Origin of the sequence: Vibrio chemaguriensis, assembly GCF_012275705.1 — a bacterium.
GTDB lineage: Bacteria > Pseudomonadota > Gammaproteobacteria > Enterobacterales > Vibrionaceae > Vibrio > Vibrio diabolicus.
In genome coordinates this window covers 173015-230685 of sequence record NZ_SHOE01000002.1, presented here as the reverse complement: position 1 = coordinate 230685, position 57671 = coordinate 173015, and the positions used below count along the sequence as shown (strand labels likewise).

At 43.7% G+C, this 57671-nt stretch carries 47 protein-coding genes (2 of these 47 running past the window's edge); 34 read left to right on the top strand and 13 right to left on the bottom strand.

Features of this window, described 5'->3' with window-relative positions; translation table 11 throughout:
- The 6 genes from EX191_RS03310 to EX191_RS03285 form a co-directional block, all read left to right on the top strand.
- On the top strand, positions 1-446 hold the 3' portion of the coding sequence (locus tag EX191_RS03310; protein WP_005393383.1) for a 3'-5' exonuclease. The gene continues 301 nt to the left of window position 1, outside the view; 446 of the gene's 747 nt are visible here — the last part of the coding sequence; its start codon lies off the left edge, out of view; the stop codon is at positions 444-446.
- A 191-nt stretch (positions 447-637) separates the two neighbouring features.
- Positions 638-2299, top strand: coding sequence for a BCCT family transporter (locus tag EX191_RS03305; protein ID WP_005393381.1), 1662 nt, complete (start codon positions 638-640; stop codon positions 2297-2299).
- Between the two features lie 312 nt (positions 2300-2611).
- Positions 2612-3145, top strand: a complete 534-nt coding sequence (ectA, locus tag EX191_RS03300; RefSeq protein WP_005393379.1) for a diaminobutyrate acetyltransferase — start codon at positions 2612-2614, stop codon at positions 3143-3145.
- A 34-nt stretch (positions 3146-3179) separates the two neighbouring features.
- Complete coding sequence (gene ectB / locus EX191_RS03295) at positions 3180-4445, top strand: diaminobutyrate--2-oxoglutarate transaminase (RefSeq protein WP_005393371.1); 1266 nt, start codon at positions 3180-3182, stop codon at positions 4443-4445.
- Positions 4446-4460: 15 nt separating this feature from the next.
- Positions 4461-4847, top strand: a complete 387-nt coding sequence (locus EX191_RS03290) for an ectoine synthase (protein ID WP_005393369.1) — start codon at positions 4461-4463, stop codon at positions 4845-4847.
- Positions 4848-4931: 84 nt separating this feature from the next.
- Complete coding sequence (locus tag EX191_RS03285) at positions 4932-6353, top strand: aspartate kinase (protein WP_193447123.1); 1422 nt, start codon at positions 4932-4934, stop codon at positions 6351-6353.
- A gap of 183 nt (positions 6354-6536) precedes the next feature.
- On the opposite strand, the gene EX191_RS03280 is transcribed toward EX191_RS03285, so the two are convergent.
- Positions 6537-8102: an arylsulfatase gene (locus EX191_RS03280; RefSeq protein WP_193447122.1), complete on the bottom strand. Its 1566-nt coding sequence runs from the start codon at positions 8100-8102 to the stop codon at positions 6537-6539.
- Between the two features lie 393 nt (positions 8103-8495).
- On the opposite strand from EX191_RS03280, the gene EX191_RS03275 reads away from it, so the two are divergent.
- Positions 8496-10817, top strand: coding sequence for a multiheme c-type cytochrome (locus EX191_RS03275; protein WP_193447121.1), 2322 nt, complete (start codon positions 8496-8498; stop codon positions 10815-10817).
- Positions 10818-10876: 59 nt separating this feature from the next.
- Here the strand turns inward: EX191_RS03275 and EX191_RS03270 are convergent, their stop codons facing one another.
- A complete protein-coding gene (locus tag EX191_RS03270) occupies positions 10877-11665 on the bottom strand; it encodes a formylglycine-generating enzyme family protein (RefSeq protein WP_193447120.1) in 789 nt (262 codons plus the stop codon).
- 177 nt (positions 11666-11842) lie between these two features.
- Here EX191_RS03270 and EX191_RS03265 point away from each other — a divergent pair, with 177 nt between their 5' ends.
- From EX191_RS03265 to EX191_RS03235, 7 genes are all read left to right on the top strand, one after another.
- The gene (locus EX191_RS03265; protein WP_193447118.1) at positions 11843-13165 is read left to right on the top strand and encodes an anaerobic sulfatase maturase; all 1323 of its coding nucleotides are present in this window, start codon (positions 11843-11845) and stop codon (positions 13163-13165) included.
- Positions 13166-13205: 40 nt separating this feature from the next.
- Positions 13206-14288 carry a tetratricopeptide repeat protein gene (locus EX191_RS03260; RefSeq protein WP_085343883.1) on the top strand — a complete coding sequence of 361 codons (1083 nt, stop codon included), beginning with the start codon at positions 13206-13208 and terminating at the stop codon, positions 14286-14288.
- 159 nt (positions 14289-14447) lie between these two features.
- A complete protein-coding gene (locus EX191_RS03255; protein WP_085343882.1) occupies positions 14448-15449 on the top strand; it encodes an HAD family hydrolase in 1002 nt (333 codons plus the stop codon).
- A 187-nt stretch (positions 15450-15636) separates the two neighbouring features.
- Positions 15637-16410 (top strand): DeoR/GlpR family DNA-binding transcription regulator, encoded by a 774-nt coding sequence (locus tag EX191_RS03250; protein ID WP_085343881.1) that lies wholly within the window; start codon positions 15637-15639, stop codon positions 16408-16410.
- An 11-nt stretch (positions 16411-16421) separates the two neighbouring features.
- A complete protein-coding gene (locus EX191_RS03245) occupies positions 16422-17462 on the top strand; it encodes an oxidoreductase (protein WP_085343880.1) in 1041 nt (346 codons plus the stop codon).
- The gene (locus EX191_RS03240; protein ID WP_085343879.1) at positions 17459-17935 is read left to right on the top strand and encodes a heme-degrading domain-containing protein; all 477 of its coding nucleotides are present in this window, start codon (positions 17459-17461) and stop codon (positions 17933-17935) included. The genes EX191_RS03245 and EX191_RS03240 overlap by 4 nt, the downstream gene beginning before the upstream one ends.
- Positions 17936-18124: 189 nt before the next feature.
- The gene (locus EX191_RS03235; protein WP_193447117.1) at positions 18125-19702 is read left to right on the top strand and encodes a sensor domain-containing diguanylate cyclase; all 1578 of its coding nucleotides are present in this window, start codon (positions 18125-18127) and stop codon (positions 19700-19702) included.
- Positions 19703-19753: 51 nt separating this feature from the next.
- Here EX191_RS03235 and EX191_RS03230 read toward each other — a convergent pair whose 3' ends face one another.
- Complete coding sequence (locus tag EX191_RS03230; RefSeq protein ID WP_085343877.1) at positions 19754-20311, bottom strand: DUF3750 domain-containing protein; 558 nt, start codon at positions 20309-20311, stop codon at positions 19754-19756.
- Positions 20312-20790: 479 nt separating this feature from the next.
- Between EX191_RS03230 and EX191_RS03225 the strand changes: the two genes are divergently transcribed.
- The 5 genes from EX191_RS03225 to EX191_RS03205 all read left to right on the top strand — a co-directional run bounded on the left by EX191_RS03225 (position 20791) and on the right by EX191_RS03205 (position 25125).
- Positions 20791-21153 carry a hypothetical protein gene (locus EX191_RS03225; protein WP_046875214.1) on the top strand — a complete coding sequence of 121 codons (363 nt, stop codon included), beginning with the start codon at positions 20791-20793 and terminating at the stop codon, positions 21151-21153.
- A gap of 35 nt (positions 21154-21188) precedes the next feature.
- On the top strand, positions 21189-21665 hold the full coding sequence (locus EX191_RS03220; protein ID WP_048626344.1) for a GNAT family N-acetyltransferase: 477 nt from the start codon (positions 21189-21191) through the stop codon (positions 21663-21665).
- 240 nt (positions 21666-21905) lie between these two features.
- Positions 21906-23324: an SLC13 family permease gene (locus EX191_RS03215; protein ID WP_085343876.1), complete on the top strand. Its 1419-nt coding sequence runs from the start codon at positions 21906-21908 to the stop codon at positions 23322-23324.
- 3 nt (positions 23325-23327) lie between these two features.
- On the top strand, positions 23328-24665 hold the full coding sequence (locus tag EX191_RS03210; RefSeq protein ID WP_053807362.1) for a sensor histidine kinase: 1338 nt from the start codon (positions 23328-23330) through the stop codon (positions 24663-24665).
- A complete protein-coding gene (locus EX191_RS03205) occupies positions 24652-25125 on the top strand; it encodes a response regulator (protein ID WP_047008729.1) in 474 nt (157 codons plus the stop codon). The genes EX191_RS03210 and EX191_RS03205 overlap by 14 nt, the downstream gene beginning before the upstream one ends.
- 128 nt (positions 25126-25253) lie before the next feature.
- Here EX191_RS03205 and EX191_RS03200 read toward each other — a convergent pair whose 3' ends face one another.
- On the bottom strand, positions 25254-26957 hold the full coding sequence (locus EX191_RS03200) for a putative bifunctional diguanylate cyclase/phosphodiesterase (protein ID WP_006741581.1): 1704 nt from the start codon (positions 26955-26957) through the stop codon (positions 25254-25256).
- A 486-nt stretch (positions 26958-27443) separates the two neighbouring features.
- On the opposite strand from EX191_RS03200, the gene EX191_RS03195 reads away from it, so the two are divergent.
- From EX191_RS03195 to EX191_RS03180, 4 genes are all read left to right on the top strand, one after another.
- Positions 27444-28661: a cyclic di-GMP phosphodiesterase gene (locus tag EX191_RS03195; RefSeq protein ID WP_005394162.1), complete on the top strand. Its 1218-nt coding sequence runs from the start codon at positions 27444-27446 to the stop codon at positions 28659-28661.
- Between the two features lie 192 nt (positions 28662-28853).
- A complete protein-coding gene (locus tag EX191_RS03190) occupies positions 28854-29477 on the top strand; it encodes a LysE family translocator (RefSeq protein ID WP_104971648.1) in 624 nt (207 codons plus the stop codon).
- Positions 29478-29691: 214 nt separating this feature from the next.
- Positions 29692-31236: a YjjI family glycine radical enzyme gene (locus EX191_RS03185; RefSeq protein ID WP_065646767.1), complete on the top strand. Its 1545-nt coding sequence runs from the start codon at positions 29692-29694 to the stop codon at positions 31234-31236.
- A gap of 23 nt (positions 31237-31259) precedes the next feature.
- Entirely contained in the window at positions 31260-32141 is an 882-nt protein-coding gene (locus EX191_RS03180; protein WP_193447116.1) for a YjjW family glycine radical enzyme activase, read from the top strand.
- A 24-nt stretch (positions 32142-32165) separates the two neighbouring features.
- On the opposite strand, the gene EX191_RS03175 is transcribed toward EX191_RS03180, so the two are convergent.
- Positions 32166-33104 carry a LysR family transcriptional regulator gene (locus tag EX191_RS03175; protein WP_047008735.1) on the bottom strand — a complete coding sequence of 313 codons (939 nt, stop codon included), beginning with the start codon at positions 33102-33104 and terminating at the stop codon, positions 32166-32168.
- 415 nt (positions 33105-33519) lie between these two features.
- Between EX191_RS03175 and EX191_RS03170 the strand changes: the two genes are divergently transcribed.
- Together EX191_RS03170 and EX191_RS03165 are read left to right on the top strand one after the other, a co-directional pair.
- The gene (locus EX191_RS03170) at positions 33520-34290 is read left to right on the top strand and encodes a TerC family protein (protein WP_047008736.1); all 771 of its coding nucleotides are present in this window, start codon (positions 33520-33522) and stop codon (positions 34288-34290) included.
- 160 nt (positions 34291-34450) lie between these two features.
- On the top strand, positions 34451-35053 hold the full coding sequence (locus tag EX191_RS03165) for a 2OG-Fe(II) oxygenase (RefSeq protein WP_047008737.1): 603 nt from the start codon (positions 34451-34453) through the stop codon (positions 35051-35053).
- A gap of 60 nt (positions 35054-35113) precedes the next feature.
- Here the strand turns inward: EX191_RS03165 and EX191_RS03160 are convergent, their stop codons facing one another.
- Positions 35114-36379 carry an HD domain-containing phosphohydrolase gene (locus EX191_RS03160; protein ID WP_193447115.1) on the bottom strand — a complete coding sequence of 422 codons (1266 nt, stop codon included), beginning with the start codon at positions 36377-36379 and terminating at the stop codon, positions 35114-35116.
- A 625-nt stretch (positions 36380-37004) separates the two neighbouring features.
- Between EX191_RS03160 and EX191_RS03155 the strand changes: the two genes are divergently transcribed.
- The 8 genes from EX191_RS03155 to EX191_RS03120 all read left to right on the top strand — a co-directional run bounded on the left by EX191_RS03155 (position 37005) and on the right by EX191_RS03120 (position 47652).
- The gene (locus EX191_RS03155) at positions 37005-38198 is read left to right on the top strand and encodes an iron-containing alcohol dehydrogenase (RefSeq protein ID WP_193447114.1); all 1194 of its coding nucleotides are present in this window, start codon (positions 37005-37007) and stop codon (positions 38196-38198) included.
- Between the two features lie 161 nt (positions 38199-38359).
- Positions 38360-39565, top strand: coding sequence for an aromatic amino acid transport family protein (locus EX191_RS03150; protein WP_150918642.1), 1206 nt, complete (start codon positions 38360-38362; stop codon positions 39563-39565).
- Between the two features lie 274 nt (positions 39566-39839).
- A complete protein-coding gene (locus EX191_RS03145) occupies positions 39840-40964 on the top strand; it encodes an HD-GYP domain-containing protein (protein WP_193447113.1) in 1125 nt (374 codons plus the stop codon).
- A gap of 87 nt (positions 40965-41051) precedes the next feature.
- Positions 41052-41270, top strand: a complete 219-nt coding sequence (locus EX191_RS03140) for a hypothetical protein (protein ID WP_005377723.1) — start codon at positions 41052-41054, stop codon at positions 41268-41270.
- Between the two features lie 325 nt (positions 41271-41595).
- Positions 41596-42360, top strand: a complete 765-nt coding sequence (locus EX191_RS03135; protein WP_193447112.1) for an ABC transporter ATP-binding protein — start codon at positions 41596-41598, stop codon at positions 42358-42360.
- Positions 42361-42370: 10 nt separating this feature from the next.
- Complete coding sequence (locus tag EX191_RS03130; protein WP_193447111.1) at positions 42371-43255, top strand: ABC transporter substrate-binding protein; 885 nt, start codon at positions 42371-42373, stop codon at positions 43253-43255.
- The gene (gene fhuB, locus EX191_RS03125) at positions 43252-45228 is read left to right on the top strand and encodes a Fe(3+)-hydroxamate ABC transporter permease FhuB (RefSeq protein ID WP_193447110.1); all 1977 of its coding nucleotides are present in this window, start codon (positions 43252-43254) and stop codon (positions 45226-45228) included. Before EX191_RS03130 ends, fhuB begins: the two co-directional genes overlap by 4 nt.
- A 201-nt stretch (positions 45229-45429) precedes the next feature.
- A complete protein-coding gene (locus EX191_RS03120) occupies positions 45430-47652 on the top strand; it encodes a TonB-dependent siderophore receptor (protein ID WP_193447109.1) in 2223 nt (740 codons plus the stop codon).
- Between the two features lie 41 nt (positions 47653-47693).
- Here the strand turns inward: EX191_RS03120 and EX191_RS03115 are convergent, their stop codons facing one another.
- The 6 genes from EX191_RS03115 to EX191_RS03090 all read right to left on the bottom strand — a co-directional run bounded on the left by EX191_RS03115 (position 47694) and on the right by EX191_RS03090 (position 55596).
- Positions 47694-48242, bottom strand: coding sequence for an MSHA operon transcriptional regulator (locus tag EX191_RS03115; RefSeq protein ID WP_012841863.1), 549 nt, complete (start codon positions 48240-48242; stop codon positions 47694-47696).
- A 251-nt stretch (positions 48243-48493) separates the two neighbouring features.
- The gene (locus EX191_RS03110) at positions 48494-50269 is read right to left on the bottom strand and encodes an ABC transporter transmembrane domain-containing protein (RefSeq protein WP_193447108.1); all 1776 of its coding nucleotides are present in this window, start codon (positions 50267-50269) and stop codon (positions 48494-48496) included.
- 3 nt (positions 50270-50272) lie between these two features.
- Positions 50273-52012: an ABC transporter transmembrane domain-containing protein gene (locus tag EX191_RS03105; protein WP_193447107.1), complete on the bottom strand. Its 1740-nt coding sequence runs from the start codon at positions 52010-52012 to the stop codon at positions 50273-50275.
- A gap of 273 nt (positions 52013-52285) precedes the next feature.
- Entirely contained in the window at positions 52286-52798 is a 513-nt protein-coding gene (locus tag EX191_RS03100) for a prepilin-type N-terminal cleavage/methylation domain-containing protein (protein ID WP_195806453.1), read from the bottom strand.
- Positions 52799-52991: 193 nt separating this feature from the next.
- Entirely contained in the window at positions 52992-54335 is a 1344-nt protein-coding gene (locus EX191_RS03095; RefSeq protein ID WP_041852964.1) for a sodium/glutamate symporter, read from the bottom strand.
- A 574-nt stretch (positions 54336-54909) separates the two neighbouring features.
- Positions 54910-55596 (bottom strand): DNA-3-methyladenine glycosylase I, encoded by a 687-nt coding sequence (locus EX191_RS03090; protein ID WP_193447105.1) that lies wholly within the window; start codon positions 55594-55596, stop codon positions 54910-54912.
- Positions 55597-55682: 86 nt separating this feature from the next.
- Here EX191_RS03090 and EX191_RS03085 point away from each other — a divergent pair, with 86 nt between their 5' ends.
- Positions 55683-55877 (top strand): hypothetical protein, encoded by a 195-nt coding sequence (locus tag EX191_RS03085; RefSeq protein ID WP_005394200.1) that lies wholly within the window; start codon positions 55683-55685, stop codon positions 55875-55877.
- Positions 55878-55975: 98 nt separating this feature from the next.
- On the opposite strand, the gene EX191_RS03080 is transcribed toward EX191_RS03085, so the two are convergent.
- Positions 55976-57671: the 3' portion of an Hsp70 family protein gene (locus tag EX191_RS03080; protein ID WP_193447104.1), read on the bottom strand. The gene runs 1115 nt beyond the window's last position; 1696 of the gene's 2811 nt are visible here — the last part of the coding sequence; the start codon falls outside the window, past its right edge; its stop codon occupies positions 55976-55978.

Here is a 57671-nt window from a genome sequence, read left to right as displayed (position 1 = left end):
ATCGTGAGTTAAACGAAGAGTCAGTTGTGATTCATGGCATCACTGATTCTGAAGTCAAAAACGCGCCCCAACTAACCCACATTTTAGGGGAAATATTGGATGCGCTGTCAGGCAAAGTTGTGCTTGTTCATTATAAAAATATCGAAAGGCAGTTTTTTAATAACGCGTTGCTAAATAGCATTGGGGAGGGGATACAGTTTCCCGTTGTCGATACGCTAGACATTGAACACGCGATACAGCGCCGTGAATGCAGTGGCCTATTCAATAAGTTAAAAGGTAAGAAGCCAGGCTCTGTCAGGCTGGGGCATGCTCGTGAAAGGTATCGCCTTCCTGCTTATCAACCTCATCATGCTTTGACCGATGCGCTGGCAACTGCTGAACTGTTTCAAGCACAGTTGCAATATCATTTTAATCGAAGCATGCCAATCTCTTCGATTTGGCAATAAGCGTTGTTTATGATGAAGACAATAAAATGCAATGAAAGGTAGGGGGCTTTGCGATTATGATGGCGGACTGAGTAACCGCTTATAAGAACTATGTTTTTTGAACATGTGCTTGGTAGTGATGAGAGGCTTCATCACTCAAACTCCGACGAAAGTAATTTAAATTTGGTCACGTATTTTTAAGGAGATTATCCGTGAGCACCGATAATAACGGTGGCATTCAACGCCCCGATGGAAAGGTAAACGCGATAGACACTGACTATCAAATTGGTCAGGATAACGTCGCGTTAAAAGTAGGCCCGTTTGGCCTTGATATTCATAACCGTGTTTTTGCAATTTCTGGTTTAGCAATCATCCTATTTGTTGTAGTAACACTATTATTTCGAGAACAGGTAGAGCCGTTTTTCGCAGATCTAAGAGCGGGTTTGTTACACCATTTGGATTGGTTCTTTCTCGCATCTGGTAATATTTTTGTCATTGTCTGTGTTGGGTTGATTTTTACACCGCTAGGTCGGGTACGAATCGGCGGTACAGAAGCGACGCCAGATTATTCCTATGCGGGTTGGCTGGCAATGCTCTTTGCAGCAGGTATGGGTATCGGTCTGGTGTTCTTTGGTGTATCAGAACCTATGTCTCATTTTAGTTCTGCTATTGGTGGCGTGAACGTTGAGAACGGTGTTCGTACTGACTGGGCCCCTCTAGGTGGTGCAGAAGGCGATGCAAGTGCTGCATCTGCACTAGGCATGGCGGCGACGATTTACCACTGGGCGCTTCATCCGTGGTCAATCTATGCGCTATTAGCTCTTGGTTTGGCGATTTTCTCGTTTAACAAAGGCTTACCACTTACCATGCGATCCATTTTTTACCCACTGTTTGGTGAGCGTGTATGGGGTTGGACTGGTCACATTATCGACATTCTTGCCGTTGTCGCGACAGTTTTTGGCCTGGCAACGTCTCTAGGTTACGGTGCGTCTCAAGCCGCAACGGGTTTGAACTTCCTATTTGATGTCCCAATGACGAATACTACGCAGGTACTATTGATTATTGGCATCACCGCACTCGCTTTAATCTCAGTTGTTGCGGGACTAGACAAAGGCGTGAAAATCTTATCTGAGATCAACATGGGTCTCGCTGCGCTTTTACTGCTTTTCGTTATTGTTGTCGGCCCGACGATCGCGATTTTAACGGGCTTCTTCGAAAATATAGTGTCATATGTGGCTAATATTCCTGCCCTATCAATGCCATTTGGACGAGAAGACGTAAACTATTCTCAAGGTTGGACAGCATTCTACTGGGCTTGGTGGATTTCTTGGTCACCATTTGTCGGTATGTTCATTGCGCGTGTATCTCGTGGTCGTTCAGTTCGTGAGTTCATTATTTGCGTTATCCTTATCCCTTCTTCTGTTTGTGTGTTATGGATGACCGCTTTTGGTGGTAACGCTATAAGCCAATACGTGAGCGATGGTTATGAAGCCGTGTTCAACGCGGAATTACCGTTAAAACTATTTGCCATGTTAGATGTGATGCCTTTAGCTGAAATTACATCTTTCGTCGGTATTATTTTGGTGGTGGTATTCTTCATTACCTCTTCAGACTCTGGTTCACTGGTTATTGATACTATTGCTGCGGGCGGTAAGGTCGATGCGCCAACGCCTCAACGCGTGTTCTGGTGTACGTTTGAAGGCTTAGTTGCGATTGCATTGATGCTTGGTGGTGGCCTAGCGGCAGCTCAAGCAATGGCCGTGACCACAGGCCTACCATTTACGATTGTTCTGCTTGTTGCAACGGTTTCCCTAGTAAAAGGCCTGATGGATGAACCTCGTCCAAAAGCGGTTTCTAAGAAGAAATCGAAATAACCAACATCAGCAGTTAAATATTTGAATAAAGCGGCATGCGAAAGCATGCCGCTTTATTTTATTTTTGAATTTTTGCTGAGAAATGAAGACCATGGAGGACTGTTTTTTCTGTTCGTTTTTTATACTTATTCTTTAAGTGATTTTTTAATAAATTAGACCTCGAACTATTTTAAGATTTGGTTAAATGGCATATTTTTGTGATCTCCATCACAAAAATATCGATAAAAAGGCGGATTATTTGATTTTTAGTCGCGAGGAATGCCCATAATAAAAAGGAAATTTAATTAGACCTCAAAGGATATGTATTTCCACATGATCACATCAGCACCTTGGGTTCTTTATCCAGAGATTGGAGAAGACTCAAGTAAAAAATGGATTTTTCGTGAGCCTAAAATCTCTGATGGTGACGACATTTACAGCTTAATTGCAGACTGTCCTCCATTGGACATGAACTCATCTTATTGCAATTTCCTACAGTCTACGCATTTCAGCAAAACCAGTATTTTGGTTGAGCAAAAAGGCGAAATCGCAGGTTTCATTTCCGGTTATCAGAAACCAGACGAGCAAGACGTTTTATTTGTCTGGCAAGTTGCAGTCTCACCTCGCTTTAGAGGTCACGGTTTAGCATTCCGTATGTTGAAAGAACTTCTCACCCGAGAGGAATTGGGCGGTGTTAAATCGGTAGAAACTACCATCACGGAAGATAATAAAGCCTCTTGGGCATTGTTCAAAAAGTTAGATGCGATGAACGGCAACTCTGGCCAAGTAAGCACATTTTTGGATGAAGAAGCCCACTTTAAAGGCAAACACGATACAGAATATTTGTATCGCATTCCTCTCAAATAATCCTCAAACAATAGGAATTAAAAACGGTCTCATCATGGATATTTTCAAAAAGCAGGAATCCAACGTACGCTCATATTCAAACAATTTCCCAGTCGTTTTTCGTAAAGCGAAAGGCTGCTGGCTGGAAACAGAACAAGGTGAACGATACTTAGACTTCCTTGCTGGAGCGGGATCTCTAAATTACGGCCATAACAACCCAGTACTTAAGCAAGCACTGCTTGAGTACATTGAGATGGACGGTATTACTCACGGTTTGGATATGCACTCAGAAGCGAAAGCATCGTTTCTTGAAGCGTTGGATACTTACATCCTTAAACCAAGAAACTTGGACTACAAAGTTCAGTTTACTGGCCCAACTGGTACTAACGCCGTTGAGGCAGCACTTAAGTTAGCGAAAAAAGTAAAAGGTCGCGACAGCGTCGTTGCATTTACCAACGGTTTCCACGGTTGTACAGCTGGCGCTCTAGCTGCAACGGGTAACCAGCATCACAGACAAGGTAACGGTTCTAGCTTAAGTAACGTCACTCGTATTCCATTTGAAGGTTACGCTGGCGTTGATGGTCTAGCATTGTTCGAAACCATGCTAAACGACAACTCTGCAGGTATGGATAAACCAGCCGCTGTACTTCTTGAAACTGTGCAGGGCGAGGGTGGTTTAAATGCTGCTTCAAACGAGTGGTTACAACGTTTGAGCAAAATCTGTAAAGCCAACGACATTCTTGTGATTGTCGATGACATTCAGGCTGGCTGCGGACGTACAGGTACTTTCTTTAGCTTTGAGCCGTCAGGTATTCAACCAGATATCGTGACGCTATCGAAATCGATCGGTGGTTACGGTTTACCAATGGCCGTCGTTCTACTCAAACCAGAGCTAGACCAGTGGAAGCCAGGTGAGCATAACGGCACGTTCCGTGGCAACAACCATGCATTTATTACCGCGGCGAAAGCATTAGAAATTTATTGGGCAAATGATGATTTTGAAACACACATCAAGCAGTGTTCAGACAAAGTAAGTGCTGTTATTGATCGCTGCGTTCGTCGCTTCCCACAAATGTTTGTACAGAAAAAAGGTCGCGGCATGATGGTTGGTATTGAGTGTATCAACGGTGATATGGCATCTGAAATCGCGAAAAACTGTTTCGAAAACGGAATGGTAATTGAGACAGCTGGCCCTGACGACGAAGTCGTTAAGTTCTTCTGCCCACTTACGATTAGCGAGTCAGAATTAGACCAAGGACTAAGCATCTTTGAAAGTGCAGTGGAAACCATTGCTGCGAAACATTTCAAACAAGCATCTTAATAAGGATTATTAATTATGATCGTCAGAACACTCGATGAGTGTCGCAACAGTGAGCGACGTGTGGTTTCAGATAACTGGGAAAGTGTCCGTATGTTGTTGAAAGATGACAACATGGGTTTTTCTTTCCACATTACTACGATTTATGAAGGTACTGAAACACACATTCACTATCAAAATCACCTAGAATCGGTTTTTTGTATGAGCGGTGAAGGTGAAATTGAAGTCGTTGGTGGAGAAACTTACCCGATTAAACCGGGTACGTTATACATCCTTGATAAACACGATGAGCACTACTTGAGAGCTTATAAGAATAAAGAAATGGTAATGGCGTGCGTATTCAACCCACCAATTACCGGCGCTGAAGTGCACGATGAAAACGGTGTTTATCCTCTCGTTGACTAAAAGATAGAGGTGGGGTGCTTGTCGCCCCACGATCAACTATCTCTTCTTTTTTCTTTTAAAGTTACCAATCAAAAAAGGCTTATCATGACATTTACCGTAGAAAAAATCGGCGGTACATCAATGACAGCATTTGATGCTGTTCTCGACAACATTATTCTTCGTCCTAAATCGCCATACAATCGTATCTTTGTCGTCTCTGCATACGGCGGTATGACCGACGCGCTACTCGAATGTAAAAAAACCAGTAAGCCAGGTGTTTATCAGCTTATCGCGAAACGTGATGACAAATGGGAAGAAGCGCTAGCATATGTAGAAAGCCGTATGCTGCTCACAAATGAAAATATTTTCGCGGACCCAATGAATCGTATCCGTGCAGATAAATTCATTCGCTCACGTATTGCTGAAGCGAAAAACTGTATTGCGAATATTTTAGAAACTTGTCAGTACGGTCAGTTTTCGCTACGTCAGTATTTGCCTCAAATTCGAGAGTTTCTGTCGTCTATCGGTGAGGCGCACAGTGCTTACAACACGGCACTGAAACTAAAAAATATGGGTATTAACGCTAAGTTCGTTGACCTGTCCGGTTGGGACAATCAAGCGCCAAGAAGCCTTGATGAATCGATCAGTGATGCGTTTGCTGATATCGATGTGTCAAAAGAACTGCCAATCGTTACAGGTTATGCTTACTGTAAGGAAGGCCTAATGCACACTTATGACCGAGGTTATAGTGAGATGACATTTAGCCGAATTGCAGCGATAACAAAAGCGGATTTAGCGGTAATTCACAAAGAATATCACTTGAGCTCTGCAGACCCGCGTGTTGTTGGTCCTGAAAAAGTTTTGCCAATTGGTAGTACAAACTATGACGTAGCAGACCAACTTGCTAACCTTGGCATGGAAGCGATTCACCCAAATGCAGCCGCAGGTTTACGCGAGAGTGGTATTGAGCTACAGATTAAAAATACATTTGAACCTGAACACGAAGGCACTTTGATCTCTTCAAGCTACCGCCCAGGAGAAGACAAAGTCGAAATTATCGCAGGTAAAGAAAAGGTGTTCGCACTGCATTTGTTTGACCAAGCGATGGTGGGAAAAGCCGATAACGTTAGCTACGAATTAATGGAAATTATCTCTGATGCTCGCGTAAGTTTAGTTGGTAAAGAGATGAACGCGAACTCTATTACTTACTATCTAGGTGGCAGTACTGATAGCTTGAACAAAGTATTGTATAAAGCTGAAAAACGCTATCCGAATGCGTCGATTAAAGGCCGTATGGTCGCGCTGATTTCAGCCATCGGTTCTCAAATTGACACTAACAAGACACTAGCGAAAGGTGTACTTTCTTTGATGAACAATGGCGTAACGCCAGTTGCACTTCACTCATCAATGAGAAATGTAAACGTTCAGTTCGTAGTGGGTGATAAAGAATATCAGCGTGCGATTTGCGCATTACATGATGAATTCTTTCAGAGCAATAGTTTAACTAAATCGGTTAACGTAGCTTAGTTTATTCACGGTTAAAATACAAAGGAGAGCAGGTTTGCTCTCCTTTTTTTTTGTTTTTCTGTGTTCTCAATATGGGCCCGTTTTGCATGGAGTAAACTACTGAGCTAAGTGTGTCCGTAGAGATACAGATAAGCCAGCAGAACTCTGCTGGCTCAGTAACGCAATCTAGAGTGATTAATTAGATTACTTAACTTTATTCACTTCCTGTTTAAGCATTTCTAACTGCTGCATCTTTTCTTGCATCTGCAAAGAGTCGTAATTTAAAGAAGCAGGGTTCATAGTTGTACCGCGTTGCATTGGGTATTCAGGTAACGTTTTAAAGAAGTCGCCAACAACGTCTTGAATTGGTACAAACAACCAAATGTTGTCTGCCATCCAACGTAGGTACATTTGTGACTCGCTAGGACCTTTTTCAAATGGGTCAGCACGTAAGTGAATGATCTTAGGCCAGTTTGGTACAGATCGCACGGCGTCGCTTAGGTTTCCTTCCAGAGTTGCAAAGTGAAGTTTCCAGTCATTCCAGCGTACTGCGTTTAGTTCACCATTTGAGGTGAAGTAGAGCAGAGACTCACGTGGTCCTTTCTCTTCTTTTCCCTCGAAGTATGGCATGAAGTTGTAGCCGTCTATATGGACACGCCAGTCTTTACCATTTGCTTTGTAACCTTCAGCAAGCTTTTCTTTCACGTCAGGAACGCCAGCTGCCGCCAACAATGTTGGCAACCAGTCTTGATGAGCCATCATTTCGTTGATTTTCGTTCCTGGCTTAATGACACCTGGCCAACGCACAAGTTGAGGCACACGCATACCGCCTTCCCAAGTCGTGCCTTTCTCACCGTGGAATGGGGTTGCGCCCCCATCAGGCCAAGTCATGGTCTCTGCGCCGTTATCTGTTGTATAAATAACGATGGTGTTGTCAGCAACGCCTAACTCATCGAGTTTGTCGAGCAATACGCCGACTTGATCGTCATGCTCTAACATGCCATCAGCGTAAATGCTAACACCGGATTTACCTCGGTACTTTTCTTGTAATCGGGTCCACACGTGCATGCGCGTAGAGTTATGCCAGATGAAGAAAGGCTTATCTGCTTTAACCGCTTTCTCCATAAACGATAAAGTGCTTTCGAGGAACTCTTCGTCCGCGTGTTCCATGCGTTTACGCGTCATTGGGCCAGTATCTTCAATCTTACCGTCGGCATAAGATTTAATTACACCACGAGGACCATAGTTTTTACGGAACTCTGGGTCTTTAGGGTAATAGTAGGTTTCGGGCTCTTCTTCTGCATTAAGGTGGTACAAGTTACCAAAGAATTCATCAAAACCATGATTGGTAGGTAGGTGCTTATCTTGATCGCCCAAGTGGTTTTTACCGAACTGAGCTGTCATATAACCTTGGTCTTTTAGTAAGTCAGCAATAGTTGGTGCCCAATCTGGAATCCCATGGTCGGAACCCGGCATACCAATCGTCAGCAAGCCAGTGCGAAATGGTTCTTCGCCAGTAATGAATGCTGCTCGACCCGCAGTACAAGACTGTTGGCCGTAATGGTCTGTAAACAAAGCACCTTCGTTCGCGATACGATCGATGTTAGGGGTTTTGTAACGCATCATACCTTGGTTATATGCGCTGATGTTCCAGTAACCGACATCGTCACCGAAAATTGCGAGTATGTTGGGTTTGTCTGCCGCCATCGCTGCGCTGGACGTTGCTAACAGTCCGACGCCTACTGCGATTTTTCTCAATTGGTTTGCCATAAAAAACTCCAGATGGTTGAGAGTAACGAGAAGCACAAGTAAACCTTGTGCTTAGGTGCTGCATAAGTTAATGATGTGTATAGAAAAATCCTCTTATACTCTTTATAACCATAAGTTATTGAGGGTATTTAACTATTTGTTTCTAAAGAAAAATACTTGTCATTCTGATGGTTTGGGGAGGTTTTAAAAATAGAGATGGGTCACTAATGAATACCAGAGCAGGTTGCTGGTGAGACGAATAAAGTTTCAGCAAAAACACCGAGATACTCCCTAATCGGGGGACGAAGAATGGAGCACTCATTTTGAAGGCCTTTCACTTCTAATTATTTGTATAACCAAGGGGTTAGCGACTATATTGATTCAAGTTGCACCATCTAAATACTAAGGATAGTTATGAGTCAGTGGGCAGGTCGGTTTCGGTGTCTATTTTTGGGTATCGTCATGGTGAGTGGTTCGTTTTTTTCCCAGGCATCAGTGATAGAGAGTCCCCAAAATACTACGAAGCTTGGGTTGGAATATGTCGGCACGCAAACGTGCGCGGAATGTCACCAACAAGAGGTGGAGGCTTGGAAGGGCTCTCATCACGATATGGCAATGAAACATGCAAACTCAGAATCTGTTCAAGGTGATTTTGATAACCGCACAGTGACGCATGATGGGCAACCCAACCGTTTTTTTAGACAAGGCGAGGAATATTGGGTCAATATTCAAGGCCCTGATGGTCAATGGCATGATTATAAAATTAGCTACACATTTGGCTGGGAACCGTTACAGCAATATATGGTGGAGTTTGAAGACGGTCGTGTACAGCTCATTCCTTTTGCGTGGGATTCAAGGACGAAATCGGAAGGTGGTCAGCGCTGGTTTCACCTCTATCCAGAGACAGCAACGACAGATGAGTTTTACTGGACTAACACTGGGCAAAATTGGAATTTCATGTGTGCAGACTGTCATTCGACCAATGTAAAGAAGAACTATGACGCAATCAAAAATACCTACAACACGTCTTGGTCCGAGATCAATGTTGGTTGTGAAGCGTGTCATGGCCCTGCAAGTGGACACATCGAGTTGGCGAAAAAGTCCGCATCTACAGGAGGCTCTTTCGATACAGATAGTCACTATGGTTTTGACCGAAATTTATCTAAAGCGGTAACCGAGTGGGTATTTGAGAAGGGCCACAGAACGTTACAACCAAAAGCAATCGCAGAAACAAATCAAGTTCAGACGTGCGCACAATGTCACAGCCGTCGAACGCAGTTAAATGAGACAGGTGATCACATTCAAGGCTCATTTTTCGATAAATATCGGTTAAGCCTGATCACTCCAGAACTCTACTACCACGATGGCCAAATTTACGATGAAGACTATGTTTACGGTTCATTTCTTCAGTCTGAAATGGCTGAAAAAGGCGTAACATGCACCAATTGCCACGATCCTCATTCGGCAAAACTAAACATCCCAGAAGAGGCGGTATGTTCACAATGTCATATTGCGTCAGAATATACCCCAGAAAACCACACCTTCCATGAAGCGGGATCCAAAGCGTCACAATGTACGACTTGTCACATGCCAGAAACGACTTATATGCAAGTCGATCCTCGTAGAGACCACAGTTGGCACGTACCTAGACCTGATTTGAGCAAACACATCGATACGCCCAATGTATGTACGTCTTGTCATGAGGATAAGAGTAACCAGTGGGCGGATGCGCAGATAGCCGAATGGTTTCCTCACTCTCAATACCGCAATCAACAACACTTTGCTGTCGCGTTTTATGCCGATGCAATTGGGCACAAAGGGGCGGCGAATGCTCTGGCTTACTCTGCTCAGGATTCATCATTAAAAGACATCATACGAGCTTCTGCATTAGAGCGAATGGGCGGCAATACTGACCAAAATACGACTGTTTCGCTCGCAAGGGCCGTTAAAAATGAGAATGAAATGATTCGGCTCGGCGCAGTCGCGGGCTCGTCTGGTTATGAGTTTCATGATCGATGGCGAATTTTAGAACCACTGCTGGATGATCCCGTACTTTCAGTGAGGGCGGAGGCGGCTTCGGTATTAGTGACCAGCTATGCGCAAATGACGCCGTTACAAAAAGATAGGATTCAACCATCGCTTGAAGAGTACATGGACATTCAAAAGTTTAACGCCGATCGTGGTTTTGGTAGAACCAATTTGGCAAATGTATACCGCAGCTTAGGCGAAATCGATAAGGCAATTGCGTTATACCAAGAAGCGATAAGCATCGAGCCTTATTTCGAAAATAGTTACGTGAATTTATCGGACCTGTATCGACGCCTTGGGAAAGAAAAAGCTGCGCTCTGGGTGTTACAACAAGGGATGAAAGCTCAGCCTAAATCCAGCTCATTACCTTACAGTGCCGGTCTTTCTTTGTTACGCCAAGGCAAGGAAGATGAGGCCAAAGCTCTACTTAAACATGCCGCAGAACTAGGAAAGACTAACGCTCACTACTGGTATGTTTATGGTCTAGCTTTAGAAAAAAGTGACGTTCTGGAAGCCAGTAAGGCATTGCAGACTGCGTTTAAAGTTGGTGGGAACCCTCAACATTTATATGCTAAATGCGAAGTTCTAGCGAGAAATCATAAAAAAGGCGCTGTCGCTTTTGCTTTCGATAGGTGTCTAAAAGAGCTGAGTAATTATGCTCCTAAGCAGACTATTGATCAGCTGAAAGCATCTATTGCGAATCTGTAGAGATTAAACACCAATAGTAAAAAGTGGAGCCTTTATCGCGCCACTTTTTCTTACTTAGTTCAATCAGCGTCTTTCACTAGTCTAAGGCCCATGTCAGACATAATGACGGATTGGCTGGCAAAATCGCGGCGATAGTTTTCAGATTCGTCTGCGTCATAAGCAAAGCTGCCGCCACGTACAGACTTGTGTGCAAGGCTTTCTTTTTCCTCTTTTGCGTTTACCGGATTATCACTGGGCGCTGTTTTGTAATAACCTTCGTCAAAAGCATCAATCACAAACTCGCCTACGTTACCTGTCATGTCGTACAACCCGAGCTCGTTTGGTTGCTTTTGACCTACCTTATGAGCCTTATTGTGCGAGTTATTCGCATACCAAGCCACATCGTCAATATTGTTTGATCCAGAAAAAGTGAAGCCTTTGCTTAAAATTCCGCCTTTAGCGGCAAACTCCCATTCAGCTTCTGTTGGTAGACGGTAATGCTCTCCCGTTTTTTCATTCAATTTCTTAATGAAATAATTGGCTTGTTGCCAACTAATATTATTGACGGGTGTATTTGGATCTCGAAAGTAGCTTAGAGAGGAGCCAGTGACAGCTTCAAAGAGCGATTGAGTTACCTCGAATTTTGACAAATAGAATCCATCAACGTTAACAGTGCGAGCTGGGCCCTCTGACTTTTTGGCTGATGGATTATCTGCGCCCATCGTAAACTGCCCACCTTCGACAAGAACCATATCTTGATCGATTTTCTGAGCGAGAGAGTTTGGTGGGGTTGTTGCACACCCATTAATTATCAGCGTGACCGACATGGCTGAGACAAGGGAAATAATCTTACTTTTGGGATGCTTCATTCGGCAACTCCGTCAACGACTTTGATCAAAAAGTCTAGCAAGCAAAACCATAACAAACGGTTATACACACTATAACAAGCGCCGAGAATAATTGAACATTATCATCACCCTAGGCGATTAACTCGATGATTAGGTTTGACATCATTGGGGACAGGTTAGCAACTAAGAAGGTGATGAATGCACATAACTCAAGGGCCGCAGTTCAACGGAAAAGCATCTAAGCGTTTACATGTGATGGCAAAGCCCATTGGTGCTGCTTGCAACATCGATTGCACTTATTGTTATTACTTAAGCAAACAAGATTTGTTGGAATATAAGCAAGGGTGCTCGCCAATAATGGATGACGAAACCTTAGAGAGCTATATCCGCCAATACATAGAAGGGCAGAACACACCTGAAATTATCTTCTCTTGGCAAGGTGGAGAGCCAACCATGCTGGGGTTGGATTACTTCAAAAGAATTGTTGAATTACAAGATAAATACCGCCCTCATGGTATTACGATCTCTAATGATCTTCAGACTAATGGCACGCTTCTTAATGATGAGTGGTGCGAGTTTCTAAAAGCGAACCACTTTCTTGTCGGTTTAAGCATCGATGGCCCTGAGATGATGCACAACGCTTACCGAACAAATCGAGCGGGAAGAGGCACATTTAAACAAGTGATGAACGCCGTTGAGCTATTACATAAGCATGAAGTGAAGTTTGCAACGCTCACGTGTGTGAACAACTTGACCAGCCGTAACCCATTGGAAGTGTATCGCTTCTTACGAGATGAAGTACGTTCCCCTCAAATGCAGTTTATTCCGATTGTTGGGCAGAAAACTTTCAGAATAACAGCGCCACAAACTTGGAAGCCCAATGAGCAACTAATGCAAGGTGATAAACGTCTGATTCCCGGCCACAAGGATTCGGTTGTCGAGCCATTTTGTGTGGCGGATGAAGCATGGGGTAACTTCCTTATCGCGATATTCAATGAGTGGGTCGTGCATGATATTGGTAACGTTTTTGTACAGTATTTTGAAGCGAGTTTGGAAACATGGATGGGAAGAAAAAACCCACTATGCACGCTAGGTGAAATCTGTGGCAAAGGTTTAGCAATGGAACCAAACGGTGATGTCTTTGCGTGTGACCACTATGTTTACCCGGAATACAAGATCGGAAATATTCACCACGAAAAACTCGATACTCTCGCTTATAGCCCTGACCAGCAGAAATTCGGGTTTGCTAAAAGTCGTACACTGCCTCAGCAGTGTGTTAATTGCGATTATCAGTTTGCATGTTTTGGAGAATGCCCTAAAAACCGCTTTATTCGCACCAGAAAAGGTGAGCCTGGCCTTAACTATCTATGTGCAGGTTGGAAGAAGTTTTTTGCGCATGTTGACAAATCAATGGCGTACATTTTACGGGCGATGGGCAACCCTGTGGTACACGGCAAATACAGTGATAAGGCTTTGCACCTGAAAGCGTCTAATCAACCTGTTTTTGACACTAAGTTCTAAGATTCAACTGGTCCAGTTTTATAAAAGTAAGGTCTAATCAATGCAAAAGATAACGCATTTTACGAAGTCACTTTTAACGTTCACGATGAGTGTAGCGTTAAGCCAAGGCGTTTGGGCTCAAGATAAACCTCTGCTCAATTCAGATAAAGTTTCACCCGTTGAGATAGCATCTCAAGAAGAACCTATGACGCCAGCACAGCAAGTCGAAAAGTTGTCTTATGATGCACAAAACAAAAAGTTGTCTTCAGAAAAGCGTATTGATGCTTTACGTGAACTGGCCAACTACCCCAGCCAAAACGCTTTGGTTGCCGTTGCTCGTGGTTTGAAAGATGCAGATGCTGGAATTCGTGAAGCGGCAATTGTAGGAGCTCAACCCTATATGATAGAGCATCGCTGGCGTCTGGTTTCCCCGTTGCTAAGTGATGACGATGCAATGGTTCGAATTACCGCAGCGATAAACTTGGTTCGAGATTACGCTAGTTTAAGTTCGGAGCAGCAACAGTCACTCGAAGGCGCGGTGACTGATTTAACATCCTACTTGTCGCAGAAAACTGACAACGTTTCTAGATTACTCCTTGCCGATGTATATCGTTGGCATCGAGAGTGGGACAAAGCGGCATTGATTTATCCAGAGCTAACCAAGCTGATGCCAAGTAACCCGCAAGTCTGGTTAAGCTATGCGGACAATTTTCGAGCGCAACAAAAAGATCGACAAGCTATCAAAGTACTTGATGAAGCAATCACACTTTTTCCTGATAACGCTGCTTTGCATTACTCGAAGTCGTTGGCGCTAGTAAGACTTAGTGAGAAGCATGATGCCGCTAGCGAAATTGAAAAGGCCGCTAATATGGCGAAGAACAACAGTTATTTTTGGTACTTGAATGGTGTTCTGCAAGAAGAGTTAAATCTTAAAAAATCTGTGCACGCTTTTGAAAAAGCTTATTTGATCTCTGGCGCGCCGGAGCAGCTTTATGCAGTGTGTGATATCTACATTCGGTACGATAACCCCAAGTCTGAACAGTGTTTAGCGGAACTTAAGAAAGTGGCTCCGGATTACGTGATTGATGAGCTTAATCAGAAAAAGGGACGTCAAAGTACTTCAGAGCAGGTTGACGCCAGCTAACTAAACACTTTATCAGTAAGCTTCTTTAATTAAAGCGCGTTTCTAGTTACAAGGTCACTTTCTGGTGTCGTTGCATATGTTGCTCTGAATTGCGCTTGTTAATCGTGAACTATACTTTCATTTGGATTTGCATCCCGTACCTCAATATAAGGAATTAAAATGGCTATAAAGTTAAAGGTGATTGTCCTTGCGACAAGTTTTGCTCTGTCTAGCTATAGCATTGCTGCTGATGTGCAAGATCCTCTGCCGTCATGGAACAACACCGGTGCGAAGCAAGCTATTGTGGCGTTTGTTACTAAAACGACGACTCAAGGCTCGGACGCTTATATTCCTGAAAGCCAAAGGATCGCTACGTTTGATAATGACGGGACGCTGTGGGCAGAAAAACCCGTTTATCTACAGCTGTTTTTTGCGATCGATAAAGTGAAAGAGATGTCCTCTGATCATCCTGATTGGAAAACAACAGAACCTTTTGCTTCGGCAATAAAAGGTGACTTGGAGGGGGTTGGCAAGCAAGGCCTTGAAGGTGTGATGCAGCTTGTTATGGCGACTCACTCCGGAATGTCGACTGATCAGTTCCATCAAGAAGTGAAGGAGTGGATGAAAACGGCCGTTCATCCTTCGACAGGAAAGCCATACACTGAAATGGTTTATCAACCGATGCTTGAGTTACTCGACTATTTGAGAGCAAATGACTACCAGACCTATATAATTTCTGGAGGTGGTATTGATTTCATGCGTGTTTGGGCACCAGAAGTATACGGGATCCCAACGCAAAATATCGTTGGGACGACATTAAAAGCGGAGTATCAGGTCGTTGATGGACAGCCAACTATTCAACGCTTGCCAGAAATTGATTTTGTGAATGATAAAGCGGTGAAGCCTGTCACGATCCAGAACTTCATTGGTAAGCGCCCGGTGATGGCATTTGGTAATTCTGACGGTGACTTACAAATGCTAGAGTGGACTAAAGCGGGGTCTGGCCCACGATTTTCAGCGGTTATCCATCACACGGATGACAAGCGTGAATGGGCGTATGATAAAGACTCTCACGTGGGGAAATTAGACAAATCATTTAAAGTGGGTGAAGAGCAAGGTTGGCTGTTTGTCGATATGAAACAAGATTGGAATCAAGTTTTTAAAGAAGCGATGAAAAAATAGCGACCCAGCCAACGTAAACACTACACCAAACATTTTGTGATAGGGGGTGATGAGCAAAACGCTCTTCATCTCCTCAACTTAACAATTCTGTTTGGTATCAGCATAAGCAAATATTGCGTGCGTCCGTATTGGTTATTTGATTGCTGTGTGGCATCATTGCTTAAAACCACTTAAGTGAATTTAAGTAATGACGCAAGAAGAGCGATTGATAGAACTCAGAGCCAAGCTAGAGCTACAAAACAAAATAACGTTATCGGAAGTTTGCGAGTATTTTGGCATTTCGCGAGATTCAGCGCGTCGAGACTTAGTCAAGTTGAGCCAACTACCGGGATTACAAAGAATCCGAGGTGGCGTTATGCTTGCCCCGATATCTTCCTCTACAGAGGCGTACTCTAATCGACCAATTAGTGACACTAAGCATCGCCTCGCTAAAGCGGCCGCTAAGCTTTTGGATGAGCGTGACCACCTTGTTATTGATACCAGTACTATCTTATCTCTGCTCCCACTTTACGTAGAAAAAGCACGCTGTGAAGAAGATAAGCTCAACGTGGTCACCAACAGTATTGACGTACTGCTCGCTGCTGAAAAAAGTGAATCAATGGACGTCCATTTCTTAGGTGGACACTTTGACCCCTACGCCAGAGCGATCTTGGGTGCACAAGCAGAACAGCAAATGAAGCAATATCATGTGAATAAGGCGTTTATTGGTGTGTGCGCGTTGTCATCCCGAGGGTTGACGACAAATAATGAGCTAGAAGCAACCATGAAACAAACTATGATAGAGCAAGCTCAACAAGTCATTGTCGTTTGTGAATCCCGCAAAATTGGAAGCGACAATTTTCACCATGTATGTGATTTGTCAAAGATCGACATCGTTATTACCGATCATGCTCCTCAATCAGATTTTCAACAACTTCTCGACCACAATGATATTGAATGTATTGTTGTTTCACCGAAATAAGGAATCTTAGTATGGCTTACGATCCCGTAAAGACCGCCGTGATTGGTTACGGATATTCAGCAAAAACTTTCCACTTACCCTTCATTAAAGCACTGCCAAACTTGACGTTGAGCGCAATAAGTTCTCGTCAACAGGAAGCGGTCCAAAATGATTGGCCAGATGCTCAGTGGTTTGCTGATGCCAATACTTTACTCGATGACAGTGACGCTGAGCTTGTGATCATCACTGCGCCAAATGACGTGCACTACGAGCTCGCAAAGCGCGCGTTGAACAATGGGAAACATGTCATTGTTGAAAAACCGTTTGTAACGCGCATAGAAGATGGGAATGAGTTGATCGCCTTAGCAGAAGAAAAAGGATTGGTTCTGAGCGTTTTTCATAATAGGCGTTGGGACGGCGACTTTCTCACCGTTAAATCGCTTATCGAACAAGGTAAGTTAGGTGGTGTGAGGTTGTTTGAGTCGCACTTTGATCGCTACCGTCCTGAAGTTCGTCAACGCTGGCGAGAGCAGGCTCAAGATGGCGGTGGTATTTTATTCGATCTTGCTCCCCATCTTCTCGATCAGGCCTTGGTGTTATTTGGTTTGCCAGATGCGATAGACGCACAGTGTCGAATGATGCGTCCGGGCGCGACGACGATTGATTACTACAACTTAGTGCTTCATTACCCAGACCATATTGTGCATTTACATTCAAACTTATACAGCCCAGAACCAAACCTGCGTTATAAAGTATTGGGTACTGAGGCTAAATATGAAAAGTTCGGATTAGATCCTCAAGAAGGTTACTTAAAAGAAGGCCGATTACCGGAGAACGATGCTTGGTCGGAAGAGGACGAGGCGTTATACGGTGTCCGCTACGACGAAGACGGTGCGCAAACCATCAAAACGGAGAGAGGTGCGTATCAAGCTTATTTTGTTGGTGTAGCAGATGCCATTCGTTTGGGTACTGATAACCCGGTTCCTGCCGTTCAAGCAGTACAGAATATCGCTCTGATTGAGATGGCATTGGAAAGCAGCAAAACGGGAAAAACGATTCAGGTGAAATCATGAGCTTAACGCTTGAGCTCGTCGCTCAACAAGAGCATGAGCTTCAATTGAAAGAGTTTAACCACCAAGTTGCGTGGTCTATTGGTTTAGCTTTAAAAGAAGCGGCGGAAGCCTGTGACGCGGCTGTGGCTATTGAGGTCTACGGTTTTGGACAAACGTTATTTCAATACGCGATGACAGGAACGTGCGCTGACCATTTGGATTGGGTTCGTAGAAAGCGAAACTCAGTATTGAGATATGGTCACAGCTCTTACTACCTCTCGCTGTACAATAAGCAAAAGCAGCGTGATTTTGAAAATCAGCCACATCTCGATGCGCGTGAGTATTGTGCTCATGGCGGCGCGTTCCCAATTCGAATCTTGGGTTCTGGTTTAATTGGTGTTGTCACGGTATCGGGTTTACCGCAGTTAGATGATCATCAGCTTGTTGTCGATGTATTAAAGACAATGGTAATGACCAGCACAGAGCTTGCTTAAAGTTGTGCGATATTACAGTGGCACGGCATTTATTTTGTGTCACTGAATTCTCTTATTAGCTCATTTTGTGTTCTATTATGTGAGAAAATATTTAACACTGCTCCCAACTTCCTACCTGAAAATTAAATCAATTTCATATAACCTATACGCTCATTCATACAAAAAGCCATCGAAGCTGGCAGTTGGCAAATGTCCTTTAGAAGAAAAGAAAAACTTAATCTTAGAAACCTTATTGTAATCCTGTGTGTTTTCAGTGTGCTTGTCACTTTGATCAATGCGTTTTATTCGATCTATCGAGTGCAACGAGATCTCATCATCAATAACACGTTAGAGTCCAACCGCGTTTATGCGCAAAAAATGTCAGAAATGACGGACTCTTTCATAGAAAGCTCAATGTCGCAGCTAAAATACAGTGCGAACTTGCTACAAGATAAGATGCACGATGCTCAGTTTCTTGACGAAGAGGCGGAGAGGCTGAGAAAGCAAACCAAATCATTCAACTCTGTGGTTGTCGTTAATGCGAAAGGCGTCATTATTTCTGTATCACCAGAGACACTTCAGGTGAAAGGTGTAAAGCTCGTTGGTGAAAGAAAACGTCAATCTTTAAATGCTCAAGCGCCCGTTGTCACTGAGCCATTCATCTCACCCGCAGGTAATTATCTGTTAACGATCTCATACCCTATATTTTCTCACTCCAATGAATATTTAGGCTATATCGGCGGTACTATCTATTTAGAGAAGGACAATATTCTTGCGGAATTACTTAGCCAGCATGCTTACAAAGATGGCTCTTTCCTTTACGTTGTGGACGAAAGCAATACGCTGATCTACCACCCAGATAAATCGCGGGTTGGCGAAGTGATCAACGATAATATGGCAATTAACGCCGTGACAATGGGTCAGCGTGGTAACAAAGAAATTGTGAACTCTCGCGGTGTTGAAATGCTTGCAGGGTATACACCAGTTGAATCATCAGGGTGGGGAATTGTCGCTCAGCGCCCGAAATCAATGACGTTAATGGTGCTAGATGAGCAGATGTGGAGTGTATTTTTCAAATCGATTCCAATTGGTTTATTAACTCTGCTGTTAATCTGGTTCTTCTCTCTACTTATTTCAAGACCATTATGGCAACTGGCTGGCGCTGTTCGAGGAGTGGAAGAACACTCTTCATCCATCGATGATTTGAAGCTGGTTAAGTCTTGGTATTTTGAGGCCTCACATTTGAAGCTCAGTTTCCTCAAAGCGTTTGGTATCGTTTCAAAAACCATTGATAAGCTGCAACTGGATACGCTAACAGACGCGATGACTGGGTTGTTAAATCGACGCGGCTTAGACAAAGTTCTAGGCTTGTTTAAGCAAGAAAACACCGCTTTTTCTATTTTAGCTTTGGATATTGATCATTTTAAGAGCGTCAATGATAACTATGGTCATGATGTGGGTGACAATCTACTCAAAGAATTCGCTCAGTTGATGAAAGAGCAAGCCCGAGCGAATGATCATCTTTGCCGTTCCGGTGGGGAAGAGTTCATGATGTTCCTTGAAGCGACGGATGTTCATCACGCGGTTGATGTCGCAGAGCGGATTAGGCATAACGTAGAAAAACACGATTTCCTGGTCGTTGGTAAGGTAACGGTATCACTTGGAGTTTCTCACTGGAAAGGCAACGATATGCCAATTGAAGCGGTAATGAAAGACGCTGACAACGCTCTGTATAAAGCAAAGCGCAATGGAAGAAACAGAACCGAGTTAGGTGAAGACGCACAATAGGTATAGTGCTATGCGCTGAACGTAAAACGCGCCAGTTACCAAGCTTTTGTTTTACTCGTTGGCGTAGCCGCTACCAATTGCTCTAAATGGCAAGTCGAGTTCTAACTCCGGAATTTGCTTGCCCACCCAAGCCGGGAATGTATTGCTATTTGGTCCTGGAAACAACGTGTATTCTTCAGCCCAAGGGTATTGGTTGATAACGCTTTGTATTTTTGGGATAAGTTTATCGGCTTTTTCACCTTGTATTGAGAGTATTTTTTCTGGCTTCGCACCATACCAGTAGCGATCTGGTGTGCCCGTTTGGTATTGATACAGAGCGGGTTGTCCACGATTCACGCGCCACCCGACCACTTCATACACGGTATATTCGTTCGCATTTTCAGGCTTTATCGCAAACCAAGTGTGCACCGCAAACCAGCCTCGCCAACCAAATGCATCTGCGGCATAAAACTCAATTACGGCATGTTTCACATTGGAAGGGTCTGGCGCGATACCGGCAGGTTCTCTGCTTGCGGTACGCCAATCTCCTTGAGTGCATCCACCCATGAAAGCTGCGATTGATATCAAGCCAACTTTTAATAGATGAGTAAAACTGAGAGAGTTTTTCATTGATCGCTCCTAGACCAACCGATGTTGGAAATGCTTTATTGATTTTAGCTATAAAATAGGTGCAAGCCTTATTGTTAAATCTTCCCTTCGTTAAAAAGAAGGGAAGGCTAGCGCCACAATATCGGATCATACGTAATAATGAGGTAAGCAGATTTGTAACATGTGGCATAGAAAATATTGTCTTTCTCTATTAACTTGCTTAGTTGCGTATGAAAAAGTAAGAGCTTGTACGTATATTGCTTACACTATTTAGTAATTTAAAATTAAATAAAAACAATTGCTTGGGTGTTATTGGGGGCGATTAAATAGGCTGGTTTATCCTCAACTGCATTGTGATTCCCCCATTTTTAGCGGAATTTCATCGTACATCCTTTTACTGTATTTAGAGACTTGCGTACACCTGTGGCACAATGGGCGATTATTGAGAGTGCTGTTTGGTAATGCAAATGGCAGAAAAATAACTAGAAATTGAATAACCAATGTTTAAATCAAAAAGTATACTTGCATTATGCACCTTCGCATTTGGCTGTTTTGCCAATCAAGATAGTGAACCAACGTCCGTTGTACTTAACTATGGTGACTCTTCACTCAGCGCTGATATTCAAGCAAATCGAAAATTTCATGTGGTCCAAGATAATGAAAGTGAACATGTGGAGTTTTCTGGAGGAGTCACGAAGGAATATTCCGATTACATTGTTAATATACATATCATCAGAAAAAGCAAAATACGCAGATCAAGTCGAGAGCTGAATACCACCGTATTGATGAACAGCGATCAGCTTGAAAAGCCTTTAGTGGTTGGTATTGAAAATGATGAATTCACCAGTATTACTTTGCGTTAATACTTGGTATTTATCGAATAGGAATGGTTGAACCGATGCTCTCAATACGCCGCTATCGCACAGAGGATGCTCCAATATTGTGGACACTTTTTTACCACACTGTACGAGTCATTAATCGTCGCGATTATACCGAATCACAAGTTTCAGCTTGGGCCCCATCAGATTTTGATCTCAATTCATGGCAACGCACAATGGATGCTATTCAACCCTATATCGCGGAAATAGAAGGGCAGGTCGTTGGCTATTGTGATTTGCAAAGTGACGGCTTGATTGACCATTTCTTTTGTCACCATGAATATCAAGGCCAAGGTATTGGTCGTGATTTGATGTCTTTTCTATTTTCACAGGCGAAAGTACAGGGGATAGAGCGACTGTACTCTGAGGTGAGTATCACTGCACGACCTTTCTACGAGAAAATGGGGTTCACAGTTAAGGTTCAGCAACGTGCTGAAGTTAGGGGAGAAACCTTAACTAACTTTATGATGGAAAAGTATATTTCACTGAAATCGTGAGCATTTAGTGAGCTTGAACACAGATATAAAATGTTTTCCAATGTGAAAACAAGTTCATTGATCTCGCACCAAAGTTTTGTTTGAAAACAGTGTGCATAATCTTCTCTGGAACAAGCCATTACTGCATTTTTCGTCTCTGAAGGCTTAGTCAGAGCCTAAAAGCCTCGGTATTGCGGTGGGTAATGGCGTTCCAAACGCCAAACGTGTCTGGCTAACCATCTCAGGAAGAGAAGTAGTACTATGCGCCCTTATCTCAAATACATTATTCCAACATTGATACCATTGCTTATTTGGTTAATGCCCCTCTCTGCATTCCCATTTGATGGCATTACTATCGTCCAGCAGAGAGTGATCGCAATCTTCTTGCTTGCTGCACTCTGCTGGGTGTTTGAACCTATTCCAATCTACGCGACTTCGGTCGTTATCATTGTGCTCGAATTATTGCTTGTTTCGAATAAAAGCATCGTACTTTTTCGCTTGCAAGAAGGGCAGCCACATTTTGGTGAGCTGTTGCAATATAACGAGATAATGGCGACTTTCGCTAGCCCGATTATTATGCTGTTCCTCGGCGGGTTCTTCTTAGCTATGGCGGCGACAAAGTACAGACTGGATGTCAACTTAGCGCGCGTGTTGCTAAAACCATTTGGGCAAAACCCAAAGTTCGTTATGTTGGGTTTGATGTTGATCACCGCTGTCTTTTCCATGTTTATGTCAAACACCGCAACAACAGCGATGATGTTGTCGATTCTAACCCCTGTGATTGCGGTATTTGGACCTAAAGATCCCGGTCGAATTGCATTTGCCTTGTGTATTCCTGTTGCTGCCAACATTGGTGGTATTGGTACACCAATCGGCACGCCCCCGAATGCTATCGCGCTGAAATATTTGGTTGGTGACAACTTAATTACGTTTGGTGAATGGATGGTATTTGGCGTGCCATTCGTCATTGTGATGATGGCGCTAGCGTGGTTTCTGATTGGCTTTTTATATAAAGCCGAGCAAACCACCATCGATCTGAATATTAAGAGCAAGTTTTTGAAAACACCAAAAGCGATGATTGTCTATGTCACCTTCGCAGGTACGATTATTCTCTGGTTGATGGGTTCAGCACATGGAATGAACTCTTACACAGTGGCATTAATTCCGGTCGCGGTATTCTCATTGACGGGCATTATCAACAAGGAAGATTTGAAGAAAATTTCTTGGGACGTGCTTTGGTTGGTGTCAGGTGGTATCGCTCTGGGTCTTGCTCTGGATAAAACAGGGCTTGCGAAGCTGGTGGTACACAGTATTCCGTTTGATCAGTTCTCGCCATATGTGGTCTTGCTTGGTGCGGCGTTCTTGTGCTTGTTAATGGCAAACTTTATGTCGCATACGGCCACTGCAAACTTACTTATGCCGATTATGGCTGCGCTAGGTACCTCGATGACTTCGTTAACGCCATTGGGTGGAGAAGTGACGCTGATCTTAGTCGTGACATTTGCTGCTTCACTCGGTATGTCGTTACCAATCAGTACGCCACCAAACGCGTTAGCTCATGCTACTGGGCATGTCGAAAGCAGCCAAATGGCTCGTATCGGTGCAGTGCTGGGCGTGATTGGTGTATTACTTAGTTTTGTTATGGTTTGGATTTTACATACCGTTGGGCATATTGGGTAACCCATGTACGAAACGAAACTAGATGCGTTAGTACAACGCTATTTTAACCATCTTGAACGCCGATTAACGGTCCTATCCGGATCGGTACTGATCGAGCAAGCTGGCTACAACGATCGGTTGTACTACGTGCTTTCAGGAGAGTTGGCTGGCTATTATGCGGAAGACGACAAGAAGCCAATTCAGGTATTTTCTGCGTCTCAAGGTGCGTTTATTGGCGTACATAGTTTCTTTTCTGGTACATGGACTGCCTCTTCGACAGTGATTGCTCAAACCGACGTTGAACTGGCTTGGATACAGCGTGATACGCCCGCGGTGGAAGAGGCGACATACGGACCATTGACGACACAATTTATGCCTGTGATGGTGAACGAGTTATCTCGGCGTCAACGGCGTGCAATGCAAGAGGCCTTGGCTAAAGAAAAAGCGTTACAAAAGCTGCATACCGCAGAGCAAATGACAACGTTAGGGCAACTTGCCGCGGGTATTGCTCATGAGTTGAACAATGCTATTGGTGTGGTAAGCAGTAAATCTGAGCGACTCGAGTCGGTCATCATGGAATTGCTTGAAGAAGTTCATCCGGAAGCGAGTCAGTTTTTTGATTTTGGTTTGATGCAAGGACAGAAAGTCTCTTCCAGCGAAGCGAGAAAGCGGGGGCGTCACTTCGAAAAATATTACGGTTTACCTAAGGATCTCGCACGTGATCTCGCACGTGCCGTTCCAAATAATTTCCTGTCGGAGCATTGGTTAAAAAGACCCGAAGAAGCGATACGTTTCTGGCAAATGGGGCGAGACCTTCATGATTTGCGTATTGCCTCTAAACATACTGTTGGCATTGTACGTTCAGTGAAACAATTGGGGCGTACGGATATCGACCTGGATGAAGCGTTTAATATTAATGACTCAATCAATCGAGCGCTGGCCCTATTGCAAAGTGACTTAAGACGCGTGAGCGTACGTTTTAGCCCAGCGGACTTGCCGGACTTTGTCGGCTCTCAAACCGAACTCGTCCAAGTTTGGGTCAATATTTTAAAGAATGCGTGTGATGCACTTGGTCAAACCGAAGATCCGGGGATCGAAATACATACTCGAGAGAGTAAGGGGAAAATTTTGGTCACGATTGCTAACAACGGACCAGAAATCGATGAAGCGACACGCAGAAAAATTTTCCGGCCAAACTTCACCACTAAAAAGGGTGGGTTGTCGTTTGGTTTAGGATTAGGGCTGTCGATTGTGAAACGCATTATCGCCGGATATAACGGCTCTATTGTGGTAAAGAGCGACAGTGAAAAAACAATTTTTAGAATCAAGTTACCAGTAGAGGGTGAACATGGAGAAGCTTAATGTAATTTGCGTTGATGACCAACGAGAGGTATTAAGCGCGGTTCTACAAGATTTAGAGCCGTTACATCAGTGGTTGAATATCGAAGACTGCGAATCCGCAGGTGAGGTTCTAGAACTGATGGATGAGCTTGATGCAGAAGGCGAGATGATCGCATTAATAATTTCCGATCATGTCATGCCAGGTAAAACAGGAGTGGAACTACTGACAGAGGTATCACAAGACAGTCGTTTTGTTCGCACACGTAAAGTGCTTCTGACGGGGCAGGCGACGCACACGGATACCATTAATGCAATTAACTCCGCAGGTATTGATCGCTACTTTGAGAAGCCATGGCAAGCGAGCCAATTGATTGAGTGCGTTAGAAACTTGGTGACTCAATATATCTTTGATATGGGCTTAGATTACACTCAATATCACGAACACTTAGATCAGAGTGTTGTTTTTGAGCGCCTACGTTAATCAAGGCTCTCTAAGGTTGTTTTCGTCACGGCCAGTTAGTGTCTGAAATTTACTGTGAGTAGTTCAGCATGCTTAACGTGGCCGTGCGGAATAGCGTTAATTCTGGGATTATTTCGCCGAAGAACGGTTTAGCTCAATGAATAGCGACTGGCACTGGCAACAGAGAGTGGTTTAGAGAACCAATAACCTTGCAAATAATCGACGCCCATCTCGGAAAAGAAGTCACACATTTTTGCGTCTTCGATGCCTTCTATCACCACTTCAATATTATTTTCCTGACACATAGTGATAAGAAACTTCAAATACTCTTGAGAAGAGCGATTGGTCAGTGTCTTCCATGCCATCGACTTATCAATTTTGATTTGTGTCATCGGCAAGTCGAAGAAGCTATTTAATGAACTGTAACCAGAGCCAAAGTCATCGAGCGAGAGTGCAAAACCTAACTCCCTGAGCGTGCTTAGGGGGGCAATAGCCGTCTGGTTATTATCCAAAATAAACGTTTCTGTCAGTTCCAAAACAATAGACTCGGGGTCAACGCCTGCTTCATCCGCCATGGCTTTAATTCGCGTAGGGAATTCGCTGTTCATCAACTGAAGTACAGAAACGTTCACGTTAACACGAACTTGGTTTTGGTAACGTTCACGGTAGTTTTTGATGAATTCACACGCTTTGGCAAATACTTGATATCCCAGTTCGACGATCAATCCTTTGTTCTCTGCTACAGGGATAAACTCGTCGGGATAAATTTCGCCAAACTCTTTGCTACGCCAGCGCACTAGTGATTCGAAGCTCACCACTTTTGAGCTTTTGGCGTCAATAATTGGCTGGAACTTAACACTTAATGTCTGTTTTTCTAGCGCACTTTTAAGACCTTGCTCAATAAAGAAGTAGCGATCAACGGCATGCTGCGTCTTCTCACTGTAGACCGCGACGCGGTCTCTATTTTGTTCGCTCGCGTACTGACAAGTTCTTGCCGCTTTACGTAAAATTTCCTCTGCGGAGTGACTAGGGTCAATACAAGGATACAAACCAATGCTAATGTTGCTACCTAGGTATTGGCCTTCTTCAATCACCGCTTCATGGTAGGTTTGTTTTAAACTTTCAGCGTAACTCTGTAGCGCTTCTATTGAGCACTCATCGTGAATCAAAATCGCAAAGTCATCATCATGCACGCGATACACCGAGCTGTTTGGAGAGGGCAAGTGACTGAGAGTTTGTAGCAACTTCTCTACTAACCCATCGACCAGTTCACTGCCATATTGATTCAAGTAAGATTTGATGTCTTCGATCTGAATATAACAAATAGACGCGCAAGAATCGGTGGTACGTACACTGTCCTCGATATCCAGCAATAGATGGGCGCGGTTAGCCATGCCTGACGCGTTGTCATGAAATGCAACTTGATGGATGTAACTTTCCATCAGCTTACGCTCAGAAATATCGCGATGGCTGCCAACCATGTAATGGCCATGTTCTGTTTCTTTGGTCATGGCTACGCCTTCTATCCAGACGTATTGTCCATTGGGTTTACGAACTCGGTAAGTGGTTGTAACCCTCGTATTGTTGGTCGTGATGTGCGCATCGACCCTTGTGGACAGCCTTTCTCGATCAAGAGGATGAACAAGTTCTAACCACTGCTCTAAACTGATTCGGCCAGCGTTAATACCGAGCTGTTCATAGAAGCCTTTGTTGTAAAATACCATGGTACCAAACTCATCCATGTAGAAGAGGCCTTCGTTAAATACGTCGAAGATATGAATGAATCGTTCTTCAACGATTTTCAGGAACTCTCGGTCACTATCTGAGGCTTGTTGGTCAAATATGGTGGTCAAGATATTTCCTCCTCGAGCGTGTTAGCATCAGAGATGAGTGTGGGGGGTTGATAACATAGAGTTGATCTGTTGGCGTACATTACAATCACAAAAGTATCAGTTCAAATTGTTTGGCTATCATTTTATGCGCTACTAGGTTAATAACATACTAAGATTAGGCGGCTAATCATCGACATTTATAAAAAATAGTCAACAGTAAAAATCATTTATAAAATACAGTTATTGATGCTGTCCGCAATCTATAAATATTTATGAATAATTATCCTCAAGTTATTTTAAGACGTGTCGGTTAGAGGTTCTGCTCTTGAGTGTCATATCTGTATATTTGCTAGGCTAAAGACCATATTAACAAAAAGGGCTTGGTGATCGCGATGGGTTATTAATTGACAGGATGCTCATTAATAGTAATCAATTCTAATTTATTATCACGCCAATTAATCAAATCTCTTATAATACTGCCGTTAATATCGAGTAAGCTTTCTTTTTATGCAGTACGATCCAAAAAATTCAATCAAAATTGCGCTCGCTGATGTCGGCGTTGGTATGTTTGTTACCGCGATAGAGCACAACAAGCGCGTAAATTTAGCCAATGCAGGGCGGATATCTAGTCCAGAGGGCATTAAGAAGCTTACCGCGAGCGGCGTGAAGTATGTTTGGGTAGATCAAACATTATCTTCTCAGAAGTGTGTCTTTAAGCCTGTGGATGAATCCATTGTTGCCGTAGAAGAGGAGCGAGAGCCCAAGTCCTCTGACTTTTCGAAGGTTCAACGCGCCTATCGCTCGAGAGATGTTCAACATAAACGAGCCAAAAAGCTAATTGCGGAAGCAAAAGATCTGGCGCAGAAACTATTGAATCAAACTTTTGAAGGCAAAATCATTGAAGTTGATGAGGTAGAAGCTTGGGCCGATGATGTCATTGAAAGCGTTTTTATCGACTCAGATGCGTTGCAATGTGTTTCTGCACTCCGAAAAAAAGACTCCTACTTGTTGGAACACTCCGTCAATGTGGCTTGTCTTCTAGTGTCATTTGGTAAGTACTTGGGGTTAGATAAGCAGACATTAAAGCAGCTCGCTATTGGTGGCATCATTCATGATGTAGGTAAAATTAAAGTTGATGACAAGATTTTGCATAAACCAGCAAAGTTAACGCCTGAAGAGTTTGAACACATGAAGCTACATCAAGTGTTCGCTGGTGAAATTATCCTCCATGTAAAGGGCCTTAGTGATGTGAGTCGCGATGTCTGTTTGATGCATCATGAGAAGTTAGATGGCAATGGCTACCCTAGAGGCTTGAAAGGCGATGAGATTCCGATTCACGGCCGCATGAGTTGTATTGTTGATATTTACGATGCGTTGACGGCCGATCGCTGCTACAAAAAAGGCATGAGCTCAGCAGAAGCGTTTAAAATCTTGTTGAGTTTAACGCCATTTCATTTAGATGCAGACCTAGTCTACAAGTTCATTAATTGCGTTGGGATGTACCCAGTGGGCTCTATTGTTGAGTTGAGTGATGGGCGTGTTGGTATTGTTTGGTCCTCAAATGACTCTCAAGCTTTAAAGCCAGAAGTGAAGTGTTTTTACTCACGCAAATATCAGCGTTATATCGATGTGGCGATGGTCGATTTGAAAAATAGCCTACACAAAATAGAAAGAGCAGTCGCTCCGTCATCGTTAGAAATCGATCCCAAGCCTTTTTATGATTAAGAAAAATAAACATGCTTTACAACCTTGCATGCAGAGCGTATTTTGATTGCATAACTATCTATTAATGGTTTCTAAATAATGTAGGGACTAGGTGGTTATTAAAGAATCGAGTTTCATGGATGGAAACTGAGCTAGGAATATCTCAATAAAGATTGAGGTATAACCCTCTACTTTTTGCGGGAAGGGATGCCAATGCAAATTGATACATGGATTTTTTACACCCTGGCCATTTTGGTGCTCACTGCATCGCCTGGGCCAAGCTCATTGCTGTGTTTAAGTAAAGGTGTGAGTAGTGGGTTTCGTATTGCCCTCATGACTGCGCTAGGCAGTTTATCAGCGATCACTATTATATTAACGCTTTCTTTTACCGGGTTAGGGGTTGTGATTGCCTCATCTGAGCTGGTCTTCAATATCATCAAATGGTGTGGTGCCGCTTATTTAATCTGGTTAGGCATTCAAGCGCTGCGCTCTTCTCAAACGGATTTTGACAAAACGGCAGCCGTCCAAAGCTCCTCGAATACGATCAGCGCGTTCACCAGTGGTTTTATTGTTGGCGCTAGTAACCCGAAAGCGATTGTCTTTTTTACCGCTTTGTTTCCTCAGTTCATTGATCCCTCTGCGCCTTTGCTGGCTCAATACGCGATTTTTGCATCTACATTTGTGGTGTTTGAGCTAAGTTGGCTAACATTTTATGCATTATTAGGTGTAAAAGCTTCAGACTGGCTGTTTGTCGCTGGAAGAGCCAAGTTGTTCAATCGCCTGACTGGCGGAGTATTTATTAGCGCAGGCGTCATGTTGTCGACGGCAAACCGATGAGAAAGCGCGTGTTCGGTGCATGGTTGGATTATTTCAATAGCGTAAGTTGCAATAACCTAATTTAGCGTTAGCTTATTTCCATTATGGAAATAGACGTTTTGTTTATTTTCATTAGTGGCAATAGGTAAGCCGGAGTAAAATCACGTTACTCTTTAGGGGTAGAATCCATGTTTTATCTTGTGGGTTTGTGGTTACTTTTTCAGGGACATCTCAGATGAAAAGCCTTTCTGAACTACAACAACGTTTTCTAGACATTGCGACTGATGTTCGTCTTTCTCCAAAACAAAAGTCGAACTTTTTGGCCTTGGAGGCGGAAGCATGTATTCCTTACATGTCGATTTCCCCATCGCTAAGACAAGCAATGGATGAAGGAATCATCTGTGATATGTTTGAAGGCCATGCACCTTTCAAACCACGCTATGTGCTGCCTGATTACGCTAAGTTCCTATCGCAAGGCTCTGAGTATCTAGAGTTGCTTCCAGCTGACGATTTCGATGATGCGCTGAATATGCTCACCATCATTTACCATCATGTTCCATCGGTAACGAATATTCCGGTGTATTTAGGTCAGTTGGATGATGTCTTGCTGCCTTACATAGGCGACCTAACAGAGAATCAAATTTACAAAAAGTTAAAACATTTTTGGATCATGTTGGATCGCACATTGCCAGATGCGTTTATGCACGTGAATGTCGGACCGACAGACAACATTATTTGTCGCACTATTTTAAAAGTGGACGCCGAGCTCAAGCAGATTGCGCCAAATCTTACGTTCATGTACGACGAGTCGGTCACGCCTGATGATTTACTTCGTCAAGCGACGCAGAATATTTGCGAGTGTAGTAAGCCTCATATTGCCAATTACCCTGTGCACTCGAAAGCCTACAGCGGTTCACGTTTTGGTATTGTAAGTTGCTACAATTCACTGCCACTGGCTGGTGGTTCAAACACGCTGGTGCGAATGAACCTAAAAGAAGTCGCAGAACGAGCATCGGATTGTAACGACTTCTTAAACAGTGTTTTACCTCTATACCATCAATTAATGGTTGAGTTGATGGACGCTAGAAGTACGCACTTGCATGAAAAGTCCAATTTCTTTCAAGGATTTTTGACGCAAGAAGGGTTGATTGAAGAGTCCCGTTTCGCACCAATGTATGGCATTTATGGTATGGCAGAAGCGGTGAATCTTCTGTTCGAAAAAGAAGGCCAAACGGGGCAGTACGGAAAAGATGAACGTGCGAATGCCTTTGCTCATGATGTTTCAGCCACACTGGCGAAACTAGTGGAGTCAACCCCAGTGAAATATGGTTTGGATGGCAAAGCGCTCTTACATGCTCAAGGTGGTATTAGCTTAGATCTTGGCGTTACGCCAGGTGTGCGTCTTCCTTATGGCACGGAGCCAGACCCTGTCACTTATGTACAAGCAACAGCTGAGCATCACCAGTATTATCGTGCAGGTATCAGCGATATTTTGACGATTGATGAAACGGTGAAATCAAACCCAGAAGCGATGTTCAATTTGTGCAAAGGGGCGTTAAATGCTGGTTATCGTGAGTTTACCGCGAATGTGGCCTCAAATGATTTGATTCGCGTTACGGGATACATGGTCAAACTTTCTGATATCGCAAAATATGATGCAGAAGGTTCGAGAACCAATACGACGTTTCTGGGAGCAGAGGCGGCAAGAAATACTGGGATTTTAGAACGCTCACCACGTGTGGTGAGTCATGAAATGACACCGACCTACACGCAGGCGTAAAGGTCGGTTTAGGAAAGAACAAGATGTCTAGACGAAGTGGAAGCCTTTTGGCAAAAGTCACTCGTATCCTTCCTTTCTCTTGTGTTGATGGGCCAGGAAATCGTCTAATCATCTTTCTACAGGGTTGTAACTATCAGTGTTTGAACTGTCATAACCCTCATACAATAAACCATTGTAATCACTGTGGTGATTGTGTGAGTGAGTGCCCGGCAGACGCACTGAAGTTCGACGAAAACAACAACGTTGTTTGGCTTAAAGAGGAGTGCACCCACTGCGATCATTGTATAGAGATATGTCAGAACCAATCTAATCCAAAAATTACTGACTACTCTGTGGTAACAATGCTCGATTTGATACGCAAGCATCGCTTTTTTATCAGTGGTGTTACAGTATCCGGTGGGGAATCTACCTTACAACTTCCTTTCATTATTGAGCTGTTTAAAGGGATGAAACAAGATCCTGAGTTACAGCACCTTTCTTGTTTCATCGACAGCAATGGCTCTTTATCAGTGACAGGTTGGCAGCGTGTGCTTCCTTTTCTGGACGGTGCGATGATCGATTTGAAATCGTGGCAGACAGAGACGCACCAGTGGCTAACTGGGCGTGATAATCATCGTGTATTCAAAACGCTTCAGTACCTCGCAAAGCATGAAAAATTGTATGAAGTTCGGTTACTGCATATTCCAGGGAAAAGTGATTTAGATATAGAAATCGTAGCGATTGGGCGCTATTTGAGTAATTTGCCTGAATCGGTGCTTATCCGTTTAAATGCATTTCAACATCACGGAGTCATGGGGGAGGCGCTAACTTGGGATGTCTGCTCGCGCCATGATATCGAACGCTTAAAATCAGAACTTTTACGTTACGTGAGTAACCCCATCGCAGTGCCGACTGTACTCATGTAATGCAGTTTTGATTCGTTATCTTACTCACGCATCGCACGCGTCTAGCATGGCACAGGCATCGAGCAATTGTTTTTGTAGCCATTTTAAAGCCGGATCGTTCAAGCTCGCTTTGTTCCAAACGAGGCTGTAGGCTACCTGTCCATAATCGAATGGAAGGGATTGTTCAACCAAGCCTTTTGCTTGCATGGCCGCCCTTGCCCAAAGCTTGGAACAGGTGAACAAGTAATCTGAGTGCTGGCACATCACCGCAGCTGAGCCAAAATCCGCTACACGCATAGCCATATTTCGCTTCGAGTGCCTTTGTGTGAGGTTCTGCTCGAAATAAGGTTGTGAGAGATCTTTATCATGAATCCCAATGTGTCTTGCACAGAGGTAGCTTTCAACAGACAAAGGCTGTTTAGAGAGTGGGTTTGATGGTCCCATTAAACAAACCATTTCGTCTTTCAGAATGGTTTGCCATACCAAGTCTTTGTTTTGCGTGGGCGGCTGACTAAGATCGTGTGGAAGCAGCAAAAAGTCCACTTGGCCTCTTACCAACGCATCGAAACTCATTTCCTCTTTTGCATGCACATTCAAATGTGCGTGATTGCCGAGTTGCTGAGATAAATGCTGTAGAACTGGCGCAAAAAGCTCAAACGAACTTTCGCGCATAGCTAATGAGAAACTGCCCTGATAGTAAGCTGGATTAAATGAGCCCTGATGTAATAATCCATTCATGCTAGAGAGTATGCCATGGATCGAGGGGCCAATGTGCAGCGCAAATGCCGTTGGTACCAAGCGAGTACCATCGCGATAGAAAAGGTCATCTTTCAGCGTTTCACGTAATTGCCCAAGTGTTTTACTGACGCTCGAAGGTGTTACACACAGGCGCTCTGCGGCAAGCGTAACACTGTGAGTGGTTAACAACATATGCAATACAGTGAGATGTTTTAGGCTAATGCGTGAAAGAGCAATGTAGTCCATAAATAGCATGGTTTCTTATGATTTTTGGCAGTATATCAGGATGAAACAAATTTTTACTATTGTTTATCTCGTAAATGAGCATCTTTCGCTTTGAGCTCAATGTATTTAACGTGTTGCGTAAAAATAATTTGAGCTTTGTAAGATTAAAGAACTCTCTTGGATTTGTTAGGTCTTTGGCGTTTTTCTTTCTTCAATTTTAGAATTTCTATTTTATTTATCTTTCTAGTGCGAGGGCTGAATAGTTTGTGTACGAATGAAAAGCCGTCATTACCTATTAAAAATAGCCATTGTGTTGTTGATTGTTTGGTGATTTACTCAAGATCCTTAAGTAACAGAGGTATAAATAATTAATGGACGACCCCTTTAGTCGACAGAACCCTTCACCGTATGTCTTCCCATCACTGGAGGCGTACTCATGTTAGAACTTTTCATGCAACCAGAGGCTTGGGCGATTTTTGCCACTTTGTTTGCGCTTGAAGTTGTCTTAGGCGTTGATAACGTCGTTTTTATCTCCGTCCTATGTGAAAGATTGCCACTGCATCAACGTAAACTGGCAAGAAACCTTGGTATCGGCCTTGCTGTTATTGCTCGTATTGCATTGGTTTTTTCTATCTCTTGGATTATGCAGTTGACTCAACCACTGTTTTCCGTCGTAAACCAAGCGTTTACCGGAAGAGACGTGATCATGATCGCGGGTGGTGCATTCCTATTGGCAAAAAGCCTGAAAGAGTTGTGGAGCTGGTTAAATCACAATGAATCTGGCCACTCGACTCATGCTCGTACTGGATTAGCGGTAGTGCTGCTGCAGATTGTTGCTGTGGATGCGGTATTCTCAATGGACTCGGTGATAACCGCCGTCGGTTTGACAAGTGATGTCCCGCTTATGGTCGCGGCGATTGTCTCGTCTGCAATCGTGATGGTAATGACTGCTGAAAAAATCAATAATCTGGTGACGCGCTATCCCGGCTTTAAAACGTTGGCATTGCTGTTCCTGGTTTTATTGGGTGGCTTATTGATGGCAGAAGGCTTCGCAATTCATATCAATAAAGGTTATGTGTACTTTGCGATGGCATTTGGTTTGATTCTGGAACTTTGTCATATCCAGCTAAAAAACAAACAGCGTCCTAGCATTAAGCGTCTTCGTCCGTTGCGAATTCGAGCAACGAGATTAGAAGCTCGTCAATAACAAACGACATTGCCGCTCACATGAGCGGCATTTTTGTATCTTGTATCGTCATTTTTAATTCTCGTTTTGCTTCGTTGTCGTCTCGATAAAAAATCGCATTTGTTGTTGTGTCGCAGATTTTTTATATAGAGCGCCCAACTAACACGAGTGAACGAAAATAATGAATAAAATGATCGATGCGTTAGCAACCAATGGCTACTACATCTGGGATGATTTTCTTTCTGAACAAGAGGTGGCTCAACTGCGAGATTGCATTCCAAGCAACTGGAAAAAAGCACGTATTGGTCGTAACGATGATGTTACTCGTATTGAATCTATTCGTAGTGACAAGATTCAATGGTTATCGCCAAATATGGGGCATGCTGTTACTTCTTACTTGGATAAAATGGAAGAGATCCGCCAAGAAGTGAACCGTCACTTGTTTCTTGGACTTTTTGAGTACGAAGCTCATTTTGCCAAGTACGAGAAAGGGGACTTCTACCAAAAACATTTAGATTGCTTCAAAGGTAACGAAAACCGTCGATTGACGACCGTTTTTTATATGAACGAATCCTGGACGGAAGAAGACGCGGGTGAATTAGTAGTATACGATTTGAATGACAATAAAATTGCAACCATTCCCCCACGCTCAGGGCGTTTGTTCGTATTCTTATCAGAGCAGTTCCCACATGAGGTGTTACCAACCAATGCCGAGCGTTTTAGTATCGCTGGTTGGTTCAGAATCAATGGTGTGCGAGATAATTTACTTGATATTGCTAGGTAGCTGTTTGTCGGCCTAGTCTTATCATCCTAAAAAGGGGGCGTGTGTTCGCCCCTGTTTTGATTAAACGTCGGTTGAGAGTTCGTAACACTCTGTCATGTTTCGTTCTAATACCGCATAAACGTTAGAGCAAAGCTCCTCTTTGGCTATTTGCTCACCCATAATGTCGGCGATCTGTGTTTGAGTCATTCGTCCTCGATAGGGGCGATCTTGAGACAGGGCTTGGAAGACATCCGCGACAGCAATAATACGCGATGGTACATCGAGCTCGTCGCCTGTTTTGTGATAGGGATAGCCCGACCCGTCTAAACGTTCATGATGATTGGAAGCCCACTCCGCTATTTTCGCGTTAGGGAAGACCTTATGCAATGCGAGCTGAGTATCAATGGTATGGCGTTTAATGCGTGTGTACTCTTGTTTGTTTAGAGAGCCTTCTTTGTGAAGGATTTCATCTGGTGTTTTTAACTTTCCAATATCATGCACCAGCCCTGCAATATATAACATTTCTTGGTCGTGCTCGTTTAGCCCAAGCTTAATTGCTAGATAACGAGATAATTCCGCTACTTTTTGTGAATGTTGATAAGTGAACGGGCTCTTTGCATCGACAATTTGAGCGATAAACATTCCCAAACTGTTCATATCTTGGATGGTTAATTGTTTTTGAAGCCAATCAATGCTTTTAAAATTTAGGCCTATGGTTTCAATATTTTCCGACTCCATCGCGAACCAAAACGCGTCGGTCATGACGAGTTTAACCATTGCTTCGGCCATGCTTGGATTAAACAAGGTTCCAACGTTTGCCATGATACACTCAGCAATCAATTCCTCATGAAGCGTGACAATGTCACAGTGGCAGTTCATGACGTATTTTGAGCGCATAAAATCAAGGCGATCCGATAAGTAGAGCAGGGCTGCCACCTCTTTTTCAAAAGGCGGTAAATCGAGCTTTTTTAGTTCGCTCCAATGTGTATGGTGGTAAAGAACTGGTGTCGCAAATTGGCGCAACAAACGACACTGCTTGAGGCTTCGGTACCCTCTTAAGCAGTGTGTTTTCACGTCTTGTGGCACCAGCTCTCCAAGTAACATTTTATGTTCTTGTGTTTCGGAGACTCCACAGTCGTGGATCATACCTGCGAAGTAACAAAACTCCGCTTTTTCTGGCTCCCAACCCATGACGCGAGCACATTGGTAAGCGATATAAGCGACACGATGGCTGTGGTGAGTATCGTCAACACCGACATAATCGAGTGCTCGAGCAACCCAGATAAGTGCTTGTTTTAGATCGACTTCAAAGCCCGTGTCCGTATGGGAATGGCAAGAATGATTCATGGTTTATACCGACATTGCTAATTAGCCCACGCGAAACCCAAATCAGAAGGTGATAGGAAAATTGGGTACGACAGCGAATAGACCCCAAAAAGGTGGGCGTTTAGACGTAGTTTTAATTATGGGGCGGATAATAATCCTAGTTGCATAACAATATCACCTGAAGCTCATGATTAAGAGTCAGTTATTTGAACTAAGTATTAGTTTTGAAAGATTATTGTTGCTTTTATTGACTTATTTGAAAACGACAATAAATCATGATGTAACGCATTCTTATTTGTATTTTTATAAGTGATGTTCGGATTAGATTACTGATATACCGTACCGTTATGTGATTAAGCAGAATCCATATTTTTGAGTTTGTATTAATGATAAGGCACCTTCAATAACCACTTTATGATCGGCAAAGCCGAAGGGGGGTGAGTTATTAAGGTAACGCTAATGGAAAATCATAAAAAATAATTTTCTCTACAGCTCATGTGGTGTAGGGAGATCAAGATAACGGTATTGCTCCCTCAGCAGCATTTATGTGTTGATGGAATGACTTAATTAAAAAATGTGTGATTGCAAAGTAAGCATAGGTGATAAAAGTAGCTAGAATGATAGCTCTAAATGAAAAGGATTTCGTATGTTGAAGCATCGCTTATATCGGACTTACACCGCAGGGCTAAAAATAGCAGCTCTTATCCTTCCTATGCCGAGACCAACCTTGTTTTCCGGCCCTGGTTCGATGAATGAGCTATTAGAATCGATGACCGAACTGGGATTTAAACGCGTCTTATTAGTTACCGACGAAGGGTTAGTCCAAGTCGGTATTGTCGATAAGGTGCTCAAGGCGGCAGCACAACACGATTTACAGTTAGATGTTTTCTCGAAAGTGCAGCCCGATCCTACCTATGATCAGGTAGAAAGCGGTCTAGAGGCTTACCATCGTTTTCATTGTGAGGGCATATTAGCTTTGGGTGGTGGCTCGGCAATGGACTGCGCAAAGGTCATTGCTGCGAAAGTTACCAATAAACGACCAATAAAAAAGTTAGCTGGACTATTGAAAGTATGGCGAATGCCAGCGCCTCTGTTTGCTATTCCAACGACCGCAGGAACAGGAAGTGAGGTCACCATCGCCGCGGTCGTATCAGATCCCTCCTCACACATTAAAACCCCTTTGATGGATCCAAAGTTGGTGCCACTAATGGCAGCTTTAGATGCGAACTTAATGATTGGTTTGCCTCCTAAGATCACGGCTGATACTGGCGTTGATGCATTAACTCACGCTATTGAGGCGTATGTGTCGAGAAATGCTACTCAAGAAACTAGGGCTTACTCTGTTGCCGCCATTAAGTTAATTTTTAAGCATCTTCCTCGGGTCGTAGCACAAGGGGATGATGTTGAAGCTCGACATAAAATGGCCATGGCATCCTACTACGCAGGTTTAGCATTTACTAAAGCGAGTTTGGGTTATGTTCATGCGTTTGCTCACACATTCGGTGCGAAATATGGAATACCTCATGGCATGGCAAACGGATTAGCCTTGTTACCTGTGCTGCGCTTTTCATTGTCAGAGATAGAGCCTCAACTAAGAAAACTCGATGCGTTGACGGCCGAAGGGCAGTCAGGTGAGGCGAGTGCTCAACACTTTTTGACGCACGTGGAGTCTTTGTTTGCAAGCATTGATATTAAGCAGAAAAGTGCACTCATTAAGCGCGAAGATGCTGATGCGCTTGTAGATTTAATTCTGAAAGAGGCGCACTGGAATTACCCTGTCCCTAAGTTCATGAGCAGGGAAGAATGTACTCAGCTATTGTTGGATATTAGTACTGTGTAAGTTTTAATTTACACTTGTGGTTTTTTATCCTTACACTTTGCTTGATCTTCTGCTGAAGATCCTACAATATCGACAGCATTACAAATATGGTGTTGGTTTCGGTACGCCGTTGCCCGATCTAATACCGATAATTCCTAATAAAGTGTAAAGATAAATATACAATGAGTCGTTCTAAAGTATTCGGTAGTACTCTAATTATCGCGGGAACTACAATAGGTGCTGGCATGCTAGCCCTTCCACTTGCCTCTGCCGGCATTGGTTTTTCAACTTCAATCATCATCATGCTCAGTTTATGGGCTCTGATGGCTTTCACTGCCTTACTCATGCTTGAGCTTCATCAGCATGCAGAAAGTAGTGCAACTCTTCATACTTTAGCGAAACAGATCCTAGGCCAAAAAGGCAAGTGGGTGGCAAGTTTTGCGATGCTTTTTCTGTTCTACTCATTGTGTGCAGCATACATCGCTGGCGGTGGTGCTCAGTTCGGAGACCGCCTTGCACAATGGTTTGACCTTGATATTTCAGGGCCTACATCAACGATAATCTTTACCTTGATTGTGACTTTAGTTGTGACAGTTGGTACAGGTACGGTCGATAAAGTTAACCGCGTGTTGTTCGCGATGAAACTTGTTGCGATGGTTGCTGTGCTTTCTTTTCTTGCTCCAAACGTTACGGAATCTTACTTATTGAGTATGCCGATTGAGCAAGGTCTTATTGTAGCGGCGATTCCTGTTATCTTTACTTCGTTTGGTTTTCACGGAAGTATTCCGGCAATTGTGAATTACTTAGATGGCGATACTTCTTCTTTGCGCAAAGCCGTTATTATTGGCTCGACGATTCCGCTCGTGATTTACATCTTTTGGCAGATCGTGACGTTGGGTGTGGTTAGCCAAAATACACTTATTGAAAACGGTGGGTTGAGCGCGCTTATTGGTCAACTATCGCAGACGGTGCACCAATCAAACTTAGGCAACATTGTCGGTGTATTTGCTGATTTGGCACTGTTAACGTCATTTCTTGGTGTGAGTTTAGGTCTATTCGAGTTTTTGGGTGACACCATCAAAGGGAGCAACGATAAGCCTAATCGCTTGGTTGCGGCACTCGTGACGTTTACCCCACCGCTGGGCTTCGCACTTTTTTACCCTCAAGGCTTTATTATGGCTTTGGGCTATGCAGCGATTGCCTTAGCGATTTTAGCCATCTTTTTACCTCTGGTTATGGTGATCAAGGTTCGTAAATCGGATGATTTTACAGGAGAGTACCGAGTAGCTGGTGGCCAAGGCGCATTAGTGATAACGGGTATCGCTGGCACAGGTATCGTATTAGCTCAGGTGTTAATTACTTTGGGTGTGCTTCCTGCTTTGGGCTAGTTGTTTGGAACGTTTTCTGAATAACTTCTAGTTACTGAATTCATCGTAATCAATCAGTATTGTTAAGCCAACGAGTTTCGCTCGTTGGCTTTTTTAATCTGGATCAAATTACCGTAAGATATTCGGTGAAAGAATTGGTAGAAATGTGCTTTTATTTCGTACACTTAAGTTGTGGTATATCGATAATTTAAGTGGAGAAAACCGCTCAAAATACCATTGAATTTACAACACAATGAGCTTCTCTTGTTTCTCTGCTTGGGTGTGGAGGTGAAGTATGGCGCACCGGAGTTTTTACCCGTTTGCAAAACCGCTTAATGAGCAACTGCAAACGCTAAAGGGCAGGATGCAGGCGCACTTGCCGTGTATTGATAGGGTGTCATTTGCTAAATATCACCCAGACCAAGATGTGCTCAAATCATTTGCAGAAAGTGAGTTCGACACTTGGTGTTTAGCCCACCATGAGTCAGCATTCCGTAAACTCCACCACCTCAATATTGCCTCCAAAAACGCGATTCCTCGCATCGTCGAAGACCTTCACGATATTAATCACTGTCCTCGGGTTCAAACCTTACTCAAACACGGATACCAGTCGTCGGTTGCGATTCCTTGTTACGACAATAAAGCATTTACAGGCTTTGTGTTTTTAAATTCCACTCAGCCCAATGCGTTTAGCTTAGAAGCGTTGAATAGTCTCAAACCTTATTTCGAAATGATTCAATTTGCGGTTGAATCAGAAGACCACGTCGTTAGCGCGATAGAAACGTTGGCGAACCGAATGCAATGTATGATGCCAGGCTACTCCCCTGAGTTTTACGCGCATACCAAACGAATGAAGTACTACAGCCAAGTCATCGCAACGCAGTTAGCGGATCGTTATCACCTGAATGATGAAATGGTCGAAGATATTGGTATTTTTGCTCAATTCCATGCGCTCAGTGATATTCAGCTGCCAGTTGAAATTGCTAGTCGCCGAACAAATTATACTCAAGAACAAGAGGCGATATTGATTCAACATATTGAGCGTTGCATCGACTCGGCCGATGACATAGTGGCTCGTATCGGAAATCCGGTTCACCCGAGTGTGACTTTGTTTTTGCAGATGGTTACTTATCAATACGAAAACTTAAATGGTACTGGTTATCCGTATGGTTTAACCAGTGGCGATATACCAATCGCCGCGCAAATTACGGCTGTCGCGAATGCCTTTGATTTTATGACGACACACCATCCGTACAGACAAGCGTGGTCCATCCCATACGCATTGTTAGAACTTGAAAAATGGGTATATCAGGGATGGTTATCTCGAGAATGTGTTAATGCTCTGCGAGAGCATCAAGGTTATATAAAGAAAATCATCCACAAATATCCGGAGCACTATACAGGCTTGGGGTTAATGTGAAGAGCAGTAACGAAGTTGAAATGTTGACGAGGAGGAATATTTAAACAATACTGTTTTTATATACAGTAATAGGTTTGGAGGTGAAGTATGTTGTGGGAAACCCTTGAAAGAGTAAACCGCTTACGCCAACAAGCACTTGCAAATCCTGAGTTTGTTGAGTCAGCAAAAGAGCACGAACAAGCACTTCAGGAGCAAGAATACCATTATCAAACGAAGAAAAAGCGTTCAGCCAAAGACAAACAAGGTAAAAAGTCGCTGGCCGATATCTATAAAGAAGTAGAGTTTGGCGCTGACGCTCGTCATTAATTTATTCACTGCGGCATTTCTCATTTCTTCATGCGCCGCAGTATTCATTCAAATTTATGCGAGGGCAGTGGTAGACCGCTGCTCTCGTTGACCTGCCGACAATCCACTAATGAAGTTCAGCCGAGCAAATAATCATTAACGCTTAGTAATTCTCTCAATGATCTTGTTGATGTAATGATAATGACAACGGTTTGCATTTGTATCTTTGTTGTTATATAAAACCTCCCTTATTAATCGTTCTGTTGAATAAGAACGGCAAACGTGATGAACGAATGAAAGCGATTGATTAGCTTTCATTTGTGAATGGCTATTAGGTGAAGTAGGGATGTTGGAAGCTAAAGCACTCCAGTTTGAGATTGAAGGCAAGTCATTGCTAAAAGCGTTTGATGTGACATTTGAACCCGGAAAAACATACGCTCTTGTTGGGCACAATGGTTCAGGAAAATCTACATTGTTAAAGTTGCTGGCACAGCAACAGCCATACACCGCTGGTGACGTGGTTCTGCATGGAACGAGCATTAACGATCTCTCAGCGAAAAAATTCGCCCAACACATTGCCTACTTGCCTCAGCATCTTCCGGTGACCGACAGTATTTTAGGTCGCGATTTAGTCGGTTTTGGTCGTTACCCATGGCATGGTTTACTTGGTCGTTTGAGCAAGAAAGATCATGACATTGTTGAAGAATCAATGGCGATGACAGGAACACTAAAATACGCAGATCGCTTAGTTGATACGCTATCTGGAGGGGAGCGCCAACGAGTGTGGCTAGCCATGCTATTAGCGCAAAAAACCGAGTATTTGCTTCTTGATGAGCCTTTGTCTGCGTTAGATATTAGCCATCAAGTCGATATGTTGAAGCTCATCTCTAAACTCAGTAAAGAGTTGGGCTTGGGCGTTATTATCGTATTGCACGACATCAACTTAGCGACGCGCTTTTGCGATCATATCGTTGCATTACATCAAGGTGATTTGATTGCACAAGGCAATGTTGAACAGGTGTTTACTGAACCTAAGCTAAGGGACATATACGGGATAGAGATGAAGATCTCTGACCACCCTGCGGGTTATCCGGTGGCGATGCCAAGCTAGAGGTTGAATAATGAGCAGTACAAACACTCGACTTAAGCATTTCTCTTTCGCTCTCTCACTTAATGCGCTTTTGGTCAGTTCCTTTCAAGCAGTAGCTGAGGCGTCACCTCGGGTGATGTCGGTTGATTGGACACAAACTGAAACGATGTTGGCGTTAGGGGTCGTGCCTGTAGGCGTCGCTCAAGGGCAAGATTACGATGCTTGGGTAAAATCGCCACCGTTACCACCTCAAACTAAGGATGTAGGGTTAAGAACTCAACCCAATATAGAGCGTATTTACGAGCTCAGACCTGACCGTATTTTTATTGCCCCGTATTTCTCCTCAATGAAGCATCGTTTAGTCGATATTGCCCCCGTTACCACGATTGACTTATATGAAAGCGGGATTACAGATTGGTCGGTACTTACTCGTTTCACTCGGAGGTTTGGTGAAGAGCTAGGAAGAGAAGCGGAGGCTGAGGCACTTATCCAACAATATGAAGAACGTTTCTCTTTACTAAAACAGCGCATAAACAAAGGCCAGCCGCCGCTTTTAATGATTCAGTTTATGGATACGAAGCACGTTCGTGTTTTTGGTCAGAATAGCCTTTACTCTCAGGCTATCGAAAAGATTGGGCTGAGTAATGCGTGGAACAAAGAGACAAATAGCTGGGGCTTCAGCTTAGTCGGCATCGATAAGTTAGCAGGTATAAGGGCCCAAATTGTTATCGTTGAGCCATTGCCTCACGGTGGCGAAAAGCGGCTCTCTCAAGATCCGTTTTGGCAATACGTTGTTCAACAGTCTGGTGAGGAGGTCATGCAAGTCGCGCCTGTTTGGAGTTTTGGTTCTATGCCTTCAGCGCTTCGGTTCGCGGAGTTAGTTACGGCGAGTAAGGTCGAGGAGTTAGAACAATGAAAACCATGCCTTTAAGCCTTGTGGTGTTACTTTCGGCATTTACCTTTTCTATTGGTGCTTTCCAATTGTATCAAGCAAGTTCATTCTCACTGGCTCTTAGCAGTTTATGGAAACCTAACTTTCAATCTATCGATTCCGTCTTACTTCACTTTAGCTGGTGGCCTCGAGTCTTCATCACGATTATTTCTGGTGCCGGATTAGCGGTTGCTGGGGTATTAATGCAACAAGTTCTGCGCAATCCTCTTGCTTCGCCAACAACATTAGGTGTGGCGAGCGGTTCAAGTTTTGCTTTGATGTTAGCTACGCTATTTGCCCCTTGGATGTTGGATATAGCACCTAATTTGGTTGCTCTCATCGGCGGTGTGACATCGATGGGGTTGGTGATGCTGTTGTCATGGCGACGAGCGTTATCTCCAACGGTCGTCGTCGTTTCTGGGTTAGTGATAAACCTGTACTTTGCATCATTAAGTACGGTTATTCTGATGATGAATACCGAAAAGCTGAATGGATTAATGATATGGGGAGCGGGCTCGCTTGTTCAGAGCGGATGGGGTGATTTCTCGTATCTTGCACCTCGAATCGCACTTGCTACGGTTATCGCATTTGTGTTTGCAAAGCCGTTAAGTCTGTTAGAACTCTCCGAGCAAGGTGCCAAGAGTTTAGGTGTCTCGCTAGCCAAACTGCGCTTTGTCTGTCTTGGGCTTGCGGTGTTAATCACTTCTTGGGTCGTTTCTGCAGTAGGAATCATCGGTTTCATCGGATTAGCAGCGCCAGCGATTACTCGATTGATAGGTATCAATAAAATCCAGCATAAGCTTTGGGTATCGATGCTGATTGGTGCCATGTTATTGACTTTAACCGATTTGGTTATTCAGCAACTGCCAGGGCTAATGGCGAGTTTTATACCAACGGGAGCAGCAACCGCTGCACTGGGCGCTCCGCTACTGTTATGGCTGCTACCTCGCTTATCACAAAAGACGCAGGGTCATACTCAAACGGTGTTAACTCGACATCGTCAACATGTTTACAAGCTAAACCCTAAAGCGATCTCATTGGCGTTGATCGGCACATTAATTTCCGTTGTTCTTTTTGCCACGGTTGCTGTGCAAAATGAAGGGTGGACAAACTTGTTTGCTAGCCAAAATTGGATTTTTTTGGAATGGCGCGCACCTAGATTATTTGCAGCAGCAATTGCGGGGGCAATGTTAGCGATTGCTGGCACCATGATTCAACGCCTAAGTGGAAACCCAATGGCCAGTCCAGAAGTGATCGGCATCAGTTCAGGGACAGCGATGGGATTGATCATCGCGATGTTTACTGGGTTAGGTTCGTCAATTTTCACTCTTTCTTTAGGCGGGCTTGTAGGTGCATTAGCGACGGTATTGGTCATTGTGCTGCTAAACCGTAAATCAGGTTTTCAGCCGGAGCGCATTTTGTTGACTGGTATTGCTATTACCGCACTGATGAATGCAATACAGAGCTTTATTCTAGCCACTGGTGACCCAAGAAGTTATCAAGCATTGGCTTGGTTGTCTGGGTCTACCTACTATGTTTCGGTTGAAACGTTACTCCCATTGTCTTTATCTGCGCTTGTTTTTATAGGGTTGAGTTTTCTCTGCGTAAGATGGCTAGATATTCTTCCTGTTGGCGCCGCTTCCTCTAAAGCACTTGGGATTCGCGTTGATCGTTCACGCTCGATACTGCTGCTTTTAGTTGCTTGTCTCACGGTCAGTGCGACATTGGTTGTTGGTCCTATTAGCTTTGTTGGGTTACTGGCTCCGCATTTAGCTCGCTTATTTGGCTTTAACAAAGCGTCACAACACATGTTATGCGCCGCGATATTGGGTTCCGGCGTGATGTTGTTGGCCGATTGGTTGGGACGACAAGTTCTTTACCCGCAAGAAGTACCAACAGGGCTTATGGCGTCTCTCATTGGCGGTTTGTATCTGATGTGGGGATTACGTCGTTTGTAGATACGAGCTACGCCTCAACCAAGAAAGTAATTATACAAACAAGCACTCGCAGTGGCATTCGCAACCTATGCGAGTGCTTTATGCAAAACCTCTGGTTTGTCTTTTATGGAAACAACTGGTGATGCCGTAACTCGCTTTTCTTTCAGCGATCGCTGAAGTCATGAAGGGTTGGTTTGGCTGCCGACAAAAAAGGAGAATAATATGACTCGGCAGTTTATGCTGACACCAACGTCAATGGCGGTTGTATTAGCGTTATCAACGCCAAATGTCTTGGCTCAGGAAGATGAAAATATAGTTGTGATTGGACAGCAGCAAGACAGTGCAGTTGGTCCTGATTTTAGTTATCTTGGAGCGAAGAGTCGGGCAGCGACGAAAACTGATATTGCCATCAATGAAACCCCAAGAGCGGTATCTGTTGTTACGCGAGAACAAATGGATGATCGTGCCTCTATTAGCATTTCTGACGCGCTACAGTACACACCAAGTATTCAAACTAATTATTTCGGCGAAGATAACAAGCAAGATTGGTTTATTATTCGTGGTTTTAAACAGGCGAACAGCGGGCTGTATCAAGATGGTACCCGTTTATATTCTTCTGGTTTCTATAGTTGGCAAATAGATCCGTTTACGTTAGAAAGGGTTGAAGTGTTACGTGGTGCAGCGTCTGTTCTTTATGGGCAAAACCCTCCTGGTGGGGTTATCAATGTCGTCAGTAAGCGACCTCAATTTGATGGAGGCTCTGGGCTTGTATCTTTGGAGTACGGTTCTGAAGACCGTAAACAACTTTCTCTTGACGTAAACTCTGAGGTGAGTGAGCAGTTAGCTTTCCGCTTTCAAGGGTTAGCGAGAAAAAATGGGACGAGAATTAGTGGGGTAGAAGCAGAGCGCATTCTTCTCTCTCCATCAATGACGTACAAATTTAATGAGACGTCTGAAATTACCTTTCTAACGAGCTATCAAAAAGACGACTCAGATCCTTATCTGCAATTTTTGCCAGTTGAAGGAACGTTAACGCCAAACAAAAATGGAAAGATCAGTGATAGTTTAGCGATAGGTAATCCTAACTGGGAGACCTTTGAGCGTGAGCAGGTGTCTTTAGGCTATGAGTTTTCTCATGCGTTTAATGATACCACTTCATTTGTTCAAGCAGCTCGTTACAGTGAAATGGATGTTAAGTTGAGACAAATGTATTCGTACGTTTACTCGGCTGATGTGCCTGGGTTGGGGTCGATTTTAGATCCATCAAATGAACGCAAGACCATACTTCGGGGCGCTTCAACAGAAGATGGATCATCCGATGCTTTTAATATTGATAATCGTTTGATGCACCAAGTAAATTGGGGAAGCGTTGAGCATAACTTGATGTTGGGTTTAGATTTTCAAATGATCAGTATCAATGGTAAGGACTTTGCTAATGATCCTATCGTTGCTGATGGTAATGCATTCTTAACCACACCAATGGGAGCTTTGCCTGACCCTAGGTTTAATGTATTCAATCCCACTTATTCGGATAATATAATGTTACTCGATCCGAATACGCTACAGCCATTGAGCGAAACCGATAAGCAAAGAACGAAAATCGAGAACCGACAGCTCGGTGTCTACTTTCAAGATCATATGCTGATTAACGATAAATGGGCAATGTTATTGGGTGCGCGTTACGATGATACAAGTAACGAAGTACATAATGTTACCACGGGTGCTCGCACGAAAGTCGATAATGGAGAGTGGACGTTTAGCGTGGGAACGGCTTATATTTCTGATTCTGGCTTCACACCATACTTTAGTTACTCTCAGTACTTTGATCCAATTATTCAAGAAGATAACAATGGTAAGCCAGCGAAGCCGGAAAGCGGTGATCAATTTGAAATCGGTATGAAGTACCAACCGGATTCATTCGATGGCTATTTCAATATCGCAACGTATCGGGCAACAAAAGAAAATTTGGCTCGTATCTACTTGAGTGAATTGACGCAAATAGGAAAAATAGAAAATAACGGCGTTGAGTTTGAAGCTGTAGCCAATGTGACACCTTCTTTAACATTAATCGGAAACATAGCCTATGTTGATGCAGAGATAAAAGAAGACGTCAATAAGACATGGGTCGGCAAAACACCGTCTCAAGTCGCGAATACCGTATCATCAGCTTGGGCACATTATCGTTTCTTTGATGGACCTCTTGATGGCTTTTCGGTTGGCTTAGGTGCGCGCTATACAGGTGAGTCATACGGAGATAATGAAGAGAGGCTAAAAGTACCAAGTTACTTTTTAATGGATGCGACGGTCAGCTATCGCATTGGAGATTACAAGCTACAAGTCGCAGCCAAAAATATCACTGATAAAGAGTACATAGCGACATGTGATGGTTTTTGTTGGTATGGTGATCGACAAAATGTTATTGCAAGTTTAACTTACGATTGGTGATTTAACGGATAAATAAACACCCCTAGTGTAGGGGTGTTTATTTAGAAATCGGCTTTGCGGACAAAATGTGGGTTTTTGTACTTTTTCTGCGGACCAAACGATGATACGACGAGCTTGTTCCATAACGTTTTGTCAAACTCACCCTTTGGAATCGAAGGGTAGAGGGTTTCCTCTTCTTCTCTTGCAAAGTTCATGTACTGTTTCTTCTTAATTTGATTGTACTTTTTGGCGATCTGGTTATGTTTTCTTACCCACTCCAGTTTGTAATTGTGGAGCACTTTTTCACCTTCTTCCGCACTCATTCGAGATAGGAATAATCGCTTGTACGAGACCTTTCTGTCCAACATTGTGCGCATGACGGTTTGGATATATTTACCGTGGTGCGTGACAGTAATATCTTTTTCGTCAATAGGAGTGACGCACCAGCCTTTAGGTAAAAAGTCTGGCTTCTTAAACTGCTTATTACGCTCCATTAGCGCCTGATGTAAAATCAAATCAGAGGTACCGCGGAACGTTTTTTGCCATTTACCGATACGAATTTGAATCGAACCAGGCAAGCGATAGATGTTAGTAAACTTATCTTTGTCCATGGACTTGTGTCATGAGATTAATATGCATTATTAGAAAGTGAAAACAGTCTAGTGCAAAGGGCGCCAGACTGAAGTACCGTACGATTTTACAACGACCTTGCGTGATATAGCGAGGGGTTATGTCAATAATAGGTAAGAAATAGAAAATTAGTTCACATTATGAAGAAATTGGAAGCTAATCAGGCTAACTTTTGAAGTTGGGCCGATTATGCCCATGCCTACCAAATAAAAAGAAGGCATGGGTATAAACATCACACCGCTTCTTCGAGTTGCTTGGTTTCTTCTTCAATCTGCTGTAAATGTCGGTTTGCTTGCTGTAACTGATACATTTGGGCATAACGACCATTTTGTTTCAACAGTGTTTTGTGTGTGCCTTTCTCTACTAACTTCCCATGATGAAGAACAATGATTTGGTCCGCATCCAAAATAGTTGAAAGTCGATGAGCGATAACGACTAGTGTCATGTCTTGTCTGAGTACTGCCAAGCTCTTTTGTATTAAAGCTTCTGTTCCTGAGTCAATATTGGCCGTTGCTTCATCTAATATCAATATTTTAGGTTTTACCACAAGCACACGCGCTAACGCTAAGAGCTGTTTTTGTCCAGCAGATAGATTGGTTTCACCTTGACCTAACTGCGTGTCTAGCCCATTAGGATAACGGTGAATTTGCTCTGCCAAACCTACCTTGTCTAACGCATCCCATATTTGAGTATCGTCAACCGCTCGACCAAGAGAGATGTTTTCTCTGACTGAAGCAGGGAGAATGTGCGGATCTTGCTGAACCATTGCCACATCTTTGCGAAGGACGTCTTTCCCTAGTGTTTTAAGTGGACGGCCATCGATGAGCAGTTCACCACATTGCGTTGGATAAAAGCCCATTAACAGTGACGCTAATGTGCTTTTACCGCTTCCTGTATGCCCGACAAGCGCGATAAAGTCTTGGTGATTGGCCTTCAACGACATGTCTTTTAGGACGTCCTGTTTACCATCGTAGCTAAATGTGAGGTCTTTAAGTTCGATAGCACCTGACCTTAATGGCTGATGATCGTCCCCATAAGTTTGTTCTTTCGCATCAATCAATTCAAACACACGTTCGCTTGATACTAACGCTTGCTGAAGTAGAGCAAGCTGCTGAGTCATTTCAATTAATGGCTCAGTAACGCGTGCAAGATAACTGATAAACGCATACAGTACCCCCACACCAATCAACTCAATACCGTTAAAGCCAAAGATCGCAACCAAGCAAAGTAACGCGAGGCCAGCGAGCAAGTCCATCAATGGTCTTAGCAGATAGCCGTTTAGCCGAATCACTCGTTTAGATGCCACCAAATGCTCTGCGGTTAGCTCGTTGAACTGTTTATTAAAACGCTCTTCTTGTTGCATTAATTGAATGACACTCATCCCTTGAATGGATTCACTCAGATTCGCATTTATATCAGTCAATAGGTCACGCATCTTTCGGTAGCTTTCTGTACTTAGCTGCTTAAACAAGTACATAAAGCCGATGACGATCGGTAGCAATACAAGCACAACAAGTGTGAGTTTCCAGCTCATGAAAAACATAACGCCAAGCATCACCACAATCATGACCACGTTTTTCACCAAGGTCGCGATCAAGAGCTCATAAAATTGCTGTAGAGATTCCGTATCGTTGGTGATTCGCGATACCAATTTCCCCGCAGGAGTGTAATCAAACGCAGATAACGGCTGCTTAATCACGCCAGAAAATACTTGCTTACGAATCGCTTTGATCGTGTTAGCCGCGACAATGCTAAATTGCAATGACTGAAAATACTGGAATGTTGCCGATACGATCTGAAGAGCGATATAACCTACTGCTAGCGAAATCAGAATATTTTGTGAATAGTCACCTTTAGCGATGTGCTCATCAATGAAATATTGAATTAACCAAGGGCCGCCGGCGCTGGCTAACGCTGCAATAAACAGCAAGGCGAGTCCTTTAATCATTGGCTTTGGTTGAGATAATGGGTAAGACATTAACCGTTTAAACGTACTGGTCTGCTTCATTCATTATTCCTCCATCGCCTGTTCTAGTTTTTGGTACTCGAACATTTCGGCGTACCAGCCTTTATGCGCTAATAAAGCGCTATGTTGCCCACGTTCAGTAATGTGTCCGTGATTCAATACAATGATCTCGTCTGCTGCTTCCAATGCGGTGAGGCGGTGCGCAATAACGATTAGGGCTTGATCACGGTAGTGCGTTTCCAAATTCTTAAGGATTTGATGTTCGGTCCGTCCATCAACAGCGGAAAGTGCATCGTCCAAAACCAACACTTGGGCATTCAACAGCATAGCGCGTGCTATCGCAATACGTTGTTTTTGCCCGCCGGAGAGTGTAATGCCTTTTTCACCGACTTCTGTTTGGTAGCCTTCAGGAAACTTCTCAATATCGTCATGTATACAGGCTAACTTTGCTGCTCTGTAGACTTCTTCCTTTCCCGCGTTAGGGTTGCCTAAGGCAATATTGTCAAAGATAGATTTTGAAAATAGAAACGGGCTTTGATTAACCACGGCAAAGCGGTTGCGCCACTGAGGAAGTAGGGCATCTTTAATCTCAACATCCCCGAATGTAATTGAACCTTTTGTTAGGTCGTGCTGACGCAAAAGCAGCGTTAGCAGGGTTGATTTTCCGCTTCCGACAGGGCCAGCTACTCCCAACATTTTACCGGGCTTGAGCTCGATTTTTATTTCGGCTAGAGCTGGTGGTAAATCACTGGACCAGTGGAAAGCATCGATATCAATTTTTAATGGCAGTGGTTTATCTTCTAATGGTTTATTTCCACTGACAATCTCTGGTGTTTCATCAAAGATCTCTTGTAGGCGATTCCATGCTGCGGAGCCTCGCTCTAAAATATTAAATAAGAAAGCGAAGGCCAGCATAGGCCATATCATTAACCCTAAATACATCGTAAAGGCTGTTAGATCACCAAGCGTGATCTCTCCCTTATCGACAAGGTAAGCACCAGCAGCGACACTGAGAAGGAAAGAGAGGCCGATGGTGAGTTGGATAGCTGGATCAAATCTCGCGTCGACTCTAGCGACGGCGATATTTTTCTGACCGGTATCATCGACTACATCGTCAAAGCGCTGTTGTTCTTGATTCTCTAACCCAAAAGCTCGCAACATTCGCACGCCGTTAAGTGACTCTTGCGTCATGTCTGACATGGTAGAAAAGGCTTCCTGAGCAATGCGGAAACGTTGATGCAGTATACGGACAATAAAAAAGATGATGATTGCAAGAAACGGCATTGGAAGAAGTGCCATAACGGTGAGCTTCCAGCTAACTTGCGTTACCATGATGATTAAAACTGCAATACCCGTGATCAAGGAATCGGCTGCCGTTAAAACCCCTTCGCCGGCTGTCATTACGATGTTACGTACATCATTAGTACCACGCGCCATCAGATCACCGGTCTTATAACGTTCGAAAAATCGGGGTGGTTGTGTCGATAAGTGCCTATAGAGACGATTACGTAGAATGGTTCCGAGTTCCCAGCTTGCGCCGAAAAGCCAAATTCGCCATAAGATACGGCATCCATAAATGGCAAAGATCAGTGCAGTGAGTCCCAAGAGCCACAGAATCAGCGTATTTGTATCTAACGTGTTATCTACGACCCCATCAACGATGATACCGACCGCTTTAGGAGGAACAAGTTGTAGAGTTGATATCACAGCGAAAAGCAAAATCGATCCGACATAATGCTTCCACTTTTGTTGGAAATACCAACGTAACTGCCAGAATATTCTCATCACGCCTCCCGCTTTAAATTATTGAATTTGTTATAGAACTATTATTGAGCGAAATGATGAGTTTACAAGCACAAATTATTGGCGGTCGGAAAAACGATAGATTGTTTCGATTACGGGCGCGTGCGGTCGCGAATTACTTGTTTTCTCGCTGCAAGCTAACTATGAAACAACATTATGTGAAATAGTTGTTAATAATGGGTTTTGGGGCCAGTATTCTGCTAAAAGCGATGAAAGCACCAAAAGTGCAACTGTTACTTTCACTCACTAGGGGAACTAGCAGTCGTCAGTTTGTATTTTGTAGCTGACTTGGCCACCTGGAGTTTCTGGGTAGTAAACTTCGACATAACACATATGGTCTGGACCAACAGGTTTGTTTGCAAAGCCGATAAGGAAATAGGGTTCGTCCGGGCTGTCTACCCCGTACCAAGTATTGATAGTGAGTTGAGGGTCGAAACCTGCCAGCTCTTTTGCGGGAATGACATTCTTAATAAATCCAAAGTAACCAATTAGGTCGTTATTGCCGTCATTATCTAGATCAATGTTATGTTGTTCGCCGCCATCTACCGTCTCTTGAGATTGAATAACGGCTTTGGTGTACACAAAGTTGTTTGCAGTCATGAGCGCTTCCCTCGCGCCATATAGAACCGCCACTCGGGCATTTTTTTGCAGACCAAGAAATTTAGGAAGGGCAATAACACTAACGACACCAAGGATAATGATGCACACAATGAGTTCAATGAGGGTAAATCCTTGAGAGCGATGCACTGCCTTTTCTCCATGAGTCATGAATAGTTTGGCGGCTATTTTGATATAAAAATGCGTAGGTCAAGTATTAAAAAAGGATGGGAAGGGGTGACCAAGCTTGCAGATCTTAAATATAAAACAAGTTGCTTATCTGTTGCATGCTGGTGGGAGGCGGCTATCGAATAAGGGGAGAGAGTTAAATTCGGGAGGATAAAATACCTCCCGAAATGAGCAATTAAGACTCGTTTGCGACGGCTTGACCGCTGCGCTTAAACACAAATCGCCAAATAAATAAGACAACGGCAATATAGGTTAGACCAACACCTAACGCTTGCCAGTGCATGCCGTTATACATTGCGATTGGCATAAGCGAGATGATGAAAATGTCCGTAATTGAGCCTGGAACATAAGCGATAGCATAGTCATCTAACACTTTACTGCGCATTTTGGGGTCGACAATGCGTAATAACGCGATACCCATAGCGACTGTACCTGTTAACCATCCCCAAGAGAAAATGCCTTTCTCAAACCAGTCATCTCCCATGATGCGAGGTGCAACCCAAAAGATAAGCCATAGCGTGAACGCGATACCACCAATTGCGAGCACTACCATTGGCATTAAATACTGCGCTAGAACCGTGATCTTAATCGCTGAGATACCAAAGATGATCAGGTAATCCGTACTAATACCCGCTGCGTGTTTGAATGCGCCGTCACATAGGTAATGAGATGCCTTGGTTTGCTTAGCGATGATTCGAACTAACATACCGCCCAGAAAGCCAGTAACGAAAGTCGGAATTTGTACCTTATCGTGGAAAGAAGATAAGTAGTTGGCTGCTACATAAGAGAAAGCGGTTACCACTACAACCAGCGCCGCGTGAATCGCGAAAGAATCGACTGACAATGATGACATCGTATCTTTCATCACAGGTTCTTGATCGTCAGGTTTCACTAAGCCTTTGCGCTCGTGTTCGTCCATGCTGTCGAATGTCGTAAAGCTACGAATCCAGCCCATTTTCAACGCAAACTGAAGCATTAACATGCCCACCGAGATTGAAATAAAGATCCCAACCGTGGCGAACGTTAAACCAAGTGTAAAACCATCTTCCCAGCCAAGGCCTGTGAAGATTTCACCGACTACAGATGCTGAACCATGACCGCCCATGAATCCCGCGGACATGGTTACGCCAAACCCAGGATTAATGTCAGGCCAAAAGAAGGTGGTAAGTACTAAACCAAACATTGCTGCAAACAGCCATTGCGACACGGATGCAATTTGGTTAAACGCCCACAATGAGCCTGCTCGTTGAGCAACCACTTTTGGTGACGGGACATCTGTTGCTAAACCCAACGCAGAAAAAAGTGCAGCAGTTAAGAGGCTTGCGTTTGCGGTAAAAGTATCTGTCCAAGGTAATACGTTAAGCAGAGCTGGGCCAAAAATAAGACCAAATAACCCAGCCAATACAGCTGATGGAATGTACATGCGTTGTAGTAAAGGCATATGTACACGAATTACTTTTGCTGCAATTAATAGTAAGCCAGCGATGGCTAAGTCAGTCAGCATTAGACCTTTTGGCATTTCTTGTCCTCCAGTAAATGCGTTCAAGGGGCTCATCCTTTTAACCAGCCTTGATGTAATAAATAACTTCCAGCACAAAACCACGAAAATAGTCACTCATGTGACATCGCGTCATGGTTGTTCTAGTCAGCACTCTATTGCGCTGTCGAATTTGTATTAACGGATCTGTTGATCCTTAAATCTATAAAGTGAGTGCAATTGTTGTGAGTGCTCACGAAGTGTTGAGAAATTTGAATAAATTCCTCGATCAAGTTTCTGATAGTTCACTCAGGAAGGGCGTGTATCCTAGTCAGTTTGTCAGCGCAATGCAATTGAGCGTCATCAATATTTAGTGCCTAAAAACTGGGCACTTGTAATTAAATATTTGATAAATAAAAATATTGAACAAGAAAAATAATTTGTCGATATGATAACTTTTTGTGATTTGAAGGGGGATTTTGCCACTTTAAGGAGGGATTTTTTGGAGGAATCGAGAAAGTAGTAATATCAGTAATAGCTAAAGTAGAGTGATTCGCGCAAATATCATGCGTTATAGGGGGCCGGAATTTCGCCCCCAGAGCTACAAAGTGCTTGTTTAAATTCGGTTGTCACCAGTACTAAACGCGATAATTTGACTGATTTCGGTCAAGCTTCTTCCACTTTCTTGCTGCCACTGAATAAAGGCTTTATTAGCAGAGTCCAAGGACTTTTTCGTGTCTTTGCCGCCTTCAATGATCTTGCAGTTGCGTAAATAAGCTTCGACATCGTTAGACAGAATAAAAGTGTCCACGCCCATTTGGCGTAAAGTGTAAGGGCCTGTATTTCCACCCAAACGACTACCATGCTTCTTCAAGTAGCCCCATAGATCCGTAATCTTTTCCCGAGGCCATTCAGCAATCATGTTACTGAACGAGCCATATTCGATTCTTGCTTCATGGATCATGCGAGCGTTGGCCGGAATCGACATGACTTTAGTGAGGTGGCGAATGATGCGTTTGTCGGTCGCTTTGGTTTCCCATTGCTCGTCTGACAGCATCAACAACGGCTCAATCTTAAATCCGAAGAACACTTCTTCGAAGTTCGGCCACTTGTTGCGAACCACGCTCCACGAAATCCCACTTTGGAACACCTTCATCGAAAAAGCGGCGAGCCAACGGTCATCGGGAATCGCTGCTAATTCCTCTTTACTTAATGGGTGAGACAATAGCGCTTCAAGCTGATCTTTTCCGCCTTTTCGCTTAGCAGCACGTTGATAAATCGCGTCAAATTTTTCGATACTCATAAAAGAAGTTAGTCCTAGTTTATGTCGATATTTGCGAAACATACTACGCTTAAGTAGCTGAATCGTAAATTGATGGAGTGTCACAAATGAAGAAGGTCACATTAACGTTTGTCGGGGAAGGTTCGGAGCGTATCGCGGATAAATTTTATACTTGGCTGGCTGATGGCGGATTAGAAGACAGCTTAATTGAAACTCTATCGGACAGAGAAGTGTCGGTGGTCGGTATTAGCGATATGGATAACGAAACGCGCGATGTAGTGATTACGACAGAAATGAATTAGCGCGTTGTACACGATAAAAACCAAAAGAATGCGATACAACAAAGCCCTTCGTCGGAAGGGCTTTGTACGTCTAACTCGTCTTCTTGTGTAGAGTGGATTTAATGATGAACCAGCGTTAAACCGCTTGGTAAAGCATCACCGAAGACGCGTTTTGATTCGCTTTCTGAAAGCTCTTTCACTTCTTTAACTAGTGATACCCAAGATTCGGGCACTTTACTTTGTTTCAGCTTCGTTAGAACTTGCTCTCGGTAATCGTCAGAAATATCAAACAGGCGGTCACCCGTCTTACGACAAATCATTACGGCTGCGAACGCGATCATTGGCTCTTTCTGCCAGTTCTGCTCTAACAGCTTAGGCAACCACTGTTCTGCTTGTTCACGAGGAATGACGTTGTGCTGGCTGCCATAAAGTGGTGTGCGAGAAGCCAAACGTCCCATCGCCCACCAGTGCGCTTGTTCAAACTGGTTTTGGTTGATCGCTTTACTCAAGAACCACGTTGCCAATAGAACTTTATCTTCCACTTCTAGATGCTCTAGAGAGGCTGAAAGACGTACCATGGATTCGTAACCCATGTCTTGTGTCGCTTTGGCGGATTGTGGGTTTTTCATCGCGCCGGGATGCAGATATTTTGCGATGTCTGCCAAAATGGTTTCTTGTTGTTCTTGGCTTAGACCGCCCGCGATACGTCGCCAGAATACCCACCAGTCTGTCCAGCCTTGATGGTTTTTGAACTGAATATTTTGTTGATACAGTCCCCAAACTTGCTCAATACGCCAAGAGTCTGTTGGATCGCCAAAGCCCGGACGCAGTGCAAAGCCAGCCAAACGAAGCCAGTTTTTCTCGTGCTGTTCAGAACGACGGCGACGCTTACGACCTTGTGCAAAAGTATCGAAAAGTTGACGGAGTGTGGTGAAGTCCCATTCGTCACGTTTGCCGAGCTTCTTCTCAAGGTCTTTGGCTAAGGTTTTGATCTCTTTGCCTTCTGCGCTTTTCTTGTTACCGCTGTAAAGGCGAGCGATCAGCTCCTTACATTCGTTCAGTTTAGGGTGAAGCTTAACTTGCTCGCTGTCATCGGTTTGCTTGTTACGGACTTCGAATTCCAGCTCCCAACGTTTGTTGTCGTCTTCTGCACTGACACATTCCATCTTAAGAGTGCCAACTTCTGTTAGTTGACAAGCCAATTGCACTTCGACACGCTCTTTCTGGTTAGCTTGCAGTTCGGCGCCTTCACCTTCAAGTGTCGTGATGTAAGGCGGCAGAGGAGCAAACAAGTCTGGGTCAACATCAACCATCACGCCATTTTGAATGGCGGTGTTATTGGTTAAGGTGTCGTGGGTAGAAGTCAGCAGATTAAAGCGAACGGGCTCTCCAAGAGTGAGCGAGAAACGACGACCACTTAAGCGGATCTCGTGACCTTCTTCTGTGCCTTTTGCAAGCAAACAGAGCGCTTTGCCCATCTTATTCTTTTCTTGAAGATGCAAGAAGTAAGAACGCGCTGCACCGCCACCAATTTTTAGCTGTGCACCACGACGTGCTTTACCAAACGCAACAGCACCCAATGCAACAGACCAATCTGGATGTGGGTTATCTAATACCGTAACCGGAGCACCGCGCCAATCGGACAGTAGGGTAGTGACTCGCTCAGTCACAAGTTCACTATTGAACACACCTCCGTTCAACAATACGCCAACTGGAATCGCGTTTTGTTTATCGTCTTCAATGCCGAGAGCGGCACGAGCAACTTGCTGATGCTGAGTTAAGAACTCGGCAACGTGTTTGCTCACTGCTGGGTCA

Bases quoted from the DNA above. Each gene is read 5' to 3' on its own strand.
- EX191_RS03100 (WP_195806453.1), bottom strand. From the start codon at position 52,798: ATGACTCATGGAGAAAAGGCAGTGCATCGCTCTCAAGGATTTACCCTC.
- EX191_RS03280 (WP_193447122.1), bottom strand. From the start codon at position 8,102: ATGGCAAACCAATTGAGAAAAATCGCAGTAGGCGTCGGACTGTTAGCA.
- EX191_RS03160 (WP_193447115.1), bottom strand. From the start codon at position 36,379: ATGAATCATTCTTGCCATTCCCATACGGACACGGGCTTTGAAGTCGAT.
- EX191_RS03175 (WP_047008735.1), bottom strand. From the start codon at position 33,104: ATGGACTACATTGCTCTTTCACGCATTAGCCTAAAACATCTCACTGTA.
- EX191_RS03130 (WP_193447111.1), top strand. From the start codon at position 42,371: ATGAGCAGTACAAACACTCGACTTAAGCATTTCTCTTTCGCTCTCTCA.
- EX191_RS03190 (WP_104971648.1), top strand. From the start codon at position 28,854: ATGCAAATTGATACATGGATTTTTTACACCCTGGCCATTTTGGTGCTC.
- EX191_RS03205 (WP_047008729.1), top strand. From the start codon at position 24,652: ATGGAGAAGCTTAATGTAATTTGCGTTGATGACCAACGAGAGGTATTA.
- EX191_RS03140 (WP_005377723.1), top strand. From the start codon at position 41,052: ATGTTGTGGGAAACCCTTGAAAGAGTAAACCGCTTACGCCAACAAGCA.
- EX191_RS03170 (WP_047008736.1), top strand. From the start codon at position 33,520: ATGTTAGAACTTTTCATGCAACCAGAGGCTTGGGCGATTTTTGCCACT.
- EX191_RS03255 (WP_085343882.1), top strand. From the start codon at position 14,448: ATGGCTATAAAGTTAAAGGTGATTGTCCTTGCGACAAGTTTTGCTCTG.
- ectA (WP_005393379.1), top strand. From the start codon at position 2,612: ATGATCACATCAGCACCTTGGGTTCTTTATCCAGAGATTGGAGAAGAC.
- EX191_RS03150 (WP_150918642.1), top strand. From the start codon at position 38,360: ATGAGTCGTTCTAAAGTATTCGGTAGTACTCTAATTATCGCGGGAACT.
- EX191_RS03105 (WP_193447107.1), bottom strand. From the start codon at position 52,012: ATGAGAATATTCTGGCAGTTACGTTGGTATTTCCAACAAAAGTGGAAG.
- EX191_RS03135 (WP_193447112.1), top strand. From the start codon at position 41,596: ATGTTGGAAGCTAAAGCACTCCAGTTTGAGATTGAAGGCAAGTCATTG.
- EX191_RS03155 (WP_193447114.1), top strand. From the start codon at position 37,005: ATGTTGAAGCATCGCTTATATCGGACTTACACCGCAGGGCTAAAAATA.
- EX191_RS03285 (WP_193447123.1), top strand. From the start codon at position 4,932: ATGACATTTACCGTAGAAAAAATCGGCGGTACATCAATGACAGCATTT.
- EX191_RS03195 (WP_005394162.1), top strand. From the start codon at position 27,444: ATGCAGTACGATCCAAAAAATTCAATCAAAATTGCGCTCGCTGATGTC.
- EX191_RS03220 (WP_048626344.1), top strand. From the start codon at position 21,189: ATGCTCTCAATACGCCGCTATCGCACAGAGGATGCTCCAATATTGTGG.
- EX191_RS03145 (WP_193447113.1), top strand. From the start codon at position 39,840: ATGGCGCACCGGAGTTTTTACCCGTTTGCAAAACCGCTTAATGAGCAA.
- EX191_RS03210 (WP_053807362.1), top strand. From the start codon at position 23,328: ATGTACGAAACGAAACTAGATGCGTTAGTACAACGCTATTTTAACCAT.
- fhuB (WP_193447110.1), top strand. From the start codon at position 43,252: ATGAAAACCATGCCTTTAAGCCTTGTGGTGTTACTTTCGGCATTTACC.
- EX191_RS03245 (WP_085343880.1), top strand. From the start codon at position 16,422: ATGGCTTACGATCCCGTAAAGACCGCCGTGATTGGTTACGGATATTCA.
- EX191_RS03225 (WP_046875214.1), top strand. From the start codon at position 20,791: ATGTTTAAATCAAAAAGTATACTTGCATTATGCACCTTCGCATTTGGC.
- EX191_RS03275 (WP_193447121.1), top strand. From the start codon at position 8,496: ATGAGTCAGTGGGCAGGTCGGTTTCGGTGTCTATTTTTGGGTATCGTC.
- EX191_RS03185 (WP_065646767.1), top strand. From the start codon at position 29,692: ATGAAAAGCCTTTCTGAACTACAACAACGTTTTCTAGACATTGCGACT.
- EX191_RS03085 (WP_005394200.1), top strand. From the start codon at position 55,683: ATGAAGAAGGTCACATTAACGTTTGTCGGGGAAGGTTCGGAGCGTATC.
- EX191_RS03235 (WP_193447117.1), top strand. From the start codon at position 18,125: ATGTCCTTTAGAAGAAAAGAAAAACTTAATCTTAGAAACCTTATTGTA.
- ectB (WP_005393371.1), top strand. From the start codon at position 3,180: ATGGATATTTTCAAAAAGCAGGAATCCAACGTACGCTCATATTCAAAC.
- EX191_RS03115 (WP_012841863.1), bottom strand. From the start codon at position 48,242: ATGGACAAAGATAAGTTTACTAACATCTATCGCTTGCCTGGTTCGATT.
- EX191_RS03120 (WP_193447109.1), top strand. From the start codon at position 45,430: ATGACTCGGCAGTTTATGCTGACACCAACGTCAATGGCGGTTGTATTA.
- EX191_RS03165 (WP_047008737.1), top strand. From the start codon at position 34,451: ATGAATAAAATGATCGATGCGTTAGCAACCAATGGCTACTACATCTGG.
- EX191_RS03230 (WP_085343877.1), bottom strand. From the start codon at position 20,311: ATGAAAAACTCTCTCAGTTTTACTCATCTATTAAAAGTTGGCTTGATA.
- EX191_RS03215 (WP_085343876.1), top strand. From the start codon at position 21,906: ATGCGCCCTTATCTCAAATACATTATTCCAACATTGATACCATTGCTT.
- EX191_RS03270 (WP_193447120.1), bottom strand. From the start codon at position 11,665: ATGAAGCATCCCAAAAGTAAGATTATTTCCCTTGTCTCAGCCATGTCG.
- EX191_RS03240 (WP_085343879.1), top strand. From the start codon at position 17,459: ATGAGCTTAACGCTTGAGCTCGTCGCTCAACAAGAGCATGAGCTTCAA.
- EX191_RS03095 (WP_041852964.1), bottom strand. From the start codon at position 54,335: ATGCCAAAAGGTCTAATGCTGACTGACTTAGCCATCGCTGGCTTACTA.
- EX191_RS03290 (WP_005393369.1), top strand. From the start codon at position 4,461: ATGATCGTCAGAACACTCGATGAGTGTCGCAACAGTGAGCGACGTGTG.
- EX191_RS03260 (WP_085343883.1), top strand. From the start codon at position 13,206: ATGCAAAAGATAACGCATTTTACGAAGTCACTTTTAACGTTCACGATG.
- EX191_RS03090 (WP_193447105.1), bottom strand. From the start codon at position 55,596: ATGAGTATCGAAAAATTTGACGCGATTTATCAACGTGCTGCTAAGCGA.
- EX191_RS03250 (WP_085343881.1), top strand. From the start codon at position 15,637: ATGACGCAAGAAGAGCGATTGATAGAACTCAGAGCCAAGCTAGAGCTA.
- EX191_RS03110 (WP_193447108.1), bottom strand. From the start codon at position 50,269: ATGAAGCAGACCAGTACGTTTAAACGGTTAATGTCTTACCCATTATCT.
- EX191_RS03265 (WP_193447118.1), top strand. From the start codon at position 11,843: ATGCACATAACTCAAGGGCCGCAGTTCAACGGAAAAGCATCTAAGCGT.
- EX191_RS03180 (WP_193447116.1), top strand. From the start codon at position 31,260: ATGTCTAGACGAAGTGGAAGCCTTTTGGCAAAAGTCACTCGTATCCTT.